Source organism: Streptomyces sp. NPDC005791 (genome assembly GCF_042871485.1).
Classification (GTDB): Bacteria; Actinomycetota; Actinomycetes; order Streptomycetales; family Streptomycetaceae; genus Streptomyces.
Map to the genome: position 1 here is coordinate 229,654 of NZ_JBIAIP010000006.1, position 56,041 is coordinate 285,694.

The following is a 56,041-nucleotide window of genomic DNA, read 5'->3' on the forward strand; positions in this document are numbered from 1 at the left end:
CACGCGGTGATGTCCGGACGTGCACCCATGGAGGAAGGGTACAAGAGCTTCACCGTCCGCACCGGCCTGCAAACTTCGTACAAGACGGCCGACGGCCGGGCTCGGCAGACTCCTCGCATGACCGACGACAACGCACCCGTCCGCTTCGACACCAAGATCGCTGTGCTGCTCCGCGACGACCTCGAGACCTGGCAGCGCCTCAACGTCACCGCCTTCCTGGTGAGCGGCCTCGGCACACAGATGCCCGAGGTGATCGGTGGCCCCTATGCCGACGCCGACGACACCCCGTACCTGCCCATGTTCCGGCAGCCAGTTCTCGTGTTCGCCGGATCCAAGGAACTCCTGAGCACCGCGCACACCAGGGCGGTCGGCAGGGGCACCACCCTGGCCGTGTTCACGTCCGACCTCTTCGCGACCGGCCACGACGAGGCCAACAGGGCGGCCGTCCGGGCGGTGCGCAGGGACGGGATGGACCTGGTGGGACTGGCCGTGTACGGGCCGCGTAACGCGGTCGACAAGATCCTCAAGGGCGCGTCGATGCACCCCTGACCGGCGCCCGGCGTCACCGCACAGTTACGCACGGGCACACCCGTGCGGGTGATGGCCTCCGGTGCCATACTCGAGGCAAGTCCGCTTGACAGGCTTGTCATTGTCCCGAAAGGCGACGCGTCATGAACTGGGCATCGTGGACCACCCTCGGTGTCTTCGCGGGAACCGGCGGAGTGCGCACCGAAGAGGTAGGTGTCGTGAGCGGCGATCTGACCGTACACACGACGTGGACCGAAGAGCAGGCCGAGGTGGCTGTTCAGTACAGCGGCGCCTCGGACTGGTTCACACTGGCCGGCAGTCCGGTGCCGTGCCCGTCCGAGGAAGCCAGCAGATCCCTCCATCAGAACGTCGTCGAGGCGGTACGCGCCGGCGGCGGAGCCACGGTTCCGGCTCCGCACATGGTGGAGTGAGTCTCACGGTTGGCGCGGCAGCCGTTCATCCTTCGGCGAAGCGCATCACATACCTCCGCTGCCAAGGGGTTTCCACCGCCTTGGGGTGGTAGTTCCGGCGGACGTAGGAGACGGCCTCCTCCGCCGGAACCCCGTCCAGCACGGCCAGGCAGGCCAGAGCCGTACCGGTCCGTCCCCGGCCGCCTCCGCACGCGAACTCGACCCGCTCGCCCGGAGCCCGCCTCCACGCCTCCTCGATCACGGAGCGCGCCGCCTCCCTGTCGGCGGGCAGACGGAAGTCGGGCCAGCGCAGCCATCGCGATTCCCAGCCCACCGGGGGCGGGGTGCCGCCCAGCAGATGGACCGCGAAGGTGGGTGCGGGTCCTGCTGGGAGAGGGCGCCTCAGACCGCGGCCACGGACCAGGCGTGCCGACGGCAGCCGCAAGACGCCCTCAGTGTCCGGATCCCACGTCCTCGCCATACTCAGCCCTCGCTGTCGGGGTCCTTGCTGTCGAGGTCCCGGGACAGCAGGCTAGCCAGCTCCTCGACGGCGTCCGGCGCGCTTTCGCCCACGGCGGACAGCACCAGGAGATCGCCGTGCTGAGCCGCCAGGGCGAGCACCGAGAGCATGCTTCGGGCGTCGACCGGATCGCTGCCCTCACGTGCCACGGTGACGGTGACCGGCTGACGCATGGCGGCCTGGACGAAGAGGGAGGCGGGGCGGGCGTGCAGGCCGCTACGGGACCCGACGGAGACGGTGCGCTGGTACACGGGGTTCACTCCTGGGATGAGGGGAAGCTGCGGTTCGGGGAAGGGGGCAGTCATCAGGCGGCCACGGCGACATCGGACCCGGCGTCGGCCCGGGCCGCGCTCTTCGGGTCCCGCCGCACGCCCTTGAGGGCGACCACCAGAGCGGTGGACACCGCGGTGCCGGCGGCGATCGCCAGCAGGTAGAGGAACGGCTCGCCGATGAGAGGGACGACGAACACGCCACCGTGCGGGGCGCGGAGCGTGCAGCCGAAGGCCATGGACAGCGCGCCGGTGACCGCACCGCCGGCCATCACGGACGGGATCACCCGCAGGGGATCGGCCGCGGCGAACGGGATCGCGCCCTCGGTGATGAACGAGGCACCCAGCACCCACGCCGCCCTGCCGTTCTCCTGCTCGGTGCGGGTGAACAGGCCGCGTCGCACGGTCGTGGCCAGGGCCATCGCCAGCGGAGGAACCATGCCGGCCGCCATCACCGCGGCCATGACCTTGAGGCTCCCGGGCGTCGGGTCGGCCAGCCCGCCGACGGCGAAGGCGTACGCCACCTTGTTCAGCGGGCCGCCCATGTCGAAGCACATCATCAGGCCGAGGACGACGCCCAGGATGACCGCATTGGAGCCCGACAGCCCGTTCAGCCAGTCGGTGAGGGCGTTCTGGAGGGAGGCGATCGGCTTGCCGACCACGATGAACATCAGGAAACCGACCGCGATCGACGCGAGCAGCGGGATCACCAGCACCGGCATGATGCCGCGCAGGGTGGGATGCACCTTCACCCGCTGGATCGCCATCACCGCCGCACCGGCCAGCAGACCCGCGACCAGACCGCCGAGGAAGCCGGCGTCGATGGTGAGCGCGATGGCGCCGCCGACGAATCCGGGGACCAGCGCCGGCCGGTCAGCCATCCCGTAGGCGATGTATCCCGCCAGTACGGGGACCAGGAAGCCGAAGGCGGCGGTACCGATCTGGTTGAGCAAGGCTGCCCAGCTGTCCGCCTCGCCCCAGACGAAGTGGTCGGCCACCGACTTCGCGCTCGCGATCTCGTAGCCGCCGATGGCGAAGGAGAGAGCGATGAGGAGGCCGCCGGCCGCGACGAACGGCACCATGTAGCTGACGCCGGACATCAGGTAGGTCCGCAGCCGGACACCGAAGTGCCCGGATGCTCCAGCTGCACCGCCCGTGCCCGCCTCCGCTCCGTCGGGCTCGGTGGCAACTCCGCTGATCTCTCCCCGTTCGGCCTTGCGCCTGGCCTCGGCGATCAGTTCGGCGGGCCGGTTGATCCCGGCCTTCACACCCGTGTCGACCACCGGTTTGCCGCCGAATCGTGCCTTCTCCCGCACGTCGACGTCGTGCGCCCAGATGACCGCGTCCGCTGCGGCGATCACCGCCGGATCCAGCCGCTCGAACCCGGCAGAGCCCTGCGTCTCGACGTCCAGCACGACACCCTGGGCCCGCGCGGCGGCCTCCAGCGACTCGGCGGCCATGTACGTGTGCGCGATGCCGGTCGGGCAGGACGTGACGGCGACGATGCGGAACGGTTCCACCGCCCCCGCCTCCGCCGCAGCCGCTTCCTCCGGATCCGGTACCACCGTCGCGGGAATCTCCTCACCCCTGATCAGGGCCGCCGCGGCGGCAGGGTCGGCCTCGGCCCGCAGCGCGTCCGTGAACTCCGGATCCATGAGCCGCCGAGCCAGGCTCGACAGAATCGTGAGGTGGTCGTCGTCCGCTCCCGCGGGCGCGGCTATCAGGAAGACGAGATCCGCAGGTCCGTCCGCAGCACCGAAGTCGATACCCCGGGGACTGCGGCCGAAGGCCAGTGTCGGCGCGGCGACATGCTCGCTCCGGCAGTGCGGAATACCGATGCCACCGTCCAGACCGGTCGGCATCTGGGCTTCGCGGGCCGCCACATCGGCGAGAAAGCCGTCGAGGTCGGTGACACGGCCGGCCGCGACCATCCTTTCGGCCAGTGAACGGGCAGCCTCACTCTTCGTCTCGGCGGACAGTGCGAGGTCGACCAGTTCCGCGGTGATCAGCTCATTCATCGCGGGCTCCTTGCTCGTGGACCGCCCTGGGGCGGCGCGGGGGACGGGGGGGAGTCTTGCGGCTGGACAGGGATGCCGACGGTCATGGGGCCTGCTCGATGAGTGCCAGGTCCATGGGGATGTCCCCGGTGGTGGCCACCGAGGACGGGGCGAGGTCGGCGGGGGTCGGCATGGCGCTGCCCGGCAGTTGCACGGCTGCCGCGCCGTGGGCCACCGCGGCGGACAGAGCCTCCGGGCCCGTCCCGCCCGCGGATAGGAACCCGGCGAGCGAGGCGTCACCCGCGCCGACGTCGCTGCGGACGGCATCCACCCGCGCGACGGCGAAATACGCTCCGGACGGTTCCACCAGCAGCTGGCCGACGGCACCCAGGCTGGCGAGCACCGACCGCGCCCCGAGCTCGCACAGCTCCTGCGCCGCCTTGAGCGCGTCACCGACCGTCTCGAGCGGACGGCCCACGGCCTCGGCGAGCTCCTGGGTGTTCGGCTTGATCACGTCCGGCCGCTCGGCCAGCGCCGCCACGAGCGCCGCACCGGAGGTGTCGAGAGCGATCCGGACGCCGGTCCGGTGGCTGCGGGCGACCAGTTCCGCGTACCACTGCGAAGACAGTCCGCGCGGCAGGCTCCCGCAGCAGGCGATCCAGTCCGCGCCGGCCGACCGGGCGTGGACCGTGTCCAGCAGGTGCTCGGCCTCGGCAGGGCCGATCTCGGGGCCCGCGGCGTTGACCTTCGTCAGTGCGCCGTCGGGTTCGACGAGGGTGATGTTGACACGGGTGCTGCCGGCGATCGGTACGCCGGCGGCCTCGATACCGTGTTCGCCGAGCAGCCGGGCCAGCAGCGCGCCCTCGGGCCCGCCCAACGGTGCGACGGCCACTGTACGGTGTCCGGCGGCGGCGACCGCGCGGGAGACGTTGACGCCCTTGCCGCCGGGATCGACACGGTCGGCCGTGGCCCGCAGGACGGCGCCACGGGTGAGTCCTGCAAGTTCGTACGTGCGGTCCAGGCTCGGATTGGGGGTGACGGTCAGAATCATGCGCGTACCACTTCCGTGCCCCGGTTCTCGATGAACCGGGCGTCCTCGGGGCTCAGGCCCGTATCGGTGATCAGCAGGTCGACGTGGGAGAGATCACCGAAGCGCGCGAAGTGCTCCTGCCCGTACTTGCCCGAGTCGGCGAGGAGCACCACCCTGCGGGCCGCCGTGATCACGGCCCGTTTGACGGCGGCCTCGGCAAGGTCCGGGGTGGTCAGGCCGCCTTCGAGGGAAAGGCCGTTCGTGGCGAGGAAGACGACATCGGCGTTGATCTCGGCATACGCGCTCAGCGCCCAGGCATCGACGGCCGCCCGGGTACGGTGCCGGACCCGGCCGCCGACCAGGTGCAGGTCGACCCCCGGGTGGTCGGACAGACGAGCGGCCACGGGCAGGGCGTGGGTCACGACGGTGAGGTGCGAGTCGATCGGGACGGCGGCGGCCAGCCTGACGGTCGTTGTCCCGGCGTCGATGATGATGTTGCCCTCGGCAGGGAGTTCGCCCAGGGCCGCGGCCGCGATGCGGTCCTTCTCGTCGGCGGCCACGGTGTCGCGTTCGGCGAGGTCCGGCTCGAAACCGAGCCGTCCGGCCGGAATCGCACCGCCGTGCACCCGGCGGAGGAGCCCCGCCCGGTCGAGAGCCTTCAGGTCACGCCGGACCGTCTCCGCCGTCACCTGGAACCGCTCCGCCAGGGACAGCACATCGACGCGTCCGCTCTCGCCGGCGATGCGGAGGATCTCCTGCTGCCGCTCCGGTGCGTACATATGGTTACGTTTCCGTTTCATGCCCGAGTCTGTGGTTTCACCGGCAGACTACGACCATGCCTCGGGAAAGTAAACACATTCGGGCGAGGTGTGGGCGTGAACGGACTTCAGTGAGGGCGGTTCGGCGGTGCCGCCCCCCTCTCAGCCGATGCCGTGAGTGGGTGTTCTCGGACCGAGCGGACGGGCCAGCAGTGGTGCGCCCAGAACCTGATGACCACCGCTCGCCAGCATGCGCACCTCGCTGCGCTCGCTGATCTCTGCGCGCACGATCCCGGTCTCGTCCTCGTAGACCGGGTAACCGCCCGCACCCGAGCGGGCCGTCAGATGGACGACGACCACGTCGTCCTCGGCACCGCCCGCCTGGAATATGAGCTCGTAACTCTCCGGATAGTCCATGACCGACCTCCCGACCGGGCCGACATTGCCGCTCGCCCGTTCACTCCATTGTTTCCCACCGGACCGTACGGCGCTTCGCGAGCACGGTCATGTGACCGTCCGTGCTTGCGGATGCGGAAAGGATGAGGCGGGGTGACCATCGTCTGCAAGGGATCGGACGCGTGCTGTCAGCTCGCACGGCCGCCCGTGACGCCAGGCGGGTCCCGCCGGCGCGATCGGACTTCGTCGGCGCGGGGCCTACGGGCTCCCGGCCGCCCTGTGGAGAGGAACTGCCGTGCTGATGGCCAATCCCGCAACGCTGCGGAGTCTCGTCAAGCGCTACGAGACACTGCGAAGCACCCATGTGCGACTGGGCACTTCAGAGAGCAGCCGCCGACTCGAAGACGTCTCGTACACCCTCTGCGTCACGACGGGAACCAGGACCGTGCCCGACGCCCTGGCCGCCGCGGCGGCGCAGTTGCGCGCCGTTCCGTCGGCGGGGTCGCTGAGCCCGTCGTCGAGGTCTGCCGAGGTGCAGCTGACGGCCTGACGCCGCGCAGCCCGGTAGGAATGGTGCCGGTTCTTCTGAGCCGGCACCATTCGTTCGTGTGGACGACCAGTGGGCGCCCGGCCGCACGACACGCCGAACGGGCGGATGGCACCGTCGAACGGGTGACACCCGCCGGTCGGACAACATGACTGTTCGCGGAGGCGGCTAGGCATGCAGGCATGAGATTCGAGCCCCGCCGAACCAAGACCGTTTCCCCGCGTACCCACCGGCTCCGCCTCGCCGGAGGCGCCCTGTGCGCCGCCGCTCTCGCCGCCACTTTCGTGACCGGCTGTGGTCAGGACAGTGGTGACCGGACAGCCGCGGAGACCTCAGAGGCTGCGAAGGTTCTTCCGAACCAGACGACGAGCCCCTCCGGGACCGTTTCGGGCAGCCCCTCCGGGACCGCGCAGCTGACCGCGGACCAGACCGAGCGTAAGGAACTGCTGTCGACCGTCAAGATCACCTTCGACAAGGCCGCCACTACGGCCGTCGGTGAGGTGTCCGGTGGCAAGCTGACCGATCTGGACCTCGAGGGCCTCGACGACGAGGACGACGCCACCAGCAGTCCCAGTCCGACCGGCAGTCCGAGCCCGACCGGTAGCGTCAGCCCGAGTCCCGAGGCCAGCGGGAGTCCGAGCGGTACCGGAAGCCCGAGCCCGAGCGGCAGCTCCGGCAGCCCCAAGTGGGTCGCTGAGGTCGTGGAGGAGGACGGCACCGCGCACAACGTGACCATCGACGCGGTGTCCGGCGACGTCATCGATTCCGCTCCGGACGCGGACCAGAGCGACGCCGCCAAGCAGGAGCTCGCGGACCGGATCGCCAAGGCGACGCAGACCCCCGAGCAGGCCGCCAAGGTCGCCACGGACAAGACCAAGGGCTGGGTCACCTCGATCGGCCTCGACGAGAACGACAGCCAGATCCTGGTCTGGCAGGTCGACGTGGTCACCAAGGACTGGAAGAGGACGACCTTCGACGTGGACGCGGCCAAGGGCACGATCACGGACGAGCAGGTCGACGACGACTGATCACAGTACGAACGGGCACATCGGTGGCGGCCGCATCGCGGTGTGCCACCGATGCGCGTTCCGGGCGTGCGCCGGTGCCGCGGTCCCCAGGGCTCAGTGGCCGGGGCCGGCCAGATGACGGGTGAAGCGCAGCCCGGGCTTCCCCATCAGAGTGATCGCACCTGCCTCCACGAAGCCCGTACGTCTCAGCACCGCCCTCGAGCCCGCGTTGTCCACCGTCGTCGTGGCGCGGAGAGCGGTCAGGCCGTACTCCGTGTAGGCCCGAGCGCACATCCCGCGCACGCCTGACGTGGCCAGTCCCCGTCCCGCCGCGCTCTCGGCGACGCGGTACCCGAGTTCGGCCGAGCCGTCGGCGACGTCGACCAGGTTGATCCGCCCCAGTACTGCCCCCACGCCGTCCGTCAGTACGTGGAAGTGGTGCATCCCGGCCTCCTGTTCCGCGAGCAGCTCGGCGTGCCGCGCGGCGAACCCCGCGAAGAAGGCGTCTCCCCGGTCGGGGACCGAAGCGGCGAAGTAGGCGCGGTTCTCCTGCTCGAAGGCGAGCAGAGCCGGAGCGTGATCAGGACGAAGTCGCTCAAGGACGGTCATAGGGCGACCATATCCAGACCCCGGACGGACGGATGAAGCAGCCGGTCGCTGTCGCAGGACGCGTCACGCCGTGCCGAGAAGGTGGCGACGGCGTGGTGGACTCGTCATCACGTTCATGTCGTCGGCCGATGGGCGCGTTTGTTCATACGTCAGTACGAACGGTGACCTCAGTCCCTCGCGCGCGTTGTACAGGACGTGCCTCCTTCCTTTCCCAGCTCACCGTCCGCCCCGCCCGCCCCGGCGGCGCAGCCGAAGCCCTTTCTGCTGACGCCCCGCCAGGGGGAAGCCGCCCGTATGCTCCTGGCCTACGTGGGAACGCTGCCCCTGAAGGGGCCCGATGCGCAGCTTCTTGCGGTGGTCGTCGCCATCCGGGCGGCCCGGAGCGGGATCGGTAATCTCACCGGCCAGGACGTACGTTCCCTCCGCCTGGCTGATTCAGGGGCAGCCGTCACCGCCCTCGGTGCGCTGGGCTGGCAGGGGTACGAGGCGCTGCTCGGCGAAGACCTCGTCACCCCTGTGGGGGTCGCCGTGCCGGACCTCGCCGACCGGACCGACGCCCGGCTGCCCTTCGGGAAGGTGATGCGTTCCAGGGTGTCGGGCTGGACGGTTCGGACCCTTTCGGCCAAGCCGGTCAAGAAGACCTCGACCGCAGCACGGCTGGCCGCGCTGTTCCTGGCCGCGTACGGACCGGCGGACGAACACGGTACGCTGCCCGCCCACTTGCCCGAGGAATGCAGGGCCGCCTTGCCCGACCTGCTCACCAAGGGCTTTCTGCAGGAGTGGGACGGCGATCGGTATCTGCTGGCCGAAGCCGTGCGGCATCTGTCCGGAACGCGTCCCCCGGCCGACATCCCGCCCGTCACCCGCGATGAGCCGGAGGAGGAGCAGCTGAGCTGGGAAGAGTGGAAGGACCGGGCGAGCGTGGCTCTGCGGAGGCACGTCGAAGCGGTGGAACGCTGCCCCGAGTGTTCCCTGACCACGGCCAGGGTGTCGGAAGCCTTCATGCGCAAGGCGGTTCCCGCTCAGTGCGAGGAGAAGGTGCGTAGGGCCTACAGCACGTGGGCGGCCACCCATCCGGATCAGGGTCCTGTGGCCGCCGAGTTCGCCGCCGAGTTCCGTGCGGCGCACGGCCACGGCCCTTCCGTCAAACAGCTCTGCGAGGCTCTGAGCTGGGGAAAGATGTCAAGGCAACTGCGAATCTTCGTCATCCGTCGGCTCATCGCCGACGGGTGGCTGATGAACACCGATCCGGTGCCCTGGACATTGCGCCCGGGCAAGGCCGCCACTCAGGCCGGCTCGCCCGGCGTCTCCACCCCCGGAGCCGTACGGGCACGTTGAGATGCGGCCGGGCGCTGTGACGATTTCACGGCGCCCCGCCCCTGACGCCACCCCTTGATCTTGCGTGGGGCACAGGACAAGTTCCACTGCGTCTCGTGCGGCCACAGCAGTCGGAGCTGTCCACGTTCTACGGGCCGGGCTGGTCCGTCGCGACGCCGACCCGGCATAGCGAGAAGCCCCCTCATTCATGAGGGGGAGGAGCCACGTACACCGGTCCGAGAAGTGGCGTACGGACGATGGTAAGTGCCCGTTCAGCGGGGGTGTCCCGGCCACATCGACGTCGGCAGTTCCGCGCTGAACTAGGCGCGTCAGCAGGGTTCAAGGCGTTTGCGGTGGGCATGCCAGGCATAGCCGCGCGTGCCCCCCCCACAGCCACGCGCCCGACCCGGAGGACGCAGTGAAAAGCAGCGCACCGATACGCAAGGCCACCCTCGTCGTGACCAGTGCCGTCGCACTGGTCATCGCCACCGCGAGCAGTGCGCTCGCCGCTCCGCCGACCGCGCTGCCCGCGAACGCGGACGCCATGGAGCAGGCTTTCCAGCCGGCGTACGACTACGACACCGACGGCTGCTATCCCACGCCGGCGATCGGCGTGGACGGAACCATCGCAACCGGTCTCAACACCACCGGTGCGGTCAACGGCAGTTGCCGTGACGCGGTGGACCTGGACAACACCAACGGCTACGCCCGTTCCAAGTGCAACAACGGGTGGTGCGCGGTCATGTACGGGCTCTACTTCGAGAAGGACCAGGCAGTGGCAGGCAGCGGGCTCGGCGGGCACCGGCACGACTGGGAGCACGTCGTGGTGTGGGTCCAGAACAACGAGGCTCGCTATGTAGCCACCTCTGCCCACGGAGACTTCGACGTCTACTCCAGTGACCAGATCCGCTGGGACGGAACCCACCCCAAGATCGTTTATCACAAGGACGGCGCCAGCACCCACTGCTTCCGTCCGGCGAACTCCAACGACGAGCCGCCGGAGAACCACTACCACCAGTGGCGGTTCCCCGGTCTCGTCGGCTGGAACGGATACCCGGCCGGCCTGCGAGACAAATTGGTCCAGGCGAACTTCGGCAGCGCGGTATTCGGCCTCAAGGACGGCAATTTCGCCGCTCATCTGAACAAGGCGCTCCCGGCCGGAATCCCCTTCGACCCCAACGCCTGACGAGGGGGGCGGGGCGGGCGGGCGGCGGTGCCGTCCCGCCCGCCCGCCCCGTCGAAGTGTCAGCGGGCGGACAGCTCGGAAGGAGCCTCCTGGACCATCCATCCGTTGCCGTCCGGATCCGCGAAGGACATGAACGAATTCCAGGTGTCGCCCTTTCCTTCCTCCCATCCCGTCGCTCCCACATGCCGGATCGGGGAAACCTCGACGCCCCGGCCCGTCAACTCCTCGCGTGCCGCCACGATGTCCGTCACGCAGACCTGAAGGCCCTGCAGTGTGCCGGGCGCCATCGCCTTCTCCCCGGGGAACGCGGGCATCCCCTGGAGCAGCGCGATCGAGCACCGTGAGCCCGGTGGCGTCATCTGGACGATGCGCATACCGGGGGCGACCTCGTCGTCCAGATCCAGCGTGAAGCCCGCCTTCTCGGTGTAGAACGCCTTGGCCCGGTCCATGTCGGTGACGGGTACCGGGATGACCTCGAGTGTCCAGTTCATGGAGCCTCCTCAGCAGAGCCAGTGCGCCTGGCTGATCGGTTGGTCTCGGCGGAGCCGGGACAGTGGGGCGGGACGGCGCACACAGAGCGCACCCGCAGTGACTTCGGACGTCCCGAACCCTTTACGTCGCCGCCTGGGAGCTGTCCCGGAAGCCGCCCCAGCCGTGCCAGCGGTCGATCTCGATCCAGGCGTTGACCCGGGCGCGGTCACGATCCGCGTACGGCTGGCCGAGGTACTGCCGGGACAGCCGGTCGATGCCGGCCAGACCCTCGTCGTCGCTCATCTCGACGACGCGTCCGATCAGACTCACATGGGTGTACCAGTCGGATTCGTCGATCACGGTCAGGGTGACCCGCGGATCCCGGCGGACATGGTCGAGGCGCTTGCGGCCCTCGTCCATGTTGACCAGCACCCGTCCGTCGTCCCACAGATACCAGGTGGCCGTGGACACCGGCTGCCCGTCCGAACGGAGGGTCGCGATCACAGCCGGGTTGGGCTTGCGCAGCATGGCTACCGCGGCGTCGGGAAGCGGCGGCTTGGACATGTTCTCTCCTCTGTCTCGTGCTGCGCCCTCCGTGTGACGGTGAACCACCGGATGATTCAGAGGGCGCGTCTCCACGCTGCCACACGACGGGTGTGCCGTCCGGTACCGCCCCACGCAGCGCGTCCGCGGCGAGCAGCCACGTACCGGCGACGGATGTCAGTGGTGGCTGTGATGCTGGGGCCATGGACGAATTGATGAGGCGTCGCGTCTACGGCGCTGACCACGACGACCCCGATCCGGGGCCCCGGCCCGGTCACGTCTACGTGGAACTGGTGGGTGGCCCGCTGGACGGGCTGTTGCTGGACGTGACCGGCTGGCCCGGGGAGCGCCTCGTCGCAGGCGCTGCGCTCGGCACGGAGCTCGGGAAGTTCGGGGCGGGAGGACACGCCGTGTACGGGCCCGTGGGAGCCGACCCGGAACGCTGGGTCTGGGAGGCGGACAGCCCTTGACCTGTCCGCCTCCCCGCTCGTGAGCCGGTCAACCGGGTGTCGTACCCTCGCCGGCTCCCGTACGCAGCGCGGCGATGAACCACGTGAAGACCGGTGCCAAGCTGGGTGGCACCGGCCATCCGTTGACCGTGGCGAGAAGCTGCCAGTATCGCTCCGCCCGAGGGTCCGAGCCCGTGTCCAGCCGGATGATCAGCCAGCGGCGCAGCTCGGTGTCGTCGGGGCGCGCGAAGGCGTCGGCGTAGAGCGCGGTGAGGGAATCGAGAACGGGCGCCGCCTCGGCGGACGTCGGGTCGATTTCCGCGGCGAGGGCTTTGCCGACTTCCTCGCGTACCGACTCGGTCAGCTCGTGGTGCAGTCCGGTGGTGTCTCCGACCGCCCGCTGGGCTGCTTGATGTTCGGCCATCCGTCGTATTGCGGCGCGGAAATCCGCGTCCTGGCAGAGCTCGCCGAGTTCGATCCAGGCTTCCACCTGCTCGGGAGCCGGGTCGTCGGGCAACTGTGGCATGGCCGACCGCATGAAGGCGACGAAGTCGGGGTTGGCGTCGAGGCCGCCGAAGGCGTCGTCGATGAAGTCGGTGACCACTTTCTGCCGCTCGTGCTCGGAAAGTTTGGCGAGTCTGTGCATGAGGTCCAATTCCTCCGGTGTGCTCCCGCGTTCGGCGACCGTCCTCAACACCGCCCGGCGCAGGCGCAGGGCGCGGATCTGCACGTCGAGGGCGTCGGCGTGCGCCGCGGCGACGTCAGGCACGGTGACCTCCCGGTCGAGAACCTGCCTGATGACGGTCAGGTCCAGCCCGAGGTCGCGCAACGTACGCACGAGGCCGAGCCTGCTCATCGCGTCGATGTCGTAGAGGCGGTACCCGGCCGAGGTCCGGCCGGTGGGCGGCACGATCCCCGCATCGGAGTAGAACCTTATGGTCTTCACCGTCAGCCCGGTTCGCCGGGAGAGGTCACCGATCGAGAAGAGCGCGTCGCCGTCCATGACTCCACCTTGCAGTCTCCACCTGATGGAGACTCAAGCGGGTTGCGGCAGCGGCGCGTGGTCCTGATCACTCAGCCGGCCATGGTGTCCCGCAGCTGTTCGCGATGGGCACGGGCTATGGAGATCAGCGCGTCGAGTGCGTCCCGGGTGACAGCGAGATCGGCGATGTGCCGGCTGAGCCGGTCGCGCTCCAGCGCCATCCGTTCCAGGGCGGCGTCGGAGTTGTCCCGGCTCGGCGCGTCGACGCACGGGAGTAGTTCGAAGACGGTGCGGCTGGAGAGGCCTGCCGCGTAGAGGCGCTGGATGAACATGACCCGCTCGAGCTGGTCGTCCGTGTAGTGTCGCTGCCCGCTGCCGCTGCGGGTACTGGTGAGCAGCCCCTGCTCCTCGTAGTAGCGCAGGGAGCGGACGCTTACTTCCGCCCGTGACGCGAGCTCCCCGATCCGCATGAACCCTCCATGTCGGCCACGTTCTGTGGCGTCCGTCACAGGCCTTGCCTCTGACATTGATGTGAGGTTTTAGCGTAATCGATGTGTCCGGCGGTCGGACACGTCGACGCAAGAGGAGTACTCGACATGACGGACCTCTTCCACCGCTACCAGCTCGGTGACCTGACCCTGCCCAACCGGGTGGTGATGGCCCCTATGACGAGAGTCCGCGCTGCGGCAGGAGGCCTCGCGACCCCGTCGATGGCCGCGTACTACGCCCAGAGGGCGACCGCCGGACTCATCGTGAGCGAGGGGGTGCAGCCGAGCCTGATCGGTCAGTCCAATCCCGGCACTCCGGGGCTGCACACGGACGAGCAGGTGACTGCCTGGCGCCCGGTGACGTCCGCGGTCCATGCGAACGGCGGGCGGATCTTCGCCCAGATCATGCACGGTGGCCGCGTGTCGCACCCGGACACCACCGGTATGCACCCGGTCGGCCCCTCCGCTGTTCCCGCCGTGGGTGACGTGTTCACTCCCACGGGTCCCCAGCCCGTCCCTGTTCCGCGGGCTCTGGAGACGGCCGAGGTGGGTGAGCAGGCTCTGGCGTACGCGAGCGCCGCCCGCCGTGCCGTGGACGCGGGATTCGACGGAGTGGAACTGCACGGCGCCAACGGCTACTTGATCTCGCAGTTCCTCTCGTCGAACGCCAACCTGCGTGCGGATGTCTACGGCGGGTCGGTGGCCAACCGCATTCGGTTCGCCGTGGAAGCGGTCTCCGCGACGGTGCAGGCTGTCGGCGGGGCGAGGACGGGCATACGTCTGTCCCCGGGTGGCGGGTTCTGGGGTGTCGAGGAGACCGATGTCCCGGAGCTCTACAGTGCGCTGCTGACCGAACTGGCGCGGCTGGAGGTGGCCTACGTACATCTCGAGGCCACGGCCGACGAGGACGTGCTGCTGGGTCTGCGGCGAGCGTGGCCGGGAACCCTGATCATGAACCCCGTGTTCCCCATGGGTCCCAAGCAGACCGGCCGGGCCGAAGCGGACCACTGGCTCGGCCTCGGAGCGGACCTGATCGGATTCGGCCGTGCGTTCATCGCCAACCCCGACCTCGTGGAGCGGCTGCGTTCCCAGCTGCCGATCGCTCCGGTCGACGAAGCCACGTACTACCAGGGAGGCGACGCCGGATACTTGACCTACCCGGCCTACCAGTACACGGCCTGAGGGTGCTCACTGCGGCCGTGGGCGCACTTCGGTGGGCAGACGACGGTCACCCGTGTCCCGTGGCGACCGGTAACGGCCCGACGCCCCAGCCCGGGCGAGAACCGGCTCACCGTGGCCTGGCGTCCGTTCGACCCCGTGACCTTCCAGGTGACCGCCGTGGTCGACTCGCAAGGCAGCCATGCCGGCGCGATGTGAACGTCTGGAGCGGTTCTGCCACCGCCGGGAGCGGAACGGCCCACGTGTGAGACTGTGGCGGGCGCGCATCGCGGAGACCGCCGGCTGGCAGGAGGGACCGACCACGACACGGCCCCGGGCATGACGCACATGCTGAAGACCGCACCCGGCTCCGCGAGATCAGCGGCCAGGGTGATCGAGGCCGCAGCACTTCCAGCGGCCCGTGCCCGGGAGCGGTGCGGGCGGAAGCCCCCTGGTCCGCAGCCTGCTGTCGGTGCCGTCTCATACGCTGCCCTGGCATCGGCTCAGCATGCCGATGTGGTGCGGGATCAGCAAGTGCGTCATGGCAACGGCCATTTTGATCGGGCCTGGTAGCGGAGGAATCCATGGACACCTACGCCGGCCTGCCAGGCGTTGCCTGCCCCGGCCCACGCCGCCGCAGTACAGCATCCACGACAGGAGCAACGCCCGGATGACCGACTCGAACCCGGCAGCAGACCACCTCAGTGGGGGAGGGGCCGCCTGGCCGCTGGTCCACACCGAGCGAGCGGCGCTGGTGGACGATCTCGCAGGACTGTCCGACGGACAATGGGCGACACGGTCGCTGTGCAGTGAACTGACGGTACGTGAGGTCCTGGCACACCTCACCGCGGGAGCGAGTCTCAACTCCGTGCGTTGGCTGGCGGGTGTGATCCGATGCCGGTTCGATTTCGACAGACAGGTAGCCGTGCGCCTGGCCGAGCAGTTGGGCGCGTCCCCGGGCGAGACGCTGGAGCGATTCCGGCGCGTCGTACCGAGTACGACGAAACCGCCTCTCCCTGTCATCGCCATGCTCGGAGAGACGCTCGTGCACGCAGAGGACATCCGGCGGCCGCTGGGCATCCACCACGACTACCCGATCGAAACGGTCACACGGGTCGCCGACTACTACCGGGGATCCGACCTCGTGGTACTTGCCAAGGGGCGCATCCGTGGTCTGCGACTCGTCGCACAGGACGGCCCCTTCGCCACTGGTGCCGGACCGCGCGTGTCCGGAACGACCTCGGCGCTGGTGATGGCCATGACCGGGCGCACGACGTATCTCGACGACCTGGAAGGTGACGGGGTCGACCTCCTCCGCGAGCGCTGCCAAACGGCGTGACGTGCCTCGCCGGACGGCGCGACGACACCGGCGCATCCGCCCAGTGACCTGCCCGGGCGTCCGCACACGGGTATCCGGCTCAGCCTCGCGGTGCCGCACGAGATCGGTTGACGCGGCACTCGTGCGGGACAGAGGCAGCCGGAAGTAGAGCTCGGGCGCGCGCGAGGGGCCCGTACGTGCGGTGGTGCGCCCGGCCGGTGCGCACCACCACGGCGGCCGGGCGGAACAGCGGGGCGCGGACGCGGCCCCGGGCCGCACCGGCCCGGCATGAGCGCGGCTCTACAGTTCGCCGGCGAACGCCTCGGCCAGCTCACGCCATTCGCTCCGCGGTAGACCACCGCCCCCCTCGTCGGCGGTGAGGATTTGAAGTGCCACGTGGTCGGCGCCGGCGTCGAAGTACTCCCGGGACCGTGCCTTCACGCGTTCCGCGTCACCCAGCGCGAAGAGAGCGTCGAGGAGCCGGACGCTGCCACCGCCGTCGAAGTCGCTCTCCGCGAACCCCAGCCGCAGCAGGTTGGCCGTGTAGTTGGGGAGTTGCAGGTACATCGACAGCATGTTCCGGGCGGTGGTGCGGGCCCGGTCGACGTCGGTGTCGAGGACCAGCGACAGTTCCGGGGCGAGCAGCGCGTCCGGGCCGAGCGCCGCACGTGCCTCTGCGGTGTGTTCCGCGGTGACGAGGTAAGGGTGTGCCCCCACCGCCCGGTCGGCGGCGAGTTCCAGCATCTTCGGGCCGAGCGCGGCGAGGACACGGCTTCCGGAGGGCACCGGCGGGGTCGCGGCGTCGAGGGCGTCGAGATAGGTGACCATCGCACTGTACGGCTTGGCGTATTGCGGCACCATCGGGCCGTGACTGACACCGAGGCCGAGCACCAACCGCCCGCGCTCGTGCGCGTCGATCGTGGCGATCCGTGCCGCCACCTCCTCGGCGGTGTGGTCCCAGATGCTCAGGATGCCGGTGGCCACGGTGACCGAGCGGGTGGCGGCGACGACCGCCGCGGCGTCCTCGACCGACGGACTGCCCCCGATCCAGAGTGTGCCGTACTTCAGGACCTCGAGCTCGGCAACCGCTTCCGCGATCGCTTCCCTGCCGGCGTCGTCCGTTCGCGACCCGTGCAGGGCGCTGCTCCAGATACCGACCCGTCCGAATGTCTCACGCTTCCCAGAAGTCATGGTGAGAGCAACAGTGACTGGATCCAGCTATTCCCGCTGGACGGGAATTCACCCGAATGGCGTCGGGGCGTCGGCGACCTGGCACCGGGAGCGAGGGGGGAGTGGTCGCATGCGCGGTCCGCACCGGAAGAATGCGCCCCAGATCTGGCCACGATGCGGCCGAGCGTGCTTCGTTACGCGGACGTTCACGACGGCCTTACCGTGGGTCTTCGTACGAGCCGGGTCCCCAGGATTGGCTGCGCGGCGTCCGGTCCTACGCGATAGACGAGGCACACATGTCCCTGATGCACGCAGCCGCCGGCCTGGCCCTCCTCCCCGCGCTCGCTGTTCCCGCGACTGTGGGGCCGGGCGTGGTCCCGTTCGCGCACGAGTCGGTTCGCGGAACCGAGTTCGACCTGCAGGCCCACCGAGGGGGCCTCGGAATGACCACGGAGGGGTCCCTCGAAGGCTTCGGTAAGGCGATACGTCTCGGCGTCAGCACCCTGGAGCTGGATACCCAGGTCACCAAGGACCGAAAAGTGGTCGTGACGCACGACCGGCAGATCAGCGCTCGCAAGTGCGTGGACACCGGGCCGCTGACGTCGTCGGACCCCATGTACCCGTATGTCGGCAAGTACGTCAAGGACCTGACGCTCGCGCAGATCAAGACGATGAACTGTGGATATCAGCAGCTGCCCGGATTTCCAGAGCAGGAGCAGATCAAGGGCTTCCGGATGGTTGAGCTGAGGGACGTGCTCGACCTGGTGAAGAGCTACAAAGCCAAGCGGATCAAACTGAACATCGAGACGAAGGTCGAGGCGGGCGCACCCGAGCAGACCGCGCCGCGCAAGCTGTTCGTACGTCGTGTCTTCGAGGAGATCCGCCGCTCCGGCATCCAGAAACAGGTGTCCGTCCAATCGTTCGACTGGGCGGCGTTGAAGGAGATGCACGAGCTCGCCCCCGCCTACCCTCTGGTGGCGCTGACGAACTACGACTTCCTCCAGGTGGGGAAGCCCGGAGCCTCCCCCTGGCTCGGCGGGATCGACGCCGACGACTACGACGGAGATCTCGTTGAGGCGGCGGCTTCCGTCCCCGGCGTGACCGCGCTGTCCCCGAACTACGGGTTCCCACAGGACGGCACCGTCGCGGACCCGGACTTCCGGTTCTACCCGGACAAGAAGATGATCAACGATGCCCACCGGCGCGGGCTGAAGGTCATCCCCTGGACCTGCGACGATCCGGCCACCATCGAAGCACTCATGGACATGGGTGTCGACGGGATCATCACCGATCATCCCGACCGTGTGCGGGACATCATGGCCGACCGTGGAATGCGGCTGCCCACGGCGTACCCGGCGCCACGTCATTGATGGATGGGGTGCCGTCGCCCTGCCGTCGGACCGTGTCACTCACGACGGAACTCCCCGAAGCTCATCGGCTATGCGGACGTAGCACTCCGACGAGCAGGAGTGCGAGCAGCCCGGCGAGCGGCACCACCATGAGACCTGTTCGGAGACCGGTCGCAAGGGTGACCAGTCCGACGATCGGGGGCGACGCAAGGAAGCCCAGTCGCAGGAGCCAGGAGACGATGGCCGGCCCCGAGCCGACTCCGAGACCGGGCAGTTCGTCGGCTTCGTGCATGACCGCGGGTACCGGCATCGCCCCTGGAGTGGCCGAGTGTGATCGCCGCCGCAGTAACGGATCCCGGGCGAGGGCGCCGATGGACCAGACCGCGTGGAACGCATTGATGATGAAGCGTCCGCAGCGACGCTCACGGGGAGGGCATGGGCGTGGCGTTCTGCGCGACATCGGTGACGGCGTCCATCGCTCCGGCCAGGAACAATGACCCTGCCGGCAGCGCGACCTGATCGGTCAGGTCCGCGGCAAGGACGCCGGCCACGGTCAGCATCGTGCGAAGCACCGCGACCCGCGCCGACCTCAGCCTGCGGATGGCCACTCCGGCCCTCGGACCGGTTGCGATCGCCCCAGCCGGGAATGCCGCGACGGTCACTCCGTGGACCGCGTTGCTCAAGTCCAGATCGGTTTGCTCTGCGGATATCTCGGCAAGCGGTTGGCGAAGAGGGCCCCGTTGGTGAAGAACAGTGCGGCAACGGCCATACGAGCCTGCCCCGTCCGTTGTTGTTGGCACCGGAGACGGGCCGCGCGACCAGGAAGAACGCCGCAGCCGACGAGGGCGGCGATGACCGCCCGCGCGGCCGCGAGTCCGGCAGCCATACCGGCCGGCCGTCACGAAACGGACTTGGCCGGGCCTGCCAGGTGGGCCTGGCGTCTATGAGCTCCGTCTACTTGGCCGACGCGTCGGTTCCGTCGCTCTTCGCGGACGTGACAGGGCTGTAGTAGACGGAGCGGCCCTGCTTGGAGCGCTCCAGCAGTCCATGCGCGACCCCTTGTTCAAGGGTGTTGCGCACCACGGCGACCTGGGTCGCGCGCTGGGGGTGGGCCTCGGCCAGGGCGGCGGTCACCTCGGCGGCGGACTTCGGTTCCCTCTGGTCCGCGAGGTACCCGCTGACCAACTCACGCCACGTCGGTTCGCCGGCCCCCTTCGGCACCACGGTTCCGGCGGTGGCCGTCCGCTGCTTCGCGCGAAGCCGGCCCTTAGGTGCGTCTCCGCCCTTCTGCGATGGTGCGTTCCCCTTGGCGCGACGCGCGGCGGGTACGGGCGCCGCGACCTTACGGCTCTTGCCCTTGCCCGCAGCCGGCTTCCCGTTGCCGCCCAGCACCTCCTGCATCTTGACCAGGATCTGCTCCCCCTCCTCCAGGCGGACGAGTTCGTCCTGCAGACGGGTCAGCTCGGCACGTGCCCGGTCCTGCTCGCTCCGATTTGCTGCAAGATCATCCGTGATCCGCTGCGCATAGTCCGCGCTGATGGTGGATGTGAGAGTGTTTTCGGACATCAGTCCTCGTCTTTCGTTGTGTCTCAAACACGTATGACGGCTGATGCTACCGACACCGGTGAAGGGAACGCCCCAGTGGATACCGATTCGCCGTGGGCGTGGGCGGCCTCCCACGCGTGAGGGCAGGGACCCGTGAGTGCGCCGATTCCCGGGCGCGCAGCGGGCAACAGTGCCGGAGTACTGCGGTGTTGGCGCGAAATGGCGCATCCGAGCCTGCGGTCGATGGGCGCGGCAGCGAGCTGTCCGTCTGCGGAGTGCTCGACCGTAACGGCTTTCCGACGTCGGTGATACGGCGGCCCGCGCCCGCAGTTCACGCTCCGTGCGCGCCGTAGGAGTGAGCCGGGACCATCGGACGTACACATCGCGTCGTTGCTCTCTGGTGGGGGGCCGTTTCGCCATGTAGCGTCACTGCCAGATGTCGTGGTTCGCCGTACCAGCCCGCGCTTCGGTGCGGGCATTCTGCTGTGCCGGTACGGACCACGGCGCCTCCGGGGCCGCGCGGTGCGGATCCGGATATCAACGGGAAGGCACGAGCATGGCCAGCGGAACCGTCAAGTGGTTCAACGCCGAAAAGGGTTTCGGCTTCATCCAGCAGGACGGCGGCGGGCCGGATGTCTTCGCGCATTACTCCGCCATCAACGCCACCGGCTTCCGGGAGCTCCAGGAAGGCCAGGCCGTCACCTTCGACGTGACCCAGGGCCAGAAGGGCCCGCAGGCGGAGAACATCACGGCCGCCTGAACCCGTAGGTAGGAATGGTCCGGGCCCTCGGAGCACGATCCGAGGGCCCGGATCGGCTTCGGCCGGTGCGATCGTGTACGGGGAGCAGACAGGTCGCCGTCGGCTCGTGTCGTCGCCGATCCCTGCCGAGTATCTCGTCCTCACCTGCCTGGGAGGGTGGTTCGGTCTCCGGCCGGGTAGGTGCTCGGTGTGTTGGCCCGGAGCCGGGTCCGCTGACCGAACGGAAAGGCGGCGACATGCTGGTCCAGCGCCCAGCTGCCCCGCCCCGCACATCGAGGAGTCAGCAAGTGGATCCAGACGAGGATGCGGCCACCGGCGACCATCAGGCGCAGGTGATCGTGGTGGGTGCGGGACCGGCAGGTTCGGCTGCGGCACTCCACCTGGCGCGCTCAGGCGTGGACGTACTGCTGCTCGAGAAGGGCACATTCCCCAGGGACAAGGTGTGCGGGGACGGCCTCACCCCGCGAGGCGTGCAGCAACTGGTGCGTATGGGCGTCGACATCGACGCCCCGGGCTGGATGCGGACCAAAGGCATGAGATGGGTGTGCGAAGGCCGTCAGGTGCACATCGACTGGCCCAGCTCGGGCGCCCATCCGGACTTCGGCCTCACTCGTTCCCGGCACGACTTCGACGACGTCCTGGTTCGGCAGGCCGTGGCCGCAGGAGCCCGGTTGTGCATGGAGACGAAGGCGACGGGCCCTCTGACCGACCGGGCTGGACGCATCACTGGTGTGAACTCCGTCGCGGGTGCCGACAAACGGCCGAGAAAATACCACGCCCCGGTGGTCATAGCCGCCGACGGTGCCTCTGCCCGAACCGCTCTGGCCATGGGGCTGGAGCGGGATCCGGGCAAGCCGATCGCGACTGCGGCTCGCCGTTACTACCGCAGCGGGGCCCGCACCCACGACCCCTATCTGGAGCTCTGGGCTGATCTGGTCTGCTCGCGTACCGCCCGTGACCTGCCGGGGTACGGATGGATCTTCCCTCTCGGTGACGGCCGCGTGAATGTGGGTCTGGGCGCGCTGCCGCATCGCGGTCACGGCACGGTCGATCTGCGGGCCACCATGGACAGGTGGCTGACCCGGATGCCCTCGCACTGGGGACTGAGGGAGGAGAACGCCGACTCGCCGCTGCTCAGCGCCGCGCTGCCGATGGGCTTCAACCGCACACCGCAGTATCGTCGCGGTCTGCTCCTGGTCGGCGACAGCGGCGGCATGGTCAGTCCGTGGAGCGGTGAAGGTATCGTCCAGGCCATGGAAGCGGGTGAGGTCGCGGCCGAGACCGTCGCTCTCGCTCTGCACCGTCCGAGTGGCCCCGGGCGTGAGCGGGCTCTGCACCAGTACGCCAGCGAGGTCAACCGCCGCTGGGGGCGGTACTACCGGCTCGGCAACACCGTCGCCGATCTGGTGTTCGCCCGTTACGGATACCGCCCGCTCCTCAACCGCCGGGTCATGGCCTCGCCCACCCTGGTGCGGACCCTCGCCCGGTTGCTGACGCACGGAACCGACGCGCCCGCGGACGACCTGATCGACAGCGTCGTCCGGGGCGTCGTTCGAATGGTTCCGGCACCGAGCCGACGCGCGCGAGCCCTCGACGCGCTCCGTCGGTGATCCCTGCCTGCCCCCGTCCGCCCGTACCTACGCCGAGGTGGCGAAGCGGGACCGCCGCAGATCGCGGAGCAACGCGATCTCGGCCATGTGATGGATGAACTCGAGGTTGGCCCCCGCCAGCACGGTGATGAACGGGTCGTCGGGATCGGATCCGTACGGGTACTGCGAGAAGCCGATCATGTCGAGCTGGTCATCGGTGGCGGCGGCGACGCTGTCGCGCCATCGGTCGATCAGAGCCCAGAAACGCTGGAGGGCCAGGCCGGCGGACGGGGTGAAATCGACCAGCAGCTTCGGATCCTGCCGCCGCGCGCCGAACGTCCACTCCCATTGGCCCGCGAAGCAGGAGTGCAGGTGACCCAGCCGCCACGCGATGGTGGTCACCGGCGTCCTGTCGGGTTCCGGCGCACCGGTGTGAGCCAGGACCTGTTCGACCCGCTCGACATCCACGCTCCAGTCAGCGGCGATCTTCGCGACCGTCATGCCGCCAGCGGCCTGACGGGCGACCTCGGCGTACTCGCTCGCCGGAATGTCCGGGGCACCCTTGCCGAGCAACCACTCGCCCGGCCCGTACGCCCTGGGTGTCACCGCCTCGCCCCGGCGCCGTACCGACCAACAACCGGCCACGGGCTCCCACAGGTACTCCTCGTCGGCGAGCCCCGTCAGGCGAACCTCGGCCATCTCCCTGGCCTGGTCGAACTGCTCGAGCAGCAAGCCCAGACGGTCGGTCCGCGCACCCTCGATCTCCATGCCTGGCTCCCCTCGGTCGCACCTGGCGACTCACTGTGCTCAAGCGGAAGTTAACGGCTCACCCCGCGGAACTCCACCGGATACCCTGACCGGCTGTCCGCGCTGACCCACGTACGCAACGAAGCAGCCGCCCACCTGTCCCGCCCGACCACCGACGCGGGACAGACTCCGGGCGGCCGTGGCCACGAGCTCGGTGACAACTCCGAGTACGTGAGGTCATCGCCGAGCGGCGGCTGCTCGGAGCCGGCGCCTGCTGGGAGGTGCCGGTTGGGACGCCCAGGCTGTGGCCGTCCATCCCGGGTTCACCGATCCAGCGAGCTTCGGCCGCTTCTGCCGCGGACACACCGGTCTCACCCCGGCCGCCTTCGCGGCCCCCGCAGAGCCAGGAGCGGTATGCGAGGTAGGCGCGGCACAAGCTCGCACCCCCACGGCCCCTCGGGCCGCAGCGGGTCGACACGGCCGACCAGGTCGGACTGAGGGAGCGAGCGCCTCGCGCAGGTAGCGGCCGGTGACGCTGGGGCTGTCGGCGATCCGGTCGGGCCCTGTGGCGGTGATCCGTCCTCCTCGGCGTGCTGCGTTCAGGACCGCCTCGTGCGCGTGGTCCACCATGATGTCCAGGTTGATCAGATCCTCCCCGGGTGTGAGGGGCAAGGTGAAGAACGAGCAGCAGCCGCCCTCCCGCTCCACCAGGTCACGCACCCGCGCATCGACCTCGGGTCCGGCGGCCAGGACGAGATGCAGCCGCAACGGCTCGGGCCTCGACAGCGAAAGCAGCCGCCCGGCGAACAGCGCGTCCCACTCCGCCACCCGCGGAAGCCGCTCCTCGGTGGGCAGCGTGCAGGACTGTGGGCGGCACGGCCGGACGCTGTCGGCCTGCTGGCCAGACGTGCTTGCGCTTGCCGGGGACGGGAGTCCGTACGGGAGTCATGCGGTGGACCGTCGGCGCAACCCGTAGACGGTGGCACCGGCCAGGAGCACGGCGGTGCCGGTGAGGACGGAGGGCAGTGGGAGGGCGAAGGCCAGGACGAGGCAGCCGGCCAGGCCGACGACGGGGATGATCCGGGCCGGGCGGCCCTCGGCTCGGGTCAGAGTGAAGGCAGAGGCGTTGGCCACGGCGTAGTAGGCCAGGACCCCGAAAGAGGAGAAGCCGATCGCCGCGCGCAGGTCCGAGGTCGCGGCTGCGGTGGCGACGACGGCGCCGACGAGGAGCTCTGCCCGGTGGGGAACCTTGAACTTCGGGTGCACGGCGGCCAGAGCGTGGGGCAGGTGGTGGTCGCGGGCCATGGCCAGGGTGGTGCGCGAGACGCCGAGGACCAGGGCGAGCAGCGAGCCGAGGGCGGCGACGGCCGCGCCGGCCTGGACGACGGGGACGAGCCAGTTGGCTCCCGTCGCGCGGGCGGCATCCATCAGTGGCGCTCCGGCGGCCGCCAGCCCGTCGGGGCCGAGGACGAGCAGGACGGAGACGGAGACGGCGGCGTAGGCGATCAGGGTGATGGCGAGGGCGAGCGGGATCGCGCGGGGGATGGTGCGGGCCGGGACGCGGACTTCCTCGCCGAGGGTGGCGATGCGGGCGTAGCCGGCGAACGCGAAGAACAGCAGCCCCGCCGCCTGCAGCACCCCGCCGAACGTGGCGTCGGAGCCCACACCCAGACGGGCCGTGTCCACGGCGCCGGAGGTGAGCAAGGCGGCGACGAGGGCGGCGAGGACCGCGAAGACGACCGCCACGATGATGCGGGTCAACAGGGCTGACTTCTGCACGCCGGTGTAGTTGAGCGCGGTCAGTGCCACTACCGCGGCGACAGCGACCGTGTGGGCCTGGCCGGGCCAGATGTAGGAGCCGACGGTCAGGGCCATGGCCGCACAGGATGCGGTCTTGCCGACGACGAACGCCCAGCCGGCCAGGTAGCCCCAGAACGCGCCGAGACGTTCGCGGCCGTAGACGTAGGTGCCGCCGGAGGCCGGGTAGAGGGCGGCGAGCCGGGCGGAGGAGGTCGCGTTGCAGTAGGCGACGACGCCGGCGAGTGCGAGCCCGATCAGCAGCCCGGAGCCGGCCGCGCGGGCCGCCGGGGCCAGCGAGGCGAAGATCCCGGCTCCGATCATCGCCCCCAGCCCGATCAGTACCGCGTCCGGCACACCGAGACGCCGCTTCAGCTCGTCCGGCATTCCGGACGCGGGCAGGGGTGTGCTGCTCAACTTCGTCACTCCTCGACGGGCCGGTTCCGCGGACAGGGAGTCCCGCGTCCGCGCAGACAATAAGGGATCGACCTGAACACGCCATGACCTGTGGGGAAGCCGTCATCATCCCCTGGGCGCCTCGCTACACCAGTGACTGGAGCGTGTACAGCACGCCTACGCCCGTGGCGAGGGTGCCGAGCAGCAGGCGCAGGGCGGTTTCGGGCAGACGGGGCTGGAGCCGTGCGCCGAGGTACCCGCCGACCAGGCCACCCAGCCCGCAGGCGAGGCCGAGCCCCCAGTCGGGGTCCACATCGCCGGAGCTGACCTGTGACAGGACCGCGTACGCGGCCGCGCCGACGAGCGAGGTGGCGAAGGTGGCCGCGAGAGCGGCGGGCGCGACGCGGGTCATGGGCAGGCCGCGGGCGGCGAGGATCGGCCCGAGGAGGGACCCGCCGCCGATGCCGTAGATCCCGCCGACCACTCCCACCGCCACCGCCAACGCGGTGAGCACCCTCGGCGAGGGCTCCGAGCCGGCTACGGCCTGCCGGTGGCGGGCCGGGGCCAAGGTGCGCAGGCACAGCCACAGGCCCAGGGGGAGCAGCAGGGCGGCGATCAGCAGCCGGAAGACGCCGGGGCCCGGGAGGGCGAAGACGCGGATGGCGGCTCCGATGATCACCCCCGGCAGGGTCCCGGCGACCAGGCGCCGGGCCAGGTCGCCGCGCAGGGCGCCGTCGCGGCGGTAGCGCCACAGGGCGCCCGGGCCCGCCACCACGTTGAACAGAAGGTTCGTCGGCGTGATCGCCGGAGACGGTACGCCGAACACGGACAGGTGGACCGGGAGGAGGAACACCGCCCCCGACACCCCGACCGGCGCGGTCACCACCGCGATCAGCAGCCCGGCGGCCAGCCCCGCCCACCATGTCCACTCCACCGGCCCCACCCCTCGCTCGTTGCCCGGTCAGTATCGGCGGACCCAGCGGGCAAAGGGCGGTTCGGCAACGCGATGTTCACGAACAGCAGGAGCACCCGGGGCCACAGCCGCACCCGTCCTGGTCCGGGGCTTCGGCCACCGGCAGGGGGCCGCTCGCGGCAGTGGGGGCGCAGCAGCCTTTGCCCTGCCAGGCGTCGTGGCCTTCCTTGACGGCGACGGCGGCGATGACGAGGGCGGCGATCGGGTCGGCCCAGGACCATCCGAGGGTGGCGTTGAGGACCAGGCCGACCAGGAGAACCGCGGACAGGTACGCGCACAGCAGGGTCTGCTTGGAGTCCGCGACCGCGCTGGCGGGGCCGAGTTCACGCCCGGCGCGGCGTTGGGCCGCGGACAGGAACGGCATGATCACCAGCGACAGCGCGGCTATGACGATGCCGGGAATGGACCGTTCGGCTTCTCCGCCCGTCAGCACGGCGTGCTGACGGGCGGAGAACTGCCAGGCCACCGCAGTTGCGGAGGACACCTCGATGACCGAGTCCAGGCCGAAGCCGATCAGTGCTGTGGAGGAGGCGACTGTCCCCGCCGTGATCGCGACGACCGCCTCGATGACGTTGTAGGTGATTGTGGCGGCGACCAGCAGCCGGATGCGGCGGGCCGGCGCACCCCGGCGGTCCGCTGACGGCCCCAGGGATATGGCGGCCATCAGCAGCAGCCCTTCGTGTCCGCGTCCGGGCACGTCTTGTCGTGCTCCACCGCCACGACGGACCGGCGCAGGGCGTCCAGGGCGTGGCCCAGTCGGGCGTCGGCCAGCTCGTAGCGGGTGCGCCGGCCATCGGGCACCGTGACGACCAGCCCGCAGTCCCGCAGACAGCTGAGGTGGTTGGAGAGCCGGGTACGGGAGACGCCGATGGCCTCGGCGAGATCGGAGGGATAGGCCGGGGCCTCGCACAGGGCGAGCAGGATCCGGCAGCGGATCAGGTCGGCGAGGGCGCTGCCGAAGCGGGCCAGCGCCTCGATGTCAGGGGCGTCTGTCAGCACCCCTCGACAGCACACAGAAATCTGAATTCAGGAAATTGTGGATTATTGCATCGGTGCCTGCCGTCTCCGGGAGGCCCCAGCCGGAGACCGCGCAGCCGGGTGGCTACGCCGTCTGACGGAATGCTGATGCACTCGGAACGCGGGGCCTTCGGCGACAAAGCCGGTTGAGTTGGTGCCCTCGGTGAGGAAGGGTCTGTGGTCATGGAGTACTTCTGCTACCACCGAGACCGGCTGGGTTCCCTCGCATTACGCGAGGAGTTGCTGGAGGAGCACTGGTCCTACATGGACCGGTACGCGAAGGAGCTGATCGCTCGCGGCCCGACCTTCGCCGATGATGGTGAAACGCCCACTGGAAGCGTGCACATCGTCGATCTGCCCGATCCCGCCGCTGCCCGCGCGTTCGCCTTCGACGAGCCCAACTACCAGGCCGGTGCCTACCGGGACGTGCTGCTGCGCCGGTGGCGCAACGTGCTGGGGCGCACCATGTGGGATTTCCCGGGTGGCCGGAGCGGTGGCAACCGGTACCTGGTGCTCGGCCTCGGCGAGGGTCTGGCCGCAGACCTCGCTCCGCCGCCCGACCACGACGAGCTGATCGCGTACGGGCCACTGCTGTCCGACGACGGCGACACATGGCTGGGTACGGCGGGGCTGCTCAGTGCCCCTGACCCGAATACGGCACGCGCCGCCCTGACTCCGGAGCGCTACGCGGACATCGAGGTCCACCACTGGGAGTTCGGCGGGCGTCGATGAACCACGGAGGCACCGGGCCGATGCCGCCTCGGAGCGCATCGACCCGGGACAGGAGCGGCGGCCGGTAGTCCGGCGAACCGTACGGTCCCGGGCTTGCCCGGGGCGATTCGCTGTACGGCCCCAGGGCCCGCCATCCGCAGCACGTTGCTCACCGGAGCCTGCCGACGCCCGGCCAGGACACCGTCCACCAACAACTCCAGTATTCCGGTCGGGCGAGGGTGAGGGTCGGCGTCGAGCTGGCCGGTGGAGGTAAGTACCTCGAAATCTCCGATGGCTTTTCCCCCGCTGCGGGGCCGGACAGCCCATGACCCTGGAAGCAATGGCCCCCAGGCTCCGCCAACTCGTTTTCCCGACCCGGCCAGGACGCACAGCGGGGATCCGCCCAGCCGTGCTCCAGGCCCCAGTCCCGGTGATCGCCCGGATGCTCGGCCTGTGGCGGTCAAGGCGTCAGTGGGCCGGCAAGAGCCGCTGCTCCCGCCGCGCGGTCTCCGGACCACGAGATCGACGCATCGTCAGCGGACGGTCGACCCCAGAGCATGAGCAGTAGTCTCTCCGCCGTTCCGGAGATCTCGGCCACCGGCTCGCCCGGACCGAAAGTGCAGGTCCGGCTGGTGTCCGTGGCCCGCAGCCGGAACGCGTGACGCGGTGGTTCAGCCGTCCGAGCCTGACCTGACTTGCGTGACGGCGGGCTCAGCCGCGCTGGATTCAGTTCAGGTCCAGGTGGTCGGCCAGGCCGGCTGAGGTGAAGGCAGCTTTCAGTTCGTCGCGGCCCTCGGTGAAGTGGGTCCAGTTGTCGTGGTGGGCGGGGACGACACGGCGGGCGCCGAGGATCCGGGTGGCCTCGGCGGCCTGGGCGCTGTCCGCCGGCGGGTGTGGTGGGGGGGAGCGGGACATCGGCGAGCAGGGCGTGGCCGGAGGTGTCGGGGTTGTCGGCGTGCCCGTCGTGCGAGAGGAGGACCACGAGCAGGGCAGACACAGGATGCCGTTCAGCGGCTGATCCAGCGAACGCTGGACAGCGTGCTCCAGCAGCTTCGGCCAGGTGCAGAAGCAGATCCTGCCGGAGCACTACGAGGCCGTCAGCGCCTCGTCGAAGTGGGCGTAGGCCTCCTCGTCGAAGAGCACGAACCGGACCTCGGTGATCGGGGGGAGCACTGCCTCGCGGACCGCCCGTACGGCGATCCGGGCTCCGTCGTCGAGCGGCCAGCCGTAGACGCCCGACGAGATCGCCGGAAAGGCAACCGTTCGGGCTCCCAGCTCCAAGGCCACACGCAGGGACTCCCGGTAGCAGGAGGCCAGCAAGGCGGAACGGTCCTCCGCGCGTGACCAGACCGGTCCCACGGTGTGGACGACGTACTGTGCGTGCAGTCGGCCGGCCGTCGTCGCCACGGCCTGCCCGGTCTGCAGTCCCTTGCCGTAGTGCGAGGCCCGCAGGTCGCGGCAGGCGGCGAGGATCTCGGGCCCACCGCGCCGGTGGATCGCGCCATCCACCCCACCGCCGCCGAGGAGCGAGGAGTTGGCGGCGTTGACCAGGACGTCTGCGTGCTGCTCGGTGATGTCCCCGTGTACGAGGGTGATCGACGGTTGTGTAGTCATACGGCCATCCTGCCGTCAGCCCCGGCGTTCCATTGCCGCATGCGGTGGCCGGTGGGCCGCTGCGAGAGCGCCGCGGACAGCGAGGCGGCCGACGACAACCACTGAGATGGGTGCGGAAGCCGTGCCGACGCAGGTCCGACCACCTGCACCAGAGCCGCCTTCCTCGCCGTCATAACTCCTTGCCGTCGTGGTGGAAGCCCGCGCCGAGCCGTCGTCCTGCAAGAGCGGTATGCCCTGACGGGAGCGTGGGCAATGGGGCCTTGCCATGGATGATCGCGGGGTGTTGGTCAAGATAGAAGCTGTGCGACAGATCTCCGGCGGGACTGCGACGGTTCGGGTGCGTTCAGGGATGGGCGTGGCAGTCGCCCTCTGGTGCGGGGCCCCGACGGATGTGGGCTGCGAGCATTATGTGGAGTGGGCCGTCGACGACGACGTGGCCTGGGGTCGTAACACTCGACCAGTGGCTTCTCCCTCACCCTCGTTGAGCGAGGACGGAAGCCGGGTCGTCTTCCGGGGTCGTCTGACTCTCACGGGCGACGGAGGGGCGGTGCTGGAAGTGGACGACTCACATATCCTGTTCGACCTCGCTGATCCGCCGCCACCGGTCGCGGTTGACGGAACGTGGGTCGAGGTTCGTGTTGAGCGCGACAGTGTCAGCTTGTATCCCTACCTGCTGTGATGCATACGAGGGCGAGGCGAACATGCCGCTGTTCGGCTACCTCGCCGGCCCGGGACTGTTGCGCGGGTGAGTCCTCGGCTCATGAGATCGATCAGCACCGGGTTGATCACGGCTTCGGAGCGGTGGGGGGACTCGGCCGCCACCGGCGGGCAGTCCAGAGAACGGTGTTCTGGTCGGCCGGCTGTCGCCGACTCCGCCGAACGCCAGCCGACCACTTCCGCGCCTTCACCGGCATCGCCTGCACTCTCCTCTGCTACCGCAGACCGGCAGTCAAGGGTGCCGTCGGAGTCCCGCAGCGGCCGTCTACGCTCGCGGCATGCAGCGCAGCAATGTCACGAGGAACGACGGCTCCTGGGTGGGCCTGTCCCTGGACGTACGGGACCGCCGCCAGCCGGGTCTGTGCGTGTTGGCTGTCCGGCCGCGACTGCTGGTCTCCCAGCGGGCGCGGCCTGTGTTGCTCGCCGTTGTCGACGAGCACCTCCAAGGCGTGGATTTCTGGCGCACCGACGAGTACCGCTCCTTCGTTCCGCCGCTGCGCGCCGATGTGGCGCGGGCCCTGGCGGGCAGCCCGGAGCGGTGGGCCCACCGCTTCGCGCGGTATCTTGTCGACTCACCGGGCAGCCCGCTGCACGAGGGCCGTTGGCTGCTCTCGTGCGAGAGTCCGCTCCGGCGCTGGCGCCACGCTGACGTCTCGCATGCCGAGTACTGGAGCTCGATGCTCGTCGAGGGGCATCCCGACGGATACATCGACTGGTTCGTCCATTCCGGCTCGCTGGAGGTCCTCCCGCTGCGACCGATGCCCGATGCCGATGACAGCCGGGTCAAGGCGTACCGCAAGCAGGCCCGCGACGGGACGCTCCCGCCTGTCCTGTTGTGGTGGGTCAGCGGACTGGACTGCCATCTGATCCTGGACGGTCACGCACGGCTCGCCGCTGCGATCGCCGAGTCCCTCGAGCCGCCGCTGTTGCAGGTGCACCGCACCGTGCCGGGCGACGACCTGGACGCGCGCATCGATGAGTCCGTGGGTTTCTACGAGGACGAACTGGCACGCTTCGCCGCACTCCGCGGCGTTCACGGCCCCACGGTCCCGGACGGTGCCGCCACCGCCGGCCCACAGCTCGTCCGTCGTCTCCACGACCTGCACACCGCGGAACAGCTGACCTGGGCCTGGCCTCTGCCCGGCGGGGAGAACCAGTGGCGTCGCACCGAACGGGAGGTGACCGCCGACCGTTGGCGGCCCCTCATGTGAGCCCTGCCGCCGGCCGTCACCACGCCGGCCGTGATGCCGGGCCGTACACACCGCGACGAAGGGCTGCCTCTCCCCGGCACTCGCTTCGCGCCGGACACCACTGTGCCGGGGCGGTCCGCACCACCGGCCGGGTCGAACTGCTGTGCCCGCGGTGCTGTACGGCGGCCGAGACCGCGCGTCGCCCGAGGGCCGTCTCGTCGCACCTGTGCCCGGGATGCCACTGACACCGGAACGAGATCGGGCCCACGCACGACGCACGACCAGATGGGCGCCTGGCGCGCGAAGGGTGGGGAGCTGGTCCGGAAACCAACACACTGACTGGTTGTCACGTCCCGATCTCTGATAGTTGTTTCAGCGGGGTACGGGCGCAGGCCCGTAGCGGCGCCTCCAGGCGCCCGCAGGGAGGACGTACATGGGCACCACCACGCACGACGAGGTCATCGCCGCCGAGCAGAAGGCGGTGGATCACGCGTACGACTGCTACACCGCGAAGCTGGCCGAGATGACCGGGACGTCCGCCGCCACGGCATCGGCCAACGCCAAGGACGGCATCGCCAACCGGAAGCACGCGGAGGCGCAAGCAGAGGCGTACGACGGGCTCGGTGACGAGGCGCTGGTCTTCTCCCGCGTGGACGCGCCGGAGGGCCGGGGCGCAGAGCCGCGTCCCTGGTACATCGGCCGGCGGGTCGTGCATGACGCCGACATGGAACTCGTGGTTGTGCCGTGGACCAGCGCACTCGCGAAGACATGGGCCGAGGCCCTGCCCGAGGCACCCGGGGAGGTGCTTCTGCGGCGGCAGTTGCGTTGCGTGCAGCGTGTCGTCCAGGACTACTTCGACGAGATCGCCGCCCCGGTCGTCGCCCCTGCTGCTCCGATTCCGCAGCCGCGCCCGGCCGCGGACGACGCGACCGGGGCCGATGCACAGATGGTCACCGAGACACCTGGCACGGCGCGCCCGGAACCGGGCGAAGGACACCTCGAGGAGCGTCCGCCTTCCCCGACGCCCGGCGATGTCGTCCGCCACCAGCGCCGTAAGCCGCTCAAGCCGGACGATTTCCTGCTGCGTGAGCTGCGGCGCTCGCGCGGTGGTCGGATGCGGGACATCGTCGAGACCATCCGTCGTGACCAGATGGACCTGGTGACCGGCTCCCCGTCCGACATCCTCGTCGTACAGGGCGGCCCGGGTACCGGTAAGTCCGCAGTGGGTCTGCACCGCGTGACCTGGCTCGTCAACAACGAGCACTTCAAGGCGCAGGACATCCTCGTCATCGGCCCCCACCAGAGGTTCCTCGACTACGTCGGCCAGGTGCTGCCCACCCTCGGTACCCGGGACGTCAACGCCGTCCAGCTGGCGCGGTTGTGGGAGGGCGAGACCCGCGGTACGGACACCCCGCAGGCGCGGCTGGTGAAGTCCGGCGAACGGATGGCGGCCGTGCTGCGGCGCCGTGTCGAGAGCGACTGCCGTCCCGAGGTGCTCGACGACCTCACCACCGCGCCCTCCTACGAGGGCGACGAGCCGGCCGTCGTCGTCACCGCAGGCAGCACGACGCTGCGCGTGCCGAAGTCCGAAGTCCTCGCACTCCTCGACGAGGCACGTGTCGCTGACGGCCCCTACCGGCAGCGCCGCGAACGCTTCCGCAGCCTGTTCGTCGACCGGCTGCTCCAGGAGCTGGCCACCATCGCCCCCCGCCGCGGCCAAGGTGGCACGATCCGCCGCGACCTCGAGCGCAACCGCCGCGTCGAGCGGCTCGTCGAACGCCTCTGGCCCTCGCCGGGTGCCAGGGAGGCCCTGCGCAGCCTCTACGACACGCCTGACCTCCTGCGTGCCTGCGCGGACGGCGTCCTCGACGCCGAAGAGCAGGCAGTCCTGCACCGGCCACGGGCCGACACCGCCGACGCCGAGCCCTGGACTCTCGACGATCACGTCTGCCTCGAAGAACTCCGCTTCCTCATCGACGGGGAGACCCCCCGCCGTTACGGGCACATCGTCATGGACGAGGCCCAGGACCTCACCCCGCTGCAGGCCCGCGCCCTGCGCCGCCGCTGCGCCGTCGGCGGTTCGATGACGGTCCTCGGCGACCTCGCCCAGGCCACCGGTCCCCACACCCACCTCAGCTGGGACCCTCTCGGCACACTTCTGTCCGACCACGGAGACTGGCGCGTCGCCGAGCTGAACACCAGCTATCGCGTGCCGGCCGAGATCATGGACTTCGTCGCACCTCTGGCCCGCGCGGTCGCACCCGGCCTGCCGTACCCACGAGCCGTACGGCAGTCGGGCGAGGACGCCGTACGAACGGTGGCGACCGAGCCGTGGAAACTGCTCGACGACACCGTCGCCCAGATGACCCGCCTGGTCGGCACCAGCGACGGAAGGACGCCGCGCTCCGTCGCCGTCATCGTCCCCGACGACTCGTCCTGGCTCGACGAGATCAGCCGCCGCCTCGACGAGGGAGCCGGCCTCGCGGGCACGGGTCGTGAGGTGGTGTCCGTACTGGCTGCCTCACAGGCCAAGGGCATGGAGTACGACCACGTCCTGGTCCTCGAACCCGCCACCATCGCCGACCGTGGCCCGGTCGGCCTGCGGCAGCTGTACATTGCACTCACCCGCAGCACGCAGAGCCTGACGGTGTTGCACACCTCGCCGCTCCCGGAGGTCCTCACCCACACGGACACCGGCCCCGCAGTCCCCGCCCTTGAAATCCCCGCCCCCGGAGTCCTCTCCGCCGAGGCGGGTACAGACTCCGGCACCGACGACCCGGGTGACGTTCCCGAGATCGGAGCCGACGTCCGCGTCCGGGTCATCGGCCCCGGGCCGGGCGGCCGCTACAAGGTCAGGGCGCTCAGCCTGCAGACGGACCGCCCTCTGGCTCTGACGGTCCGGCACGGCTCGACGCCTCCCCGCCCCGGCGGCGAACTGGACTGTTGGGTCTTCGCCAACGAGACCGGCCAGAGCGTGCTCACCGCCGACAGTCGAGGCCGCCTGCCCGTTTCGCCGAAGATGGCGCAGCGCTACACGGCGGCGCTCAGCGTGCTCGACGACCTGGTGGCCGACGGCGAAGGCTTCATGGAAGACGCCCGCGCCCGGCTTTCCGAGCTGCAGGGCATGGCCAACCGCATCCTCCGCCGCGACTCGGCGGACTGGGTGGACGTGTACCGCGTCCTCGGCTCCCCTGACCGGCAGAGCCTGGGCCTGCTGCGCGACCTCGCAGCACGCACCAACCGCGCGCTGAAGGACAGCAGCCTGGACACCGGCCGGCTGCGGGCCGAACTCGCCGAGTCCGGCTGGGCGGTGGCTCTGGCCGAAGCACAGCGGACACTCCGTACCCGTCTGGCCGACGCCGGGGCCCCTGACGACGTCACCGAACCCGGCGCCCACCAGCCCGAGCGCACCGAGCAGAAGGAAATCGAACCCGTGCCCACCGTCGAAGAAGCTCCAGCCGTACCGGCCGTGACCACGAAGGAAGGCCTTCTGCGCGTCCTGGAGACCGCCGCCGCCGCCGACCGTACCTGCAAGAAGCACGAGGCGGTGCGCCACGCATTGAAGTCGGAACTGCTGTGGGCGGACCTCCAGCCGGCCGACTCCGCGGCTGTCGACGTCCAGTGCACCGTGGGCGGCGACCTGTTCGTCTACGAGGTCCTGGGCGCCGGGCGCGCCGCGTACGAGGATCTCCGCTCGGGAGCGACCCGCCTCCTCGAGATCAACCACACCTTGCAGACGCCGGCAGACCGCCTTCACCTGGTCCTGTGCGAGCCGCCTGCCGAGGAATGGGCCGCTGACGCCGTACGCGAGGTCTTCGACGTCCACGTCCTGTGGCGTACTCCCGGCAGTTGGGGTGGCGACGACCCCGACACCGCCCTGGACCGCCGCCAGGCGTGAAACAGGTCTGGCATTCCGCCACAGGGGCAGCATCCGCTTCGTCGACCCGGTGGACCGACCGGTCCTTCTCCCCAACCCGCCGGCGGGCACACCGCGCCGAGGGGCACGATGGACGGCGCCCCGGTCCCGACCGCCGTACTACGGATTCTGTAGTCCGGGGCGCCGCAAGAGATCCAGGTGCTGGTCAAGCTGAACGCGGGACCGGCTCCGGGTGCCGACCGGACCGGCCTGATCGACGCGGTGGCTCCCGCCGGACCCGCTCCAGCGTTGTCGAACTGGTAGTGGACGGCAAGGTGATGGACACCTTCCGGCCGGGCGGCAGCCCGCCCGCACTGCGGGCCGTGCGCTCCGCGGGCGCCGAGGACGGCATGCTCGGCAGGGCCCTGGGGTTCGACCAGGACCCCGAGACCGACCTCTCCCACTCCGCGCAGGTCAGCGCGGACGGCGGCCGCACCTGGCAGACCCCGGGTGTCGGACTCGAGTAGCTCACGGTCCACCGCGGCCGTGGTCGGTTCCGGCCGGGGGACGACGTCCGGCTGCGCATCACGACGACCAACGGAGACACCAGCACGTCGGCGGAGACGGCGCTCTTCTCCGAGTGGGGCCGACGCGCGGCGCCTGGTCGGCGGGCAGGAAGGGGGTTCGGAGGCATCGTCCAGGACGCGGAGGACCGAAGCGGCGCCATGCGCGTCAAGAGTGACACTATGTGATGAATGTCGTAGATTCGGTCACCCGCCAGGCCGTCGTGCCGTGTGGGACCGAGAGCCGACTCGGCCGCGCACGCAATTCCCCCCGCCCGGGCCCGCCACCGCTAGGAGCTGCCGGTGATCGACCGACTCTGGTTCCATCCACCGCTCGCCATCGCCCGGTTGGGACGTTCCCCTGTGCCGTGCGACAACTACCACTGGGGGCAGAGCGACCTGTCGCCGCGCGGCAGCGGTAAGACCACCGTCGTCCCGGCCGCCACCCTCGACCTCGCGGCGGACGGCGCGCTCACCGAGCGGATGCCCACGAAGGTGCGGTTCAAGGACACCGACGGCTGGCGGCCGGTGTGTCCGTACTTCGAGCTGCACGCGTCCTGGACCAGCGGCGGCAACCGCCGCACCGGGCCGCTCACCGCGGCGGTGCTGAAGGAGTTCGGGCTGAGCCCGGCCGACCTGCGGTGGCGGGTGGCGGTGGCCAATCTCAAGGCCTACCACTACACCCAGGCCCCTGGTGACCGGATCGAGGCGCACGCCGAGGTACAGGGCGACGACCACAGCCGCCACGCGCTGGACGGCGCCTCTCCGGAAGGCGTCGACCGGCCGCTGGTCCCGGTCGGCGTCAAGCTGCCGCTCGGCTCCGTACAGCTGCCCGCCCCGAACGCCGCCCTGCCCGAGCTGCGGTTGCGGTTCACCCCGGGGGCCGGCGCGGTATACGGGCCGACCGACCTGGTGACGCGCGCACAGAACTCCGACTACGAGCTACCGCCGCAGCGGCTGATCCTCAGCTCGCGAGCGGTCTGGTGCGGCTTCCCGGTGCAGGACACGAGTGACGATCCGCGGACCGTCCCGGGCGGCCTGTTCGCGGGTGCGGAGCGGAGACTGAAGCCTGAAAGCCTGGGTCTGGTCGACGACGTCTGCGACGGCACCGTCGCCGTCACCCTCACGGGCGGTCCGACGGCGACCGCCCGGATCGTGGTCAGCCCGCCCGACTTCGCACCGGACCGGCGCCCCTTCATCTCGTTGGCCGACGGGCTGGCGGACCGGGTCCGGCGCGCGGACGTGCGCGATCCCGCGTACCTCGCCGACGCGCGGCTGACCGCCCTGGAGATCCGGGACCTGTTCGAGCGAGTCCTCGAGACGATGGGAAATGTCAACGTCGACGTGCAGAACGAACGCGTCGGCCGGCCGATGGATGTCCCGGAGGGACTGGCCTCCGTCCTGCTCGAACTGACCGACCGCGGACGACGGCGGCACCGCCGCTACGTGGTGCTGGAGGCCCTGGAGGACCTGCTGCGCGAACAGCCCGACCTCATCCGCCGCGTGATCCGCGAGCCCGTCCCCGACGGGCCTGCCTGGGACAGCCGGATGCCCGTCGCTATGCGCGGCGCCGACGGCTCCGCGCTCCACCTGACGCGCCGGCAGTACGACCTGCTGGTCGGCTGGGCCCGGACGCTGCGCGAGAACACGGAGGCGGGCTCGTGACCGTACTCCTCCAGATCGGCCGCCGCCCGCCCGAGGACGCGGGGACCGGGCACGCGCCGCCCGGACCCCACTCCGAGGTCAGGCTCTTCCGCAGTGCGCACGGAGCCCACCTGTTCGTCACGGACGGCAGCCGGGTGTACGACCTGCCGGAGGAGACCGCGGCCAGGCTGGAGCGCTGGACGACGGCTCCGGAGGGCTCCCTGGAGGAAGTGGCCCGCGAGCTCTCGCTCCCCCTGTGGGACGAGCGGCGCATCGACGGAACGCCCGCCGAGCCGCCGCCGCTGTCCTCCCTCTCGCTCAACGTGATGCAGGCCTGCAACCTGAGCTGCGGGCACTGCTACGCGGACGAGGGAAAGTTCGGCGGCGAAGCCCGCGCGATGACCCGGCAGACGGCGTTCGCGGCGGTCGACCGGTTGCTGGCGGAGGCCTCGCCCGGCGCGGACGTGGTGGTCGGGTTCATGGGCGGCGAGCCGATGCTGGCCCGGGACCTGGTGCACGAGGTGGTCGCGTTCGCGGAGCGGGCCGGAGCCGCCGCCGGTCATCGGGTCCGCTTCGCCCTCACCACCAATCTGACGAGCGTACGGCCCGAGGACGCCCGGCTGTTCGCGGAGCACCCCTTCACCGTGACGGTCAGCCTCGACGGGGACCGCGCGGGCCACGACGCACTGCGGAAGGCACCGGGCGGGGGCAGCGCGTACGACAGACTGCGGGCCGGCCTGGAGGTGCTGGACCGGCAGGGACGCCCGCGGCACCTGGCCGCGCGGGTCAGTGTCACCCCGCACACGGGCCGGCTGCTCGACGTGCTGGAGCACGGCATCGACCTGGGTTTCGACGAGGTCGGCTTCGCCGCCGTGGTCAGTGCGCCCGACCCGGCGTACGAAATCACCGCTGAGACCTTCACCGGGTTCATGGAACAGATGGTGGAGTGCGGTGAGAAGGCGCTGCGCGAGCTGTCGGCAGGGCGCGCCTATCCGTTCGGGAACTTCCAGACCGCGATGCACGAGCTGCACCGTGGCACGCACCGCCCGTATCCGTGCGGCGCAGGGGCCGGCTACCTCAGCGCCTCGGCCGACGGGGACCTGTACGCCTGCCACCGGCTGGTCGACGATCCCGCCTTCGCCATGGGGTCGCTCGCCGCCGGGTCCGACGTCCCGGCCCGCTCCGCGCACCTGGCGGCACGTCATGTGGACCGGCAGGAGCCGTGCCGGTCCTGTTGGGCCCGCTACCTGTGCGGTGGCGGCTGCTACCACGAGGTGAGCCGCCGGGGCCGGCCCGGCTGCGACTACATCCGCGGGTGGCTGGACTTCTGCCTGCGGGCCTACGTCGAACTCTCGCATGCGGCACCGGAGTTCCTTTCCTCTCCGCCCGAATCCGCCGTACGACTTGTCAGCCCTGCCAGTCCCACGAGCGCCGTCGGCGCCGTCTGAAGGAGCTTCCATGCCCGACCTTCCGACTCCCGACGGGAAGATCTTCCCGCGCAATCTCACCGCCAGGGCCGACCACGTCGTACACGGGAACCCGACCGGTACTCGCCCGGAGAGCGGGGTCGACAACTGCTTCCCTGGCCTGGAGTTCGACCAGCGCAACCTGGACAAGCGGTTCTTCCCCGGGCTGACCGTGGATTTCCAGCGCGGCAGCGGCTCCAAGGTGATCACCGTGCACGACGGCGGGGCGGCGGCGGTCGCGGGGCTGGCCCAGGCCGACGTGGACGACCCCGACAGTCCCGTGTACATCTGGGCACTGTGCGGACGTACGACCGTGGATCAGACGGAGTTCTCGGCTCCTGTGATCGACTGCAGCGGGCTGCGCGGCCTGGGCGTGTGGCGGCGTGTGCACGATCTGCTGCCCGGGCGGATCGCCGTACTCCTCGGTCCCGGGCCCGGGGTGTCTTCGGAGGGCTCGCTCGCCATCGGTGATCTGAACAGCCTGCGGCGAAGCGACGGGGGGTTCGTCCGGCGGAGCCCCGGTGGCGGCTTCGAGCTCGCGGTCCTGGTCGCCGAACGGGCCCGTTACCTAGACGAGGACGGAGTGATCGACCCGGAGACGTATGAACCGGGCGACCTCACACGCAGCCTGTGCGCTCCGTGGCAGTACGACTTCCGTGACTGCGGATGCTGGTACTGGGCCGCTTCCAAACCCGATGTCACCAGCAACTCGGACGGCAGCGTCCCTCAGATGAACTTCCTGCGCAGAGACCGGCTGCCGGCCGCCGACCTGGACTCGGACGCGAACGACCCCGGCGCCACCAGGGGCAGACGTACGGCGCTGGAGTTCACGTACCCCGGACTGATCGCGAACTGGGACGTGCTCCCCGTGGTCCTCAACGACCGCGAGGACGACACACTCGGCATTCCGGTCCCTGAACCTGTGACGCTGCTGGACCGGACCACGGTGATCAAGGAGCTGAAGAGGCTGGCCACGGTCGAGCACGCCCTGTGCGTGGAATACCTGTTCGCGCACTATTCACTGAACGCCCCCATGGAACTGCCCGAGGACGCGAGTCCCCAGACCACGCTGATCCACACGGCCGCCGCGGAGGTGTTCGCCGTCGCGGTCGACGAGATGCGCCACCTGCGCTGGGTCAACGAAGCCCTCGGAACCCTGGGTGAGCCGGTGACCCTCGGCCGTGCGGAGAACATCGAGCGGGACGGCGATCACCCCTTCGAGCTGCGCCCTCTCACCGAGGCCACGTTGCAGTGGTTCATCGACGTCGAGGCCCCGAGCCAGGTGCAGGGCACCGGGATCGACGGGATGTACGTCCAACTGCACGAGACACTGGTGGAGAAGCCCGAGCTGTTCGAGGAGTCCGACCGGCTGGCCCACCTCGTCAAGCTCATCATCGACGAGGGCGGCGACCACTTCCGCCGCTTCACCGCCGTCAAGGCGCACCTGGCCGCACTCGCCCCGCAGCAGTGGGTGCGCGACCTCGGGCCGGGCACCGGAACTCCGCTGCAGACTCAGCTCCTTACGCTCAGCGAGCACTACTACGCGATGCTGCTGGGAATGCTGCAGGACACGTTCGAGCTCGGCGACCGGGCGGGTGGGGTGCTGATCGAGCTGTCCCGCCGCACGATGGTCAACCTGCACGAGATCAACCACCTCCTCGCCGCACGAGGCGTGGCACCCCGCTTCACGCTGCCCGCCTGGCTCGACCCGGAGGGCGGGGGCGCCCTCGCGGAGGGGCCGTTCACGCGGGCCGCCGCGCTCGCCGCGATCCCGCCCCTCGACGCCATTTTCGCACTCGGCACCCCTGGAGCGCGGGACCTGGCGACCCGCCACCGGGCCGACACCGAAGCGCTGCTCGCCGCACTGACCGTCCAGGACGGCGGTGGAACGGACGGCGACGGGTGAGCACGGTTGTCACTATCACCGGATGCGGCCTCGCCGAACTCACCTGCGCCTGGCTGCTGGCCGGGCGCGGCCACCGGGTCCGGCAGGAGGCGGACGCTCCAGCGGCGGGCGCACGGCCGCTGCTGCTGACCGGCCCCACGCTTGACCTGCTGCGCTCGCTTTGGGGCGATGGACTCCTCGGCGGGGCCCACCTGTTGCGTCACCGTAAGGTGAGTTGGGGGCCCGGCGAGCCCTCGACGCGGTTCGCGCAACCGGCCCGCGTGGTGGACGGCGCGGTGCTGGTGGACCGGATGCGGGAGCGGCTCGCACAGGCCGTCACCGTGTCGACCGACCCTGCCCGGTGGGTGGTGACGGCGAGGGCACCGGATGACCCGGGCGGCCAAAGACAGGTCGGCAGAAGGCGGTTGCTGGCCGGGACGGCGCTGCTGCGGCCCGGGGTGGACGAGCGGACCGCGCTGCTGGGCACCACCGCACTCGGCTGGCTCCAGCTCACCCCGCTCGGCCGAGGCGACTGCCTGGTGCAAGCCATGGTGCCCGGCCCGGCCGAGGACGCCGCCGAGCTGCTGGCCCGGCTGCTCGCCGAGTCCGAACTGGGCTGTGTTCTGCGCCGTGCGCCGGACACTGCGGTCGCCGTCCCGGCCGCCCCGCGGCTGCACCGCACACCCGCGTCACCGCCCGGCGAACCGAGTCCGACCGGTCGGCTGACCGTCGGGGCGGGAGCCATCCGTTACGACCCACTCAGCGGCACCGGCACCGCCCAGGCGCTGCGGACGGCCGTCCTGGCCGCCGCCGTGATCGACGCGGAGGCCGTCGGCACCCCGGCCACCGCGCTCTGCGCGCACTACACCGTCCGGCTGCACACAGCGTTCGTCCAACATCTGCGCGCTTGCTCGGAGTTGTACGGAACCGCCTTCACCTCCGCCCTCTGGGCGGACGAACTGGACACCGCCCGGCTCGGCTTCCGCACTCCGGGACTGCCGGTCGCCGTCGTGTGACGGGACCTACGTGCCTTCTCACCCGATATGGAAGATGCGCAAGCGAGCGGGTTTCGCCGGGTCCCGCTCGATGGCTGGAACGGGCGCCCGGGCACCGCCGGACGCTGATTGCCCGGCATACGGGAGAACTCGACTCGCCCGCAGGCGCCTTCGATCTCGACCGCCGCCCGGGAGGCGGCGACTATCGCCGTGAGAAAACGCAGCATGCCGGCGAGGCTTCCGGACGGACTGATCGGCGCGGACGACCACGAGGGCCTGCGCATGGCCGGGTGCGCCTGGTGGTGGCGGGCCGACGGACGCGTAGACGAAGGCCAGCTAACAGGTGGCGCTTTCCTGGCCGGACGCCTGGTCACGAGGGCGATGGCGGCTCGCATGATCAGTGTCTCGGAAAGCCGCGTCAGACGTTCACAGCAGCGGGCATGCTGACGGGCGTGCATCGAGGAGGAGAGGCGGAACAGGTCGCCGGCCACGGTGCGGGCACATGAGTGGCCTGGGCTCCGGTGGACGTCGGCGACGGAGCGGCTGCGGGGCGAGCGTCGTCACATCCCAGCTGCGGGCCAACGCCTGCCGCGCAATTTGCTTGCCCCGGAACCATGTGCGTCGCCCCGGGGAGGCCAGTCCCACCACGAGCCGGATTCGAACGGCTCCGCAGGATGACCCTGCTTCAGTGACCTTCCGCGACAGCCCCCCACATCTGCACGCAGCACCACACGGAGGGCCCTGCCACTGCCCCGGTCGGTGATCGAGGGCGCCCCGGCGCCATCTCAACCGAGCAGGGTAAGTGCCGCGATGGCGGTCAGATAAGGGACCGGGATGATGAGGATCCCAAGTAGCCATGGCCGGATCCGACGCCCATAGGCCGCGGGGAAGAGCACATCAAGGATGGCGACCAGCAACAGACCGAGCCCGCCGAATACAACAACGCCGACTCTGGCCCACCCCGCTCCTTCGATGACATCGACACTGCCGCATTCGCTCCCGAAGCCTGAGTTGTCGAACGCGCAAGAGCGGTACTCAGTCAGCAGCAACCATGCCGAGTGCAAGGGCACCACGGCGGGCACTCCGATGAGAAAGTTCACCCACACCGGGGCCAGTTGCCTCCACCGCGACGGGCCTTCGGGCCGCGACGTGTCTTTGCTCCCGAACGTGGCCGACCTTATGTCCCCCATGGCCACAGGTTATCTGACCGGGGAGACGTGGTCCTCCGATCGCAGAGGCGGCTCTACGGGCCAACCGGATTCGCAGTACTCCGCAAGGTAGCTCTGCTTCATGTACCCTCCGTGACCGCTCCCCAAGACCTGTGCCAGCACCGAGAAGTGACGGCACCATCTGGTGAACTCCGGGGCGCCCCCTGGTCGCGAGCCGTCTGCTGGTGGCACCATCTGTGGGATGCCTCCTTCCATTCAGGTCGGTCAGTACACCGTTATCGCGCTGGCCGACGGCGCGGGCCCCTTCTTCTCCCCCAGGTCGGAGGCGTTCCCCCATGCCACCACCGAGCAATGGGCGGCGGCCGACCAGCTCGATCCCGGCGCCCTCGACACCGACGGGCGCTGGTGGCTCCAGTTCCGCGCGTTCGCGATCCGCAGCGATCAGGGTGTGACTCTGGTCGATGCGGGGATCGGCCCGGCCGACAACCCGGCGGCCTCCTGGGCGCCCGTGCCCGGGACGCTCCCGGCTTCGCTGGCCGCCGCGGGCATCGAACCATCCGACGTGGACACCGTGGTGCTCACTCACCTCCACACCGACCACGTGGGCTGGGCCGTCGTAGGCGAGCAGGCGCAGCCGTTCTTCTCGAACGCCGAATACGTGCTGCAGCAGGCCGAACTTGACGCGATCGAGGAGGTCAACCCGCAGCTGCGGTCCACTGTGATCGACCCGCTCCGAAAGACCGATCAGCTCCGGCTGCTCGACGGCGACACCCCGCTGGGCAGCGGCGAGCGTGTGCTGGCCACGCCCGGTCACACACCCGGCCACCAGAGCGTGCTCGTCGCGTCCGAGCGCGAACTGGTCGCCGTCACCGGTGATCTGCTCGTGCACGCGATCCAGCTGCTCCACCCCGAAGTCGCCTACGCCCACGAGATGGATCCCGAGCAGGCGAAGGCCTCAAAGGCAACAGGTGCTCCACAGTCCGGCCGTCGACACTCTTCACCTCGCGACCCCGCACCTGACCGAGCCGTTCATCGCCTGCTGACCCACTCGGAGGTCGATGAGCTCGACCCGCCCTGCTGGACGCCGCCTGCCGCTGATGCGACCTACTTGGTACGCAGAGTGCGTGCTGCGGCGTGTGCGCCTGGGGGAGCTCGGTCCGCCAGACCTGCGCATCGTCATGTCACAGCAGGTGGCACTGCCCTACGTACTTCCACTCGCCGTGCGCCTGTTGCGCGAGGGGCCGCTGCTCGACGCGTCCTTCTACGAGGGCGACCTGTTGCTCGCTGTGGTCAGCGCCCCTGTTTCAGCATGGGCCCTGCTGCCGGACCTTCACGCGAGGCTGTGCGCTGTGATTACCACGTTGCCGGAGACAGCGGTCGCTGACCTGCCCCGCGGCGGAGATGCCGCAGTGTGAGGCTTCGCCGAACTGGTAGCGACGCTCGGGACGAGTACGTGGATACGGCTTTCGGGCATGTCTCCTGTCAGAGCTGAGCTCCGTCAGCCCCAGCAGCGCGTCAGTCGGTGGGGTAGTGGCGACCACCGGAACCCGCTCACGGGCGTCGATGTCAGTGGTCTCTCGTAGCGTGGTCTCTGTCGGACACGGTGCGAACGGAGCGCCGGTGCATCTTGTTGAGGGGACTGCCATGTCGCGTACCACCACGTATCTGGAACTGTCGCAGGACGGCGCAGGGGCGCACAAGTTCTACGAGGTGACCGTGGAAGGGACAGTGGTCTCGGTGCGCTACGGACGCATCGGCGCGGGTGGCCAGTTGCAGACCTCCTCCTTCCCCTCGGAGGTGAAGGCGCAGGCCGCGGCGGCCAAGAAAATAGGCGAGAAGGTCCGCAAGGGCTACGCACCCGCGGTTCAGGGGCAGCGCGCGGCACGAGCGGTGACACGCCGCCAGGTCGCTTCCGCGCCCTCCACCGCCCGCGCCGTAGCACCCGTGCTGTGGCGGTTCCAGACCGGTGCGGCGGCCTTCGGTATTCACGTCGGTGAGGACCGCTGCTGGGTGGGGAACCAGTCGGGTGACGTCTACACCGTCAGTCACGGGGGTGAGGTCCTGGCGCGCTACAAGCTGCCCGACGGTGTCAAGTGCCTGGTGGCGGACGATTTCTGGATCTACGCGGGGTGCGACGACGGCAAGGTTTACGACCTCTCCTCGAAGCTTCCGTTCGCGGCGTACGACATCGCGGCGGACGTGGACATCTTCTGGCTGGACATCCGCGAAGGCGTGTTGAACGTTTCCGACCGCGCCGGGGGTCTGACGGTCATCGACCATGAGGACGAGTACCAGTGGGCGCGCAAGTCCACCGGGGAGCACGGCTGGATGGTGCGCGCCGACGAACGGGCCGTCTACCACGGACACCACAAGGGGGTCACGGCCTACGCGCCGGACGGCTCGGGGGAGCTGTGGCACACCGCGACGCCAGGTCAGGTGCTGTTCGGCTGGCAGGAGGACGAATCGGTCTACGCGGGCACCGCACGCAACGTGGTGCAACGGCTGTCCAAGGCGACAGGCGTGGTGGAGGCGACCTTCCGCTGCGACACCGCCGTGTACGCATGCGCGACCGCCCCCGGTGGCCGCTTCGTCTTCGCGGGCGACAGTTCCTCGTCGGTGTACTGCTTCGACGCCGACGGCACACGCCTGTGGAAGCTCGGTACGGGCGGCGGTTCGGCGCTGTCCATGCAGTTCTTCGACGACAAGCTGTACATGGTCACCACGGACGGGTCGCTGGTGTGCGTCGACGCGAGCCCCGCGGCCGTCGCCGCGGCCCAGCAGGGCACGGTCCCGGTCGCGGCGGACATCAAGTCCGCGGCGGCGCTGCCCACCTATACTCCGGCGGCCACGGTCACGACCGTCACCTCGCCGCCGCCCGGCGCGGTGGTCGTGGAGTGTGTCCAGGACGCAGGCAGGCTGCGGGTCCATGTCGTTTCCGACGGCTTCGAGCCGTCGTGGAACGTGCAGTTCCCGCGCGGGATGCGTCAGCCGGGGACCCGCTATGTGGTCGACGCCTTGCATCCCGCCCCGGCGGGTTTCTACCGGGTGCGCGGCGAAATCAGGCGGCTGGTCTGATGTGCACCCCCACCCGGTTCCCGCCCTCGTCCTCACGTCATGTCGCCCACCCATGTCATGACAACGCCCACCACGGTCGGAAGAATCGATCACGCCGGGCAGACTATCGAGGCGAGGCCACCGCCCGGCGCTTGCTCTGCGCCGGCGGTCCAAGGCCGCACGACCTGTACGGACACGACAGCGGGGCGGCGAGGCGGCGGCTCGGACGGCCGCGTGGCGAAGGCCGCGGTGCACACGGCCTCCCCCTGCACAGTCGGGCGGCGGACCGACCTCGTGCCCCCGCTGCTGACCTGGGTCGGCCAGCTCTCAGGTGGTGGCCGGGGCTGCGGCGTACTCGTCGTCGGTGACGGGGGTCAGCCAGTGCACGACGTCGTGGTCGGCGTCGCCCTCGTTGATGGCCAGGTGGACCATCAGCCGGTTCGGTGCGGCGCCGTGCCAGTGTTCCTCATCGGCCTCGAACAGGACGCGGTCGCCGGGCCGGATGACCTCGACTGTCCCGCCCCGACGCTGGCACAGGCCGATACCCTCGGTGACGAAGACGGTCTGGCCCAGCGGGTGGCGGTGCCAGTGAGTGCGCGCCCCGGGCATGAAGTGCACCAGGGAGGCGGTGACCCGGGACGGGGCGGGTGCCGCGGCGACGGGGTCGATGTAGACGTCGCCGGTGAACCAGTCGGCGGGGCCCTTGACGGTGTCGATCGAGCTTCGGGTGATCCGCATGGTCTTTCCTTCGTCGGTTTCACAGGCGAGCGGTGTGCGAGTGCGTCGGCACGTCCCCAGCTGAGGGCCGCGGCGCGGATGGCCCGGAGCGGGCAGGCTGCGTGGGCAGCAGGTCAGGGCGTGAGGAGGGCCTTGATGGCGCGTCGCTCATCCATGGCTCTGTAGCCTTCGGCGACCTGGTCCAGGGGGAGGGTGAGGTCGAAAACCTTGCCCGGGTCGATCCGGCCAGACAGGACGCGGTCGATGAGGTCGGGAAGATAGCGGCGTACGGGGGCGGGGCCGCCGCGCAGCCCGACGTGGGAGAAGAACAGTTCCTGTCCGTCGACGGCGACCTCGTGCGGGACGCCGACGAAACCGACGTTGCCACCGGGCCGCGCCGAGTGCAGGGCCTGCTGCATGGCCTGCGCGGTGCCGACGCACTCCAGCACGGAGTCGGCACCGATCCCGTCGGTGAGATCCTTGATCCGGGCGACGCCGTCCTCGCCCCGCTCGGTGACGATGTCGGTGGCGCCGAACCGGCGGGCGAGGTTCTGCCGGGAGGCGTGCCGCGACATGGCGATGATCCGCTCCGCGCCCATCTCCTTCGCCGCTATCACCCCGCACAGGCCCACCGCGCCGTCGCCGACGACCACGACGGTCGAGCCGGGCCTGACCTCGGCGGCATCGGCCGCCCACCAGCCGGTACCCATCACGTCGGAGACCGCCAGCAGACCGGGCCACAGCTCCGCACCGGGCACCTCGTCGGTGGCGGCCAGGGTGCCATGGGCGTTGGGGATGCGCACGTGATCGGCCTGGCAGGTGCTCATGAACTCACGGTGCAGGCAGTTCGACTGGTAGCCGTTGTGACAGTTCGCACAGGTGTTGTCCGAGGTCGCGAAGGAGCCGACCACGAACTGACCCGGCTTGACCGAGGTGACCTCGCTGCCGACCTCCTCGACGAAGCCGACGTATTCGTGCCCCATGGGGTGCGCCTCGCCGATCGGCTCCAGACCGCGCCAGGGCCACAGGTCGGAGCCGCACACACAGGTGACGGCGGTGCGGATGACGGCGTCGGTCGGGTGGAGGATCTTCGGATCGTCCAGGACTTCGAAACGACGTCGCCGGCGGCGTGGATCACTGCTCCGCGCATGAGGCTTCCTTACGTGTCGAGACGAGCGGTACCAGGGTGGTGTACCGGCCGCCGATTGCAGTTGCTTGCCCGGCTCGGGTGGCGAAAGGCCGTCCCGAGCCCGATACCGGATGCGGACTCATCGCCTGTCCGCAGGTACGGCCGACGCAAAGCGCCACGTCATCCATGGAACCCGCTCTTCGCCCGTCCAGCGAGTCACCAGCAAGAGGTGTACCGGCAGTACACCCCTCGGCCGTGCGGGGGACGTACCGTCGATGGCGTGGACAACAGTCAAGAGGTCCGCGAGTTCCTCACCTCGCGGCGCGCCAAGATCACCCCTGAGCAGGCCGGGATGCCGTCCGGCCCCCGGCGACGCGTCCCCGGTCTGCGCCGCAGCGAGGTCGCAGCCCTGGCCGACGTGAGCGTGGAGTACTACGCCAAGCTGGAGCGCGGCAACCTCGCCGGCGTTTCCCCCGCCGTCCTCGAAGCCGTCGCCCGCGCCCTCCGGCTCGACGACGCCGAACGCGCACACCTCCTCCATCTGGCCCAAGCCGCCGACGGGACCGACGCCCTCACCCGCCCCCGGCGCCGCACGACCCGGCAGTGGACGGCACACCTCAGCCTGCAGTGGACCCTGGACGCGATCACCGCCGGGCCCGCCTTCGTACGCAACGGGCGCATGGACCTCCTTGCCACCAACCAGCTCGCCCGCGCTTTGTACAGCGATGTCCACGCCACACCCCACAACCAGGCGAACCTCGCCCGCTTCCAGTTCCTTGATCCCGCCTCCCGCCGCTTCTACCCGGACTGGGACCAGGCCGCTGACGTCGCCGTCGCCATCCTGCGCACCGAAGCCGGCCGCAACCCCCACGACAAGGACCTCCACGACCTCGTCGGTGAACTGTCCACCCGCAGCGACGATTTCCGCACCCGCTGGGGTGCTCACAACGTCCGCCTCCACGGCACCGGCACCAAGCGCTACCACCACCACGCCGTCGGGGAACTGACCCTCGCGTACGAAGGTCTCGACATGGCCGCCGAACCCGGTCTCACCCTCACCATCTACACCGCCGAACCCGGTTCCCCCTCCGAAGAGGGATTGCGCCTGCTCTCCTCCTGGGCAGCCACCCAGGACGCGACCTCCCCCGCGTGGCACGCGTCCAGTTGACGGCGCTTCAGGCGGACAGAGCCGGACGCCGGAGTGAAGGGGACCGGCGGACGTAACCTGGTTCTCACCGATGGGGGCACGACGATGTGCCGTACGAACGCCGCGACCGCCCTCACACCCGATGTCACGTCAGGATCCCTGCCGGGCAGGGATTTGAGGCAGGAATTCCCGGGCCCCTTCACGGTCTCGTGCGAAGGTCTGCAAGCCCTTTCGGGCTCCACCCTGCCGCAGTAACGATTCCTTGGAGAGCTCATGCGCCGCGCACACCTCCTCTCCGCCGCTGTCCTTCTGCTCTGCACCGCCTGTGCCGGTCCGGACAGTGACTCGGGGAAGAGCACGAAGAATGCCGTGGATCACGGGGAGACCGTGCGCACCGCGATAGAGAGGACGAGCGCGGACAGCGCCCGAGTGGACGAGAGGATCGAGCTGCAGTCCGCCGACAGCTCCACGACGTACGTGTTCGCCGTCGCAGGCGCCTTCGACATGGCAGGTGACAAGGGCCGACTCACGGTGGAACTCGAGGACAGCGGTATGAACCCCGTCGAGGAAGTCTTCGTCGGCGGCACCGTCTACGTGCGGGGCTCGCGGGCGGTGGACGAGGGCAAGTGGGCCTCGGCCGTTCGGAGCGAGGCCCTGACCCGCTATTTCCTGCGGGCGCCGCTGAACGACCCCGAGCACCTGCTCCGCCAGGTGAAGGCGATGCGGCAGGTGTCGAACGAGGGCGAGGAGCAGGTGGACGACGCCCCTGCGGTGCGTTACCGGGGCACGATAGATCACGCCACCGCGACGCTCCGCATGACCACGGAGACGAAACGAGGGCTGGACGACCTGCGCGAGAAGCTGGGCGACGACATGCCCGTCTACGCGGACGTGTGGGTCGACGGGAAGGGGCGCGCCGTCCAGGCCAGGCTGTCCTACTTCGGCGGTATGAAGGCCATGACGACGATGAGCCTGTCGGACTTCGGGACGAAAGTGAAGGCCGAGGCGCCGTCGGCCGGGGAGGTCGTCCCCGTGACGGCGGGCGAGGACATCCTGCTGGCCTGAGCGGGTCGAGCCCGGCGAGGGGGCCCCGGGCGACAGTCGGATCGCGGGGGGGGGGGGGGGGGGGGCCCCCGGGCCCCCCCCCCCCCCCCCCCCCGCGCGGGCGCACACCCGAGCCCCCCGCCACCACCCCAACGGCCCGCCGCCCCGCCCGCGCGCGCCGCCCCCGCCGCCCCGGCCCCGGCCGCCCCCCCGCCCGCGGGGGCGGGGGCGGCGGAGACGACACCGCCGGCCTGCGCGGCTGGGCCGGACCGGCTCGCCACGGTCCTCGACGACAGCTGTAGGCCGCTGGACCGGTTTTTCATCACCTGGGGAGGAACGTGCGGCGGAGACCGCCGGCTGACATTGCGGCGGAAGATCGGGACGCGATCCGGTGCTCACTGCGCAGAGGCTGTCGTGGAACACTTCGTGCGTGCCCACCGGGACAACCGCGCGCCGTCTAGGCGCCATCGCCGTTCTGGACGCCGTCTTCGTGTGCGGTTGGCACCTTGGCCAACCCCTGCCCCACGTCGGTTGCCTGACCTCCGAACCGGCGACCGCGTCCGAGGCCCCGGCGGTGATCAAAGAGCCCGGTGAGGTCTTCCGAGACCTGTCGCAGGCAGCAGCGTAGATCGGGACGCTCGCCACCTACGATTTCGTTTCAACCGAAGTGATCGTTCCGTGCGATGCGGTGCCTTGCCCTCGTCTGGTGACCGGCGACTGGCGCTGAGGGAGCGAGCGGACAGGGGAGGAGGAGCTTCAGTGGCGCCGCCTGAGCTGCGTCATGCGGCGCGCCGGCCGCGAACGACGAGACGCGGTATGACGATGCCGCGTCGGTTCTCCGCCTCCGAGTCCGGTTGCGCGGTCAGAAGGCGACTGCCGGCCGCCCGCGCATGGTGTGCGGGTGGCCGGCAGCTTCCGGGTGGACGGTTCGGATCACACCCTGAGCTTGATCGCTTCGATCCACAAGTCGTTGTCGTGGGTGCCGGAGTAGGTGAAGTCGTACCCGGCTCCGGGCTCGTCGCATGCCAGGTTGAGCCAGGCGTCGTTGTGGACGTAGGCGGACTGGCAGACGGTGCCCTTGCCGGCGTCGACGCTGATGGAGAACCCCAGCATGTTCGGGGCGTCCTTCTCGGTACTGCCGAGGTAGTTGTCGACGCCGTCGGCGGCGTTCGTCCACGGCTCGGGATAGTGCCCCGTGCCATTGGTCGACGCGGGGTTGTGGACGAAGGCGCCGCCGGATGTGCCCTTGGTTCCGGACACGGCGATGTTGACGGCCTTGAGCGGCGCCCCCGCGCCCGTCGTGCCCGCTTCTTCGCCGTCGCACACGGCGTCGGTCCAGCCCTGACCCGCCGCGTAGACCCGGTAGCAGATGTGCCGTCCGCTCGGATCCTCCGCGGCCAGTTGCTGGACTGCGGTCGCCGCGGTCTTCTCCGGTGCCTTGGTCTCCTTCTCCTCGGAACCACCACCCCCCGCCTCGGCTTCGTCTCCGCCCGCCTGCTCCGTCTCGTTCGCGGCGGGGGGTGCCGTGACGCCGGCCGACGGGGCCTTCGGCGCCTCGAGGGGCGGTGAGGGAGCGGGCGGCAGCGTGCTGATGCCGGCTTCCTGGGGCTTTTCGGTGGCGGCGCTGCGGACCTGGGGCTTGTAGGCGATCCACAGCATCACGAACGTGATCGCCAGCGCCAGGAAGATACTGAGGAAGGCCGCCAGCCAGCGCGGCAGGAAACCCCGCTGCACGTACGTGCCCTCGACCTCCAGCGGCGTCACACCTGACCGCTGCACCGCCAGGGTGTAGGGCCGGTGCTCCGCCGACCCGAACCAGATGATCTGCCGCGGCTTCAGCGTCATCTTGACGAACGCCGCACGGCCCGGCTCGATCTGCACACTGCTCGGGTGTATGTCGTACGACAACTGATCACCGTTGTCGCTGCCACTCACCGACGCCGTCAGCTTCGTATTGCCCACGTTGTCCACGGCCAGTCTCGGACGGCCACGGAAACGACCCTTCACCGTCGGCGGGATCAACTCCGCCCGCACTTCCGCGAACGGGGTAATGGTGACGTTTCCCTCCGGAACCGTCGTCGCCTCCGGATACTCCGTCGGGGTGATCCGCACCGCGTACGGATTCGGCCCGGCTGTCGCATCCGGCGTACGCGGCGGAGTGAACGTCAGATCCACCGAACCCGTCGTCCCCGGATACAGCCGCAGCGACTGCGGCTCCACGACGGTCCAGGGCGCGAGAGAGCCCACCGCCTCGAAGCGGTACTCGTCCACCACGTCACCAGTGTTGCGTAGCCGCAGCCGCACAGTCGTACTACCACCCGGGTCCACAGTCGCGGAGGCGGGCTCGAGAGAAGTCCAGAGGCTCACTCCTAGACGTTAAACGCGGCAGTGGCGCCGAGTCAGGAAGCCACAGGGCACGATGAGTGCCCGAAAAGGCGGTACCCGCTGCCCTCGCACTCAGCTGCGCGTAGGTGGTAACAGCGCTGCCGTGTCGAGGTCCGCTTGCCGGGCGCTCGACGCCTATGGCTCGCCGGGGTGGTGCCGCGGCGCGTACGGATGGGCCGCGGCAAGGGGGCCCTGGCTCCTTACCACTCCTCCCTCGGCGCATTCCGGGCTTCTACCGACTGACCGTGCGGCACTCGCGTTCCCGATACCGCGAACCGGATGTGCGTTCTCCCAGGTTCACCGGAACGCTTGTCTCCGAGTACCGGATGCCTGACTCCCCGGCCTCTGCGCCCTCTGCCCTGCTGTACGGCCTGTCCGCTGTCGCTCGCGGCAGAGGCTCGCGGTCGTTCAAGCGGCCTGACCGAGGTGGACAAGCCCTGCTCGCGCGGCGAGTGAAGTGGACGTCGAGTTTCGGGTCGTATGCATCAGGCTGACGCCGAGTTGGCGTGCTGTCTTCGCCGGACCGGTTGACATGCTCGGCGTCGTACTCCATCGCCGCCTCCGGGCGAGCACCGGTCGAGCACGGCTCCGCGCGAGCTACGAGCACTGGCGGACCCGCATCGGACTACGCACCGAGCCCGCTCACGCGACCCGCCTCCTGCGCGCCATACTGGTCTGACGAACCCGAAGCCAGCCGCTCACGGATGTGAGGCGTCTCCACCTGGAGGTTGTACGTCACTCAGCGAGGGTGAGTGAACGAAGGCCGACATCCAGCACGCGGATCAACTCGCCAACCCGTCCGCCGCCTCTCGGCGCCGCCGGGAAGCGTTTGAGCACGTCAACGACGACTGGTGTCGCACGAGACACCATCTGCTCGATGCGTGCAGCACCCACACCCCGATCGTCGCCGGCGACAAGTTCGGCCGCTCTGGCCGCGTAAGCGCCAGCTCCGAGGATGTGCTTGACCTGGGTGGCTTTGGCCAACGGATGCAGGTAGGCGGCGCCTGCCGCAGACATCGCAGCCCATGCTGCCTCTCGGGCAGCCGCCGTATGAGCATCCTTGGCCGCTTTGAGGGCCGCCGATGCTGTGTCGCGCAGGGGCTTCCCGCGTTCGCCGCCTTGAGCGAACTGCCATGCGGCAGTGATCGCGTCGCGAGGCCGCGAGTCGTCCGGCTGATCGACCTCGAATACCTCAAGCACCGCCTCAGCACAGGTCGCAGCGAACGCAGCGACCTCACGAAGGTCCTGCTTGCTCAGCGTGATCTCGCTCGCGTCCCCTGACATGGGTTCATCTTCCACGATTACGCCGAACCGCTAGGCCGTTTCGTTCGGGTCACGCCTTGCCGCGATGTAGGTGCGTGGTACCGACAGAAGTTCTGCGGTCCCCGGGCGACAAGCGGTCTGGTGAGCCGAAGTCGCCGGCGTGGCTGCGGGGACGGGTGGAGAGGATGCTTGCGAAGATCGACCTGCCGGAGCTCGTGTTCGAGGTGCACGGCTGGACCGGATATCTGGACGCCTTCGTGCACCTGGGCGACGGCACGACCCGTATGGGGACCTGGGCACCTCGCTCTGGCTCTCCTCCCGTCGCGAGGGGTGGTATGGCAGACCAGCACCTTTCCCAGCCCATGAGGACAGGCGCGTGATCGTGACAGCGAGCTGAGAAGGTCGAGACGGTCCTCACGGAGCTGTGCGGCTGCCCAGGGGGCGATCGGGTCGGGGATCGTGTCGCGTTGCGCCCGGCGGTTTTCAAGGAGTCCACGGTCGGCGTTGCCGCTGATCCAGATGACGCGGTGGCGGAGGCTGGTCAGCAGGTCCAGAACTTGGGTCGGTGACGGGCCGCGGAGATGTCGCCGGTGAGCACGATGTGGTCGGCGGCGCTGACATCTGGTTCGGGGAGCACCGCCTCCAGGACCGGCAGGGAGAGCCGTTCGCGAGTCTGGGTGGGAGTTGTGGGGAGAGGCCGGAGGCAGCGAAAGTGCCACACGTGGCCATCACCACGTTCAACGGCCTTTGCAGGCGGGCCTGTTCGCACTCACGAATGCCTACCCACCGCCACCTACATCAGACGAAAAATTCTCCATCAGATGTACCGCCTGATAAGTCCCTGGCCCAGAGGGCGTGATGCCGTGCATCGGACCCGCTGCGAGTGGCTCGGCGAGCCCCCCCCGCGAAGGGGACTTACACAAGCCGCTGACCAGTACAGAACGGTCAAGGTGCCGTCGGTGCTCAATCCCGTCGCAGTGTTGCGTCCGACGCGACTGCGGCCACTTGGAACATCGGTACAGCCATTGGCGCCGAGAACGATCATGGTCCGGTCAGCGTAAGGATGCTGACGCGGTTCTCGATTGACCGGCAGCTCGGCTTGACGGCGAGCCGTGCCGGGCCGGATGGCGGGGGGAGGCACGCGCGACGGCCATGAAGCGGCCGGCCATGACGGGGCCCGCAAGGTGGTCACCGTCCTGGTCAGCCATACTTGAGAGGCATCTTGACCCGCTTCTCGTTTCGTTCTGCCTACTTAGACCGACCGACCGACCGGCAATAGGCGCTCGGGAGGCGGCGGAGGCATCAGAACGGCCACGGGTCCACGTGATCTTGGAGTTCTCTACGCTCAGTAATCACAAAGGACGGCCTGGCTGCGCTGCCACTTTACCCACTTGAACCCTCCCGGGCGTCGGTGCAGGGTGGAACCATGACATGGACAGCGCCATCGGTCGAGCGTACCCAGCAGCTAGGCGGCCTGGGCACCGTAACTGAGCGTCAGATGCTGGAGGGTTGGCTGAACTGGCACCGGGAGACGTTGCAGGCCAAGTGCGCCGGGCTTGAGCCGGCCCAATTGGCGCGGACGACCGTAGAGCCGTCCGACCTTACCCTGCTGGGCTTGGTCCGGCACATGGCGGAAGTAGAGCGATGGTGGTTCCGGCGAAGCTTCGCCGGTGAGGCTATCGGAGACGTTTTCACCGGCCCGTCAGATGGCAATGAGGGACTCGACGGAGTTCACGCAGCCGATGCGGAGAAAAACTTCGTTGTCTTCCAGGCCGAGGTCAAAGCGTCCGACGCGGCGGCGGCCGGACACGGCCTCGACGAGACCTTCATGTCCTCTTACGGAGTTCCCCTCAGCCTGCGCTGGGTCTACATGTTGATGATCCAGGAGTACGCCCGCCACAACGGCCACGCCGACTTCCTGCGAGAGCGGACCGATGGGGCAACGGGTGACTGAGCTTCTTCCTCAGACGGTCCAGCAGCGGGCCCCCGGGAGATGGATGAGCACCAGAACGGGCACGGGCCCACGTGATCGTGGAGTTCTCTACGCTCTGTGATCACGAAGGGCAGCCGTGCCCGCACTGCCATCTTGGCTGCTCGAACCGCTCTGGAACCAGTTCGTGGCGCTCCTGCCCGCTCGGGAGGAGTTCGCCGCAGGCCACCCGCTTG

Annotated in this window: 51 protein-coding genes and 6 pseudogenes (2 of these 57 running past the window's edge); 29 read left to right on the forward strand and 28 right to left on the reverse strand. The window is 69.7% G+C overall.

Annotation, left to right across the window (positions count from 1 at the left end):
• Positions 1–29, reverse strand: partial view of an AraC family transcriptional regulator gene (locus ACFYSH_RS14465; RefSeq protein WP_359466482.1) — the 5' portion only. It extends 775 nt beyond the left edge of the window; the window shows 29 of its 804 coding nt (coding positions 1–29); the start codon lies at positions 27–29; its stop codon lies beyond the left edge, outside the window.
• 88 nt (positions 30–117) lie between these two features.
• Here ACFYSH_RS14465 and ACFYSH_RS14470 point away from each other — a divergent pair, with 88 nt between their 5' ends.
• Positions 118–549 (forward strand): DUF2000 domain-containing protein, encoded by a 432-nt coding sequence (locus ACFYSH_RS14470; protein WP_359466483.1) that lies wholly within the window; start codon positions 118–120, stop codon positions 547–549.
• A 122-nt stretch (positions 550–671) separates the two neighbouring features.
• Positions 672–959: a hypothetical protein gene (locus ACFYSH_RS14475; protein ID WP_359466485.1), complete on the forward strand. Its 288-nt coding sequence runs from the start codon at positions 672–674 to the stop codon at positions 957–959.
• A 25-nt stretch (positions 960–984) separates the two neighbouring features.
• Here the strand turns inward: ACFYSH_RS14475 and ACFYSH_RS14480 are convergent, their stop codons facing one another.
• The 6 genes from ACFYSH_RS14480 to ACFYSH_RS14505 all read right to left on the reverse strand — a co-directional run bounded on the left by ACFYSH_RS14480 (position 985) and on the right by ACFYSH_RS14505 (position 5,929).
• Positions 985–1,419 carry a protein phosphatase gene (locus tag ACFYSH_RS14480; RefSeq protein ID WP_359466487.1) on the reverse strand — a complete coding sequence of 145 codons (435 nt, stop codon included), beginning with the start codon at positions 1,417–1,419 and terminating at the stop codon, positions 985–987.
• 2 nt (positions 1,420–1,421) lie between these two features.
• Positions 1,422–1,709: an HPr family phosphocarrier protein gene (locus ACFYSH_RS14485; protein ID WP_359466488.1), complete on the reverse strand. Its 288-nt coding sequence runs from the start codon at positions 1,707–1,709 to the stop codon at positions 1,422–1,424.
• Positions 1,710–1,762: 53 nt separating this feature from the next.
• The gene (locus tag ACFYSH_RS14490) at positions 1,763–3,745 is read right to left on the reverse strand and encodes a fructose-specific PTS transporter subunit EIIC (protein ID WP_359466490.1); all 1,983 of its coding nucleotides are present in this window, start codon (positions 3,743–3,745) and stop codon (positions 1,763–1,765) included.
• Between the two features lie 82 nt (positions 3,746–3,827).
• Positions 3,828–4,775, reverse strand: coding sequence for a 1-phosphofructokinase (gene pfkB, locus ACFYSH_RS14495; protein ID WP_359466492.1), 948 nt, complete (start codon positions 4,773–4,775; stop codon positions 3,828–3,830).
• Complete coding sequence (locus ACFYSH_RS14500; protein ID WP_359466494.1) at positions 4,772–5,533, reverse strand: DeoR/GlpR family DNA-binding transcription regulator; 762 nt, start codon at positions 5,531–5,533, stop codon at positions 4,772–4,774. Before ACFYSH_RS14500 ends, pfkB begins: the two co-directional genes overlap by 4 nt.
• 141 nt (positions 5,534–5,674) lie before the next feature.
• A complete protein-coding gene (locus tag ACFYSH_RS14505) occupies positions 5,675–5,929 on the reverse strand; it encodes a DUF6296 family protein (RefSeq protein WP_388752591.1) in 255 nt (84 codons plus the stop codon).
• Positions 5,930–6,203: 274 nt separating this feature from the next.
• Here ACFYSH_RS14505 and ACFYSH_RS14510 point away from each other — a divergent pair, with 274 nt between their 5' ends.
• Together ACFYSH_RS14510 and ACFYSH_RS14515 are read left to right on the forward strand one after the other, a co-directional pair.
• Positions 6,204–6,458, forward strand: a complete 255-nt coding sequence (locus tag ACFYSH_RS14510) for a DUF5133 domain-containing protein (RefSeq protein WP_359466498.1) — start codon at positions 6,204–6,206, stop codon at positions 6,456–6,458.
• A gap of 179 nt (positions 6,459–6,637) precedes the next feature.
• The gene (locus tag ACFYSH_RS14515; RefSeq protein WP_359466499.1) at positions 6,638–7,483 is read left to right on the forward strand and encodes a PepSY domain-containing protein; all 846 of its coding nucleotides are present in this window, start codon (positions 6,638–6,640) and stop codon (positions 7,481–7,483) included.
• A gap of 93 nt (positions 7,484–7,576) precedes the next feature.
• On the opposite strand, the gene ACFYSH_RS14520 is transcribed toward ACFYSH_RS14515, so the two are convergent.
• Entirely contained in the window at positions 7,577–8,071 is a 495-nt protein-coding gene (locus tag ACFYSH_RS14520; protein ID WP_359466501.1) for a GNAT family N-acetyltransferase, read from the reverse strand.
• A 294-nt stretch (positions 8,072–8,365) separates the two neighbouring features.
• Here ACFYSH_RS14520 and ACFYSH_RS14525 point away from each other — a divergent pair, with 294 nt between their 5' ends.
• Both ACFYSH_RS14525 and ACFYSH_RS14530 read left to right on the forward strand, forming a co-directional pair.
• The gene (locus ACFYSH_RS14525; protein WP_359466503.1) at positions 8,366–9,409 is read left to right on the forward strand and encodes a hypothetical protein; all 1,044 of its coding nucleotides are present in this window, start codon (positions 8,366–8,368) and stop codon (positions 9,407–9,409) included.
• A gap of 397 nt (positions 9,410–9,806) precedes the next feature.
• Complete coding sequence (locus tag ACFYSH_RS14530; RefSeq protein ID WP_359466505.1) at positions 9,807–10,574, forward strand: NPP1 family protein; 768 nt, start codon at positions 9,807–9,809, stop codon at positions 10,572–10,574.
• 59 nt (positions 10,575–10,633) lie between these two features.
• Here ACFYSH_RS14530 and ACFYSH_RS14535 read toward each other — a convergent pair whose 3' ends face one another.
• Together ACFYSH_RS14535 and ACFYSH_RS14540 are read right to left on the reverse strand one after the other, a co-directional pair.
• Positions 10,634–11,065: a VOC family protein gene (locus ACFYSH_RS14535; RefSeq protein WP_359466507.1), complete on the reverse strand. Its 432-nt coding sequence runs from the start codon at positions 11,063–11,065 to the stop codon at positions 10,634–10,636.
• 121 nt (positions 11,066–11,186) lie between these two features.
• On the reverse strand, positions 11,187–11,609 hold the full coding sequence (locus ACFYSH_RS14540) for a PPOX class F420-dependent oxidoreductase (RefSeq protein WP_359466509.1): 423 nt from the start codon (positions 11,607–11,609) through the stop codon (positions 11,187–11,189).
• A 182-nt stretch (positions 11,610–11,791) separates the two neighbouring features.
• Here ACFYSH_RS14540 and ACFYSH_RS14545 point away from each other — a divergent pair, with 182 nt between their 5' ends.
• Positions 11,792–12,058, forward strand: a complete 267-nt coding sequence (locus tag ACFYSH_RS14545; protein ID WP_359466511.1) for a hypothetical protein — start codon at positions 11,792–11,794, stop codon at positions 12,056–12,058.
• Between the two features lie 28 nt (positions 12,059–12,086).
• Here the strand turns inward: ACFYSH_RS14545 and ACFYSH_RS14550 are convergent, their stop codons facing one another.
• Positions 12,087–13,040, reverse strand: a complete 954-nt coding sequence (locus tag ACFYSH_RS14550) for a MerR family transcriptional regulator (protein WP_359466513.1) — start codon at positions 13,038–13,040, stop codon at positions 12,087–12,089.
• A 71-nt stretch (positions 13,041–13,111) separates the two neighbouring features.
• Entirely contained in the window at positions 13,112–13,489 is a 378-nt protein-coding gene (locus ACFYSH_RS14555; protein ID WP_359466515.1) for a MerR family transcriptional regulator, read from the reverse strand.
• Between the two features lie 126 nt (positions 13,490–13,615).
• Between ACFYSH_RS14555 and ACFYSH_RS14560 the strand changes: the two genes are divergently transcribed.
• A complete protein-coding gene (locus ACFYSH_RS14560) occupies positions 13,616–14,689 on the forward strand; it encodes an alkene reductase (protein WP_359466517.1) in 1,074 nt (357 codons plus the stop codon).
• 646 nt (positions 14,690–15,335) lie between these two features.
• Positions 15,336–16,004 (forward strand): maleylpyruvate isomerase family mycothiol-dependent enzyme, encoded by a 669-nt coding sequence (locus ACFYSH_RS14565; RefSeq protein WP_359466519.1) that lies wholly within the window; start codon positions 15,336–15,338, stop codon positions 16,002–16,004.
• Between the two features lie 279 nt (positions 16,005–16,283).
• On the opposite strand, the gene ACFYSH_RS14570 is transcribed toward ACFYSH_RS14565, so the two are convergent.
• Positions 16,284–17,174, reverse strand: coding sequence for an LLM class F420-dependent oxidoreductase (locus tag ACFYSH_RS14570; RefSeq protein WP_359466521.1), 891 nt, complete (start codon positions 17,172–17,174; stop codon positions 16,284–16,286).
• Positions 17,175–17,449: 275 nt separating this feature from the next.
• On the opposite strand from ACFYSH_RS14570, the gene ACFYSH_RS14575 reads away from it, so the two are divergent.
• Positions 17,450–18,523 carry a glycerophosphodiester phosphodiesterase family protein gene (locus tag ACFYSH_RS14575; RefSeq protein WP_388752600.1) on the forward strand — a complete coding sequence of 358 codons (1,074 nt, stop codon included), beginning with the start codon at positions 17,450–17,452 and terminating at the stop codon, positions 18,521–18,523.
• A gap of 61 nt (positions 18,524–18,584) precedes the next feature.
• On the opposite strand, the pseudogene ACFYSH_RS14580 reads toward ACFYSH_RS14575, so the two are convergent.
• Positions 18,585–19,271, reverse strand: a pseudogene (locus ACFYSH_RS14580) (hypothetical protein).
• Positions 19,272–19,456: 185 nt separating this feature from the next.
• Positions 19,457–20,068, reverse strand: coding sequence for a hypothetical protein (locus tag ACFYSH_RS14585; RefSeq protein WP_359466525.1), 612 nt, complete (start codon positions 20,066–20,068; stop codon positions 19,457–19,459).
• Positions 20,069–20,603: 535 nt separating this feature from the next.
• Here ACFYSH_RS14585 and ACFYSH_RS14590 point away from each other — a divergent pair.
• Positions 20,604–20,807, forward strand: a complete 204-nt coding sequence (locus tag ACFYSH_RS14590) for a cold-shock protein (RefSeq protein WP_031096051.1) — start codon at positions 20,604–20,606, stop codon at positions 20,805–20,807.
• Positions 20,808–21,043: 236 nt separating this feature from the next.
• Positions 21,044–22,417 carry a geranylgeranyl reductase family protein gene (locus ACFYSH_RS14595; protein ID WP_388752605.1) on the forward strand — a complete coding sequence of 458 codons (1,374 nt, stop codon included), beginning with the start codon at positions 21,044–21,046 and terminating at the stop codon, positions 22,415–22,417.
• A gap of 27 nt (positions 22,418–22,444) precedes the next feature.
• Here ACFYSH_RS14595 and ACFYSH_RS14600 read toward each other — a convergent pair whose 3' ends face one another.
• Positions 22,445–23,164: a DinB family protein gene (locus ACFYSH_RS14600; RefSeq protein ID WP_388752607.1), complete on the reverse strand. Its 720-nt coding sequence runs from the start codon at positions 23,162–23,164 to the stop codon at positions 22,445–22,447.
• Between the two features lie 206 nt (positions 23,165–23,370).
• On the opposite strand from ACFYSH_RS14600, the pseudogene ACFYSH_RS14605 reads away from it, so the two are divergent.
• Positions 23,371–23,537, forward strand: a pseudogene (locus ACFYSH_RS14605) (helix-turn-helix domain-containing protein); the annotation flags it as partial.
• Between the two features lie 551 nt (positions 23,538–24,088).
• Here the strand turns inward: ACFYSH_RS14605 and ACFYSH_RS14610 are convergent.
• The 4 genes from ACFYSH_RS14610 to ACFYSH_RS14625 all read right to left on the reverse strand — a co-directional run bounded on the left by ACFYSH_RS14610 (position 24,089) and on the right by ACFYSH_RS14625 (position 27,308).
• Complete coding sequence (locus tag ACFYSH_RS14610) at positions 24,089–25,327, reverse strand: APC family permease (RefSeq protein ID WP_388752793.1); 1,239 nt, start codon at positions 25,325–25,327, stop codon at positions 24,089–24,091.
• 154 nt (positions 25,328–25,481) lie between these two features.
• Entirely contained in the window at positions 25,482–26,270 is a 789-nt protein-coding gene (locus ACFYSH_RS14615) for a sulfite exporter TauE/SafE family protein (protein WP_359466529.1), read from the reverse strand.
• A 76-nt stretch (positions 26,271–26,346) separates the two neighbouring features.
• Positions 26,347–26,973, reverse strand: a complete 627-nt coding sequence (locus ACFYSH_RS14620; RefSeq protein WP_388752796.1) for a cation transporter — start codon at positions 26,971–26,973, stop codon at positions 26,347–26,349.
• Positions 26,973–27,308 (reverse strand): ArsR/SmtB family transcription factor, encoded by a 336-nt coding sequence (locus tag ACFYSH_RS14625; protein ID WP_388752610.1) that lies wholly within the window; start codon positions 27,306–27,308, stop codon positions 26,973–26,975. The genes ACFYSH_RS14620 and ACFYSH_RS14625 overlap by 1 nt, the downstream gene beginning before the upstream one ends.
• A gap of 201 nt (positions 27,309–27,509) precedes the next feature.
• On the opposite strand from ACFYSH_RS14625, the gene ACFYSH_RS14630 reads away from it, so the two are divergent.
• Positions 27,510–28,058 carry a YciI family protein gene (locus tag ACFYSH_RS14630; RefSeq protein ID WP_388752613.1) on the forward strand — a complete coding sequence of 183 codons (549 nt, stop codon included), beginning with the start codon at positions 27,510–27,512 and terminating at the stop codon, positions 28,056–28,058.
• 439 nt (positions 28,059–28,497) lie between these two features.
• Here the strand turns inward: ACFYSH_RS14630 and ACFYSH_RS14635 are convergent, their stop codons facing one another.
• The 3 genes and pseudogenes from ACFYSH_RS14635 to ACFYSH_RS14645 form a co-directional block, all read right to left on the reverse strand.
• The gene (locus tag ACFYSH_RS14635) at positions 28,498–28,767 is read right to left on the reverse strand and encodes a hypothetical protein (protein ID WP_388752799.1); all 270 of its coding nucleotides are present in this window, start codon (positions 28,765–28,767) and stop codon (positions 28,498–28,500) included.
• Positions 28,764–28,919: pseudogene (locus ACFYSH_RS14640) on the reverse strand (MBL fold metallo-hydrolase); the annotation flags it as partial. The gene ACFYSH_RS14635 and the pseudogene ACFYSH_RS14640, both read right to left, overlap by 4 nt.
• A gap of 204 nt (positions 28,920–29,123) precedes the next feature.
• Entirely contained in the window at positions 29,124–29,651 is a 528-nt protein-coding gene (locus ACFYSH_RS14645; RefSeq protein ID WP_388752616.1) for an O-acetyl-ADP-ribose deacetylase, read from the reverse strand.
• Positions 29,652–30,198: 547 nt separating this feature from the next.
• Between ACFYSH_RS14645 and ACFYSH_RS14650 the strand changes: the two genes are divergently transcribed.
• The 8 genes from ACFYSH_RS14650 (at position 30,199) to ACFYSH_RS14685 (ending at position 41,988) form a co-directional block, all read left to right on the forward strand.
• A complete protein-coding gene (locus ACFYSH_RS14650; RefSeq protein ID WP_359466535.1) occupies positions 30,199–30,330 on the forward strand; it encodes a hypothetical protein in 132 nt (43 codons plus the stop codon).
• A 316-nt stretch (positions 30,331–30,646) separates the two neighbouring features.
• Complete coding sequence (locus ACFYSH_RS14655; RefSeq protein WP_388752619.1) at positions 30,647–31,579, forward strand: hypothetical protein; 933 nt, start codon at positions 30,647–30,649, stop codon at positions 31,577–31,579.
• Between the two features lie 412 nt (positions 31,580–31,991).
• Positions 31,992–35,456 (forward strand): HelD family protein, encoded by a 3,465-nt coding sequence (locus ACFYSH_RS14660; protein ID WP_388752622.1) that lies wholly within the window; start codon positions 31,992–31,994, stop codon positions 35,454–35,456.
• 293 nt (positions 35,457–35,749) lie between these two features.
• Positions 35,750–35,941, forward strand: a complete 192-nt coding sequence (locus ACFYSH_RS14665) for a hypothetical protein (protein WP_388752625.1) — start codon at positions 35,750–35,752, stop codon at positions 35,939–35,941.
• Between the two features lie 339 nt (positions 35,942–36,280).
• Entirely contained in the window at positions 36,281–37,642 is a 1,362-nt protein-coding gene (locus tag ACFYSH_RS14670; protein ID WP_359466542.1) for a hypothetical protein, read from the forward strand.
• Entirely contained in the window at positions 37,639–39,069 is a 1,431-nt protein-coding gene (locus tag ACFYSH_RS14675) for a radical SAM protein (protein ID WP_388752628.1), read from the forward strand. The genes ACFYSH_RS14670 and ACFYSH_RS14675 overlap by 4 nt, the downstream gene beginning before the upstream one ends.
• 10 nt (positions 39,070–39,079) lie before the next feature.
• Positions 39,080–40,993 carry a ferritin-like domain-containing protein gene (locus ACFYSH_RS14680; protein ID WP_388752631.1) on the forward strand — a complete coding sequence of 638 codons (1,914 nt, stop codon included), beginning with the start codon at positions 39,080–39,082 and terminating at the stop codon, positions 40,991–40,993.
• A complete protein-coding gene (locus ACFYSH_RS14685) occupies positions 40,990–41,988 on the forward strand; it encodes a hypothetical protein (RefSeq protein WP_388752634.1) in 999 nt (332 codons plus the stop codon). Before ACFYSH_RS14680 ends, ACFYSH_RS14685 begins: the two co-directional genes overlap by 4 nt.
• 764 nt (positions 41,989–42,752) lie before the next feature.
• Here the strand turns inward: ACFYSH_RS14685 and ACFYSH_RS14690 are convergent.
• A complete protein-coding gene (locus ACFYSH_RS14690) occupies positions 42,753–43,067 on the reverse strand; it encodes a hypothetical protein (RefSeq protein WP_359466550.1) in 315 nt (104 codons plus the stop codon).
• 310 nt (positions 43,068–43,377) lie between these two features.
• Here ACFYSH_RS14690 and ACFYSH_RS14695 point away from each other — a divergent pair.
• The 3 genes and pseudogenes from ACFYSH_RS14695 (at position 43,378) to ACFYSH_RS14705 (ending at position 46,211) form a co-directional block, all read left to right on the forward strand.
• Positions 43,378–44,179 (forward strand): annotated as a pseudogene (locus tag ACFYSH_RS14695) (MBL fold metallo-hydrolase).
• Positions 44,180–44,314: 135 nt separating this feature from the next.
• Complete coding sequence (locus ACFYSH_RS14700; RefSeq protein WP_388752801.1) at positions 44,315–44,551, forward strand: contact-dependent growth inhibition system immunity protein; 237 nt, start codon at positions 44,315–44,317, stop codon at positions 44,549–44,551.
• Positions 44,552–44,780: 229 nt separating this feature from the next.
• Complete coding sequence (locus ACFYSH_RS14705; protein WP_388752636.1) at positions 44,781–46,211, forward strand: WGR domain-containing protein; 1,431 nt, start codon at positions 44,781–44,783, stop codon at positions 46,209–46,211.
• 306 nt (positions 46,212–46,517) lie between these two features.
• Here the strand turns inward: ACFYSH_RS14705 and ACFYSH_RS14710 are convergent, their stop codons facing one another.
• Both ACFYSH_RS14710 and ACFYSH_RS14715 read right to left on the reverse strand, forming a co-directional pair.
• Positions 46,518–46,928, reverse strand: a complete 411-nt coding sequence (locus tag ACFYSH_RS14710; RefSeq protein WP_359466562.1) for a cupin domain-containing protein — start codon at positions 46,926–46,928, stop codon at positions 46,518–46,520.
• Between the two features lie 113 nt (positions 46,929–47,041).
• Positions 47,042–48,057, reverse strand: a pseudogene (locus ACFYSH_RS14715) (zinc-dependent alcohol dehydrogenase family protein).
• 259 nt (positions 48,058–48,316) lie between these two features.
• On the opposite strand from ACFYSH_RS14715, the gene ACFYSH_RS14720 reads away from it, so the two are divergent.
• Complete coding sequence (locus ACFYSH_RS14720) at positions 48,317–49,204, forward strand: helix-turn-helix transcriptional regulator (protein WP_359466567.1); 888 nt, start codon at positions 48,317–48,319, stop codon at positions 49,202–49,204.
• Between the two features lie 252 nt (positions 49,205–49,456).
• Positions 49,457–50,248: a hypothetical protein gene (locus tag ACFYSH_RS14725; RefSeq protein ID WP_388752638.1), complete on the forward strand. Its 792-nt coding sequence runs from the start codon at positions 49,457–49,459 to the stop codon at positions 50,246–50,248.
• A 912-nt stretch (positions 50,249–51,160) separates the two neighbouring features.
• Here the strand turns inward: ACFYSH_RS14725 and ACFYSH_RS14730 are convergent.
• Together ACFYSH_RS14730 and ACFYSH_RS14735 are read right to left on the reverse strand one after the other, a co-directional pair.
• The gene (locus ACFYSH_RS14730) at positions 51,161–52,594 is read right to left on the reverse strand and encodes a hydrolase (RefSeq protein WP_388752641.1); all 1,434 of its coding nucleotides are present in this window, start codon (positions 52,592–52,594) and stop codon (positions 51,161–51,163) included.
• Between the two features lie 753 nt (positions 52,595–53,347).
• Positions 53,348–53,896 (reverse strand): putative immunity protein, encoded by a 549-nt coding sequence (locus ACFYSH_RS14735; protein ID WP_359466575.1) that lies wholly within the window; start codon positions 53,894–53,896, stop codon positions 53,348–53,350.
• Positions 53,897–55,301: 1,405 nt separating this feature from the next.
• On the opposite strand from ACFYSH_RS14735, the gene ACFYSH_RS14740 reads away from it, so the two are divergent.
• Together ACFYSH_RS14740 and ACFYSH_RS14745 are read left to right on the forward strand one after the other, a co-directional pair.
• Positions 55,302–55,829 (forward strand): DinB family protein, encoded by a 528-nt coding sequence (locus tag ACFYSH_RS14740; protein WP_388752644.1) that lies wholly within the window; start codon positions 55,302–55,304, stop codon positions 55,827–55,829.
• A gap of 115 nt (positions 55,830–55,944) precedes the next feature.
• Positions 55,945–56,041 (forward strand): annotated as a pseudogene (locus tag ACFYSH_RS14745) (IS5 family transposase) (it continues 754 nt past the right edge of the window).

Excerpts from the sequence above, each read along its gene's own strand:
- ACFYSH_RS14610 (WP_388752793.1), bottom strand. The coding sequence starts at position 25,327 with ATGCCGGACGAGCTGAAGCGGCGTCTCGGTGTGCCGGACGCGGTACTG.
- ACFYSH_RS14620 (WP_388752796.1), bottom strand. The coding sequence starts at position 26,973 with ATGGCCGCCATATCCCTGGGGCCGTCAGCGGACCGCCGGGGTGCGCCG.
- ACFYSH_RS14570 (WP_359466521.1), bottom strand. The coding sequence starts at position 17,174 with ATGACTTCTGGGAAGCGTGAGACATTCGGACGGGTCGGTATCTGGAGC.
- ACFYSH_RS14735 (WP_359466575.1), bottom strand. The coding sequence starts at position 53,896 with ATGTCAGGGGACGCGAGCGAGATCACGCTGAGCAAGCAGGACCTTCGT.
- ACFYSH_RS14600 (WP_388752607.1), bottom strand. The coding sequence starts at position 23,164 with ATGGAGATCGAGGGTGCGCGGACCGACCGTCTGGGCTTGCTGCTCGAG.
- ACFYSH_RS14740 (WP_388752644.1), top strand. The coding sequence starts at position 55,302 with ATGACATGGACAGCGCCATCGGTCGAGCGTACCCAGCAGCTAGGCGGC.
- ACFYSH_RS14555 (WP_359466515.1), bottom strand. The coding sequence starts at position 13,489 with ATGCGGATCGGGGAGCTCGCGTCACGGGCGGAAGTAAGCGTCCGCTCC.
- pfkB (WP_359466492.1), bottom strand. The coding sequence starts at position 4,775 with ATGATTCTGACCGTCACCCCCAATCCGAGCCTGGACCGCACGTACGAA.
- ACFYSH_RS14545 (WP_359466511.1), top strand. The coding sequence starts at position 11,792 with ATGGACGAATTGATGAGGCGTCGCGTCTACGGCGCTGACCACGACGAC.
- ACFYSH_RS14565 (WP_359466519.1), top strand. The coding sequence starts at position 15,336 with ATGACCGACTCGAACCCGGCAGCAGACCACCTCAGTGGGGGAGGGGCC.
- ACFYSH_RS14585 (WP_359466525.1), bottom strand. The coding sequence starts at position 20,068 with ATGTCCGAAAACACTCTCACATCCACCATCAGCGCGGACTATGCGCAG.
- ACFYSH_RS14705 (WP_388752636.1), top strand. The coding sequence starts at position 44,781 with ATGTCGCGTACCACCACGTATCTGGAACTGTCGCAGGACGGCGCAGGG.
- ACFYSH_RS14515 (WP_359466499.1), top strand. The coding sequence starts at position 6,638 with ATGAGATTCGAGCCCCGCCGAACCAAGACCGTTTCCCCGCGTACCCAC.
- ACFYSH_RS14680 (WP_388752631.1), top strand. The coding sequence starts at position 39,080 with ATGCCCGACCTTCCGACTCCCGACGGGAAGATCTTCCCGCGCAATCTC.
- ACFYSH_RS14540 (WP_359466509.1), bottom strand. The coding sequence starts at position 11,609 with ATGTCCAAGCCGCCGCTTCCCGACGCCGCGGTAGCCATGCTGCGCAAG.
- ACFYSH_RS14480 (WP_359466487.1), bottom strand. The coding sequence starts at position 1,419 with ATGGCGAGGACGTGGGATCCGGACACTGAGGGCGTCTTGCGGCTGCCG.
- ACFYSH_RS14595 (WP_388752605.1), top strand. The coding sequence starts at position 21,044 with ATGCTGGTCCAGCGCCCAGCTGCCCCGCCCCGCACATCGAGGAGTCAG.
- ACFYSH_RS14645 (WP_388752616.1), bottom strand. The coding sequence starts at position 29,651 with ATGACTACACAACCGTCGATCACCCTCGTACACGGGGACATCACCGAG.
- ACFYSH_RS14525 (WP_359466503.1), top strand. The coding sequence starts at position 8,366 with ATGCTCCTGGCCTACGTGGGAACGCTGCCCCTGAAGGGGCCCGATGCG.
- ACFYSH_RS14560 (WP_359466517.1), top strand. The coding sequence starts at position 13,616 with ATGACGGACCTCTTCCACCGCTACCAGCTCGGTGACCTGACCCTGCCC.
- ACFYSH_RS14575 (WP_388752600.1), top strand. The coding sequence starts at position 17,450 with ATGTCCCTGATGCACGCAGCCGCCGGCCTGGCCCTCCTCCCCGCGCTC.
- ACFYSH_RS14630 (WP_388752613.1), top strand. The coding sequence starts at position 27,510 with ATGGAGTACTTCTGCTACCACCGAGACCGGCTGGGTTCCCTCGCATTA.
- ACFYSH_RS14655 (WP_388752619.1), top strand. The coding sequence starts at position 30,647 with ATGCAGCGCAGCAATGTCACGAGGAACGACGGCTCCTGGGTGGGCCTG.
- ACFYSH_RS14700 (WP_388752801.1), top strand. The coding sequence starts at position 44,315 with ATGTCACAGCAGGTGGCACTGCCCTACGTACTTCCACTCGCCGTGCGC.
- ACFYSH_RS14535 (WP_359466507.1), bottom strand. The coding sequence starts at position 11,065 with ATGAACTGGACACTCGAGGTCATCCCGGTACCCGTCACCGACATGGAC.
- ACFYSH_RS14500 (WP_359466494.1), bottom strand. The coding sequence starts at position 5,533 with ATGTACGCACCGGAGCGGCAGCAGGAGATCCTCCGCATCGCCGGCGAG.
- ACFYSH_RS14490 (WP_359466490.1), bottom strand. The coding sequence starts at position 3,745 with ATGAATGAGCTGATCACCGCGGAACTGGTCGACCTCGCACTGTCCGCC.
- ACFYSH_RS14710 (WP_359466562.1), bottom strand. The coding sequence starts at position 46,928 with ATGCGGATCACCCGAAGCTCGATCGACACCGTCAAGGGCCCCGCCGAC.
- ACFYSH_RS14590 (WP_031096051.1), top strand. The coding sequence starts at position 20,604 with ATGGCCAGCGGAACCGTCAAGTGGTTCAACGCCGAAAAGGGTTTCGGC.
- ACFYSH_RS14475 (WP_359466485.1), top strand. The coding sequence starts at position 672 with ATGAACTGGGCATCGTGGACCACCCTCGGTGTCTTCGCGGGAACCGGC.
- ACFYSH_RS14470 (WP_359466483.1), top strand. The coding sequence starts at position 118 with ATGACCGACGACAACGCACCCGTCCGCTTCGACACCAAGATCGCTGTG.
- ACFYSH_RS14550 (WP_359466513.1), bottom strand. The coding sequence starts at position 13,040 with ATGGACGGCGACGCGCTCTTCTCGATCGGTGACCTCTCCCGGCGAACC.
- ACFYSH_RS14505 (WP_388752591.1), bottom strand. The coding sequence starts at position 5,929 with ATGGACTATCCGGAGAGTTACGAGCTCATATTCCAGGCGGGCGGTGCC.
- ACFYSH_RS14725 (WP_388752638.1), top strand. The coding sequence starts at position 49,457 with ATGCGCCGCGCACACCTCCTCTCCGCCGCTGTCCTTCTGCTCTGCACC.
- ACFYSH_RS14660 (WP_388752622.1), top strand. The coding sequence starts at position 31,992 with ATGGGCACCACCACGCACGACGAGGTCATCGCCGCCGAGCAGAAGGCG.
- ACFYSH_RS14520 (WP_359466501.1), bottom strand. The coding sequence starts at position 8,071 with ATGACCGTCCTTGAGCGACTTCGTCCTGATCACGCTCCGGCTCTGCTC.